This is a genomic window from Myxococcus sp. AB025B, assembly GCF_006518215.1.
Lineage (GTDB): Bacteria > Myxococcota > Myxococcia > Myxococcales > Myxococcaceae > Myxococcus > Myxococcus fulvus.
The window spans coordinates 1-47,052 of the sequence record NZ_SRLW01000035.1 but is presented as its reverse complement, the minus strand read 5'-3'; the positions used below and the strand labels follow the sequence as shown (position 1 = coordinate 47,052).

Annotated in this window: 27 protein-coding genes and 1 tRNA gene; 14 read left to right on the top strand and 14 right to left on the bottom strand. The window is 69.0% G+C overall.

The window, feature by feature from the left end; all coding sequences use genetic code 11:
* Positions 1–512 precede the first annotated feature (512 nt).
* Positions 513–905, top strand: a complete 393-nt coding sequence (locus FL311_RS08345) for a LysM peptidoglycan-binding domain-containing protein (RefSeq protein ID WP_141324405.1) — start codon at positions 513–515, stop codon at positions 903–905.
* 9 nt (positions 906–914) lie between these two features.
* Here FL311_RS08345 and FL311_RS08340 read toward each other — a convergent pair whose 3' ends face one another.
* Positions 915–1,355: a hypothetical protein gene (locus FL311_RS08340; protein ID WP_141324404.1), complete on the bottom strand. Its 441-nt coding sequence runs from the start codon at positions 1,353–1,355 to the stop codon at positions 915–917.
* A 229-nt stretch (positions 1,356–1,584) separates the two neighbouring features.
* On the opposite strand from FL311_RS08340, the gene FL311_RS08335 reads away from it, so the two are divergent.
* Positions 1,585–4,254, top strand: a complete 2,670-nt coding sequence (locus FL311_RS08335; RefSeq protein ID WP_141324403.1) for an ATP-dependent Clp protease ATP-binding subunit — start codon at positions 1,585–1,587, stop codon at positions 4,252–4,254.
* On the opposite strand, the gene cutA is transcribed toward FL311_RS08335, so the two are convergent.
* The 3 genes from cutA to FL311_RS08320 form a co-directional block, all read right to left on the bottom strand.
* Complete coding sequence (gene cutA, locus FL311_RS08330) at positions 4,249–4,575, bottom strand: divalent-cation tolerance protein CutA (RefSeq protein WP_141324402.1); 327 nt, start codon at positions 4,573–4,575, stop codon at positions 4,249–4,251. The genes FL311_RS08335 and cutA overlap by 6 nt on opposite strands.
* A gap of 76 nt (positions 4,576–4,651) precedes the next feature.
* Positions 4,652–5,614, bottom strand: coding sequence for an ATP-binding protein (locus FL311_RS08325; RefSeq protein WP_141324401.1), 963 nt, complete (start codon positions 5,612–5,614; stop codon positions 4,652–4,654).
* Between the two features lie 59 nt (positions 5,615–5,673).
* Positions 5,674–6,336 carry a hypothetical protein gene (locus FL311_RS08320; RefSeq protein WP_141324400.1) on the bottom strand — a complete coding sequence of 221 codons (663 nt, stop codon included), beginning with the start codon at positions 6,334–6,336 and terminating at the stop codon, positions 5,674–5,676.
* A 281-nt stretch (positions 6,337–6,617) separates the two neighbouring features.
* On the opposite strand from FL311_RS08320, the gene FL311_RS08315 reads away from it, so the two are divergent.
* The 11 genes from FL311_RS08315 to FL311_RS08265 all read left to right on the top strand — a co-directional run bounded on the left by FL311_RS08315 (position 6,618) and on the right by FL311_RS08265 (position 34,417).
* The gene (locus FL311_RS08315; RefSeq protein ID WP_194869117.1) at positions 6,618–10,205 is read left to right on the top strand and encodes a tetratricopeptide repeat protein; all 3,588 of its coding nucleotides are present in this window, start codon (positions 6,618–6,620) and stop codon (positions 10,203–10,205) included.
* Positions 10,205–11,665 (top strand): adventurous gliding motility TPR repeat lipoprotein GltE, encoded by a 1,461-nt coding sequence (gene gltE / locus FL311_RS08310; protein ID WP_141324398.1) that lies wholly within the window; start codon positions 10,205–10,207, stop codon positions 11,663–11,665. The genes FL311_RS08315 and gltE overlap by 1 nt, the downstream gene beginning before the upstream one ends.
* A gap of 128 nt (positions 11,666–11,793) precedes the next feature.
* Complete coding sequence (gene cglF / locus FL311_RS08305; protein ID WP_141324397.1) at positions 11,794–12,072, top strand: adventurous gliding motility protein CglF; 279 nt, start codon at positions 11,794–11,796, stop codon at positions 12,070–12,072.
* Between the two features lie 79 nt (positions 12,073–12,151).
* The gene (gene gltG, locus FL311_RS08300) at positions 12,152–14,107 is read left to right on the top strand and encodes an adventurous gliding motility protein GltG (RefSeq protein WP_141324396.1); all 1,956 of its coding nucleotides are present in this window, start codon (positions 12,152–12,154) and stop codon (positions 14,105–14,107) included.
* A 105-nt stretch (positions 14,108–14,212) separates the two neighbouring features.
* Positions 14,213–14,845 carry an adventurous gliding motility protein CglE gene (gene cglE / locus FL311_RS08295; protein ID WP_141324395.1) on the top strand — a complete coding sequence of 211 codons (633 nt, stop codon included), beginning with the start codon at positions 14,213–14,215 and terminating at the stop codon, positions 14,843–14,845.
* Between the two features lie 210 nt (positions 14,846–15,055).
* Positions 15,056–16,702 (top strand): DEAD/DEAH box helicase, encoded by a 1,647-nt coding sequence (locus FL311_RS08290; RefSeq protein ID WP_194869116.1) that lies wholly within the window; start codon positions 15,056–15,058, stop codon positions 16,700–16,702.
* A 129-nt stretch (positions 16,703–16,831) separates the two neighbouring features.
* Positions 16,832–29,107 carry a tetratricopeptide repeat protein gene (locus FL311_RS08285; RefSeq protein WP_141324393.1) on the top strand — a complete coding sequence of 4,092 codons (12,276 nt, stop codon included), beginning with the start codon at positions 16,832–16,834 and terminating at the stop codon, positions 29,105–29,107.
* A 137-nt stretch (positions 29,108–29,244) separates the two neighbouring features.
* A complete protein-coding gene (gene gltJ, locus FL311_RS08280) occupies positions 29,245–31,341 on the top strand; it encodes an adventurous gliding motility protein GltJ (RefSeq protein ID WP_141324392.1) in 2,097 nt (698 codons plus the stop codon).
* A 246-nt stretch (positions 31,342–31,587) separates the two neighbouring features.
* Positions 31,588–32,511, top strand: a complete 924-nt coding sequence (locus FL311_RS08275) for a hypothetical protein (protein ID WP_228556751.1) — start codon at positions 31,588–31,590, stop codon at positions 32,509–32,511.
* A 194-nt stretch (positions 32,512–32,705) separates the two neighbouring features.
* Positions 32,706–33,203 (top strand): toxin-antitoxin system YwqK family antitoxin, encoded by a 498-nt coding sequence (locus FL311_RS08270; RefSeq protein ID WP_141324391.1) that lies wholly within the window; start codon positions 32,706–32,708, stop codon positions 33,201–33,203.
* 110 nt (positions 33,204–33,313) lie between these two features.
* A complete protein-coding gene (locus FL311_RS08265) occupies positions 33,314–34,417 on the top strand; it encodes a TIGR04552 family protein (protein ID WP_141324390.1) in 1,104 nt (367 codons plus the stop codon).
* Positions 34,418–34,462: 45 nt separating this feature from the next.
* Here FL311_RS08265 and FL311_RS08260 read toward each other — a convergent pair whose 3' ends face one another.
* The 4 genes from FL311_RS08260 to FL311_RS08245 form a co-directional block, all read right to left on the bottom strand.
* Positions 34,463–36,454: an Ig-like domain-containing protein gene (locus tag FL311_RS08260; RefSeq protein ID WP_194869115.1), complete on the bottom strand. Its 1,992-nt coding sequence runs from the start codon at positions 36,452–36,454 to the stop codon at positions 34,463–34,465.
* A gap of 378 nt (positions 36,455–36,832) precedes the next feature.
* Complete coding sequence (gene ffh, locus FL311_RS08255; protein WP_141324388.1) at positions 36,833–38,482, bottom strand: signal recognition particle protein; 1,650 nt, start codon at positions 38,480–38,482, stop codon at positions 36,833–36,835.
* Positions 38,483–38,712: 230 nt separating this feature from the next.
* Positions 38,713–39,384, bottom strand: a complete 672-nt coding sequence (locus tag FL311_RS08250) for a hypothetical protein (RefSeq protein WP_194869114.1) — start codon at positions 39,382–39,384, stop codon at positions 38,713–38,715.
* A gap of 130 nt (positions 39,385–39,514) precedes the next feature.
* A complete protein-coding gene (locus FL311_RS08245) occupies positions 39,515–41,089 on the bottom strand; it encodes an amino acid adenylation domain-containing protein (RefSeq protein ID WP_141324386.1) in 1,575 nt (524 codons plus the stop codon).
* Between the two features lie 388 nt (positions 41,090–41,477).
* Between FL311_RS08245 and FL311_RS08240 the strand changes: the two genes are divergently transcribed.
* A tRNA-Leu gene (locus FL311_RS08240) sits at positions 41,478–41,563 on the top strand.
* Between the two features lie 16 nt (positions 41,564–41,579).
* Here the strand turns inward: FL311_RS08240 and FL311_RS08235 are convergent.
* The 6 genes from FL311_RS08235 to FL311_RS08210 all read right to left on the bottom strand — a co-directional run bounded on the left by FL311_RS08235 (position 41,580) and on the right by FL311_RS08210 (position 46,927).
* On the bottom strand, positions 41,580–42,800 hold the full coding sequence (locus FL311_RS08235; protein WP_141324385.1) for a site-specific integrase: 1,221 nt from the start codon (positions 42,798–42,800) through the stop codon (positions 41,580–41,582).
* A complete protein-coding gene (locus FL311_RS08230; protein ID WP_141324384.1) occupies positions 42,797–43,024 on the bottom strand; it encodes a helix-turn-helix domain-containing protein in 228 nt (75 codons plus the stop codon). The genes FL311_RS08235 and FL311_RS08230 overlap by 4 nt, the downstream gene beginning before the upstream one ends.
* Positions 43,021–43,968: a DNA cytosine methyltransferase gene (locus FL311_RS08225; RefSeq protein WP_228556750.1), complete on the bottom strand. Its 948-nt coding sequence runs from the start codon at positions 43,966–43,968 to the stop codon at positions 43,021–43,023. Before FL311_RS08225 ends, FL311_RS08230 begins: the two co-directional genes overlap by 4 nt.
* On the bottom strand, positions 43,965–44,534 hold the full coding sequence (locus FL311_RS08220) for a hypothetical protein (RefSeq protein ID WP_141324383.1): 570 nt from the start codon (positions 44,532–44,534) through the stop codon (positions 43,965–43,967). Before FL311_RS08220 ends, FL311_RS08225 begins: the two co-directional genes overlap by 4 nt.
* Positions 44,535–44,594: 60 nt before the next feature.
* Entirely contained in the window at positions 44,595–46,604 is a 2,010-nt protein-coding gene (locus FL311_RS08215) for a DNA polymerase (protein ID WP_141324382.1), read from the bottom strand.
* A gap of 83 nt (positions 46,605–46,687) precedes the next feature.
* Positions 46,688–46,927: a hypothetical protein gene (locus tag FL311_RS08210; RefSeq protein ID WP_228556749.1), complete on the bottom strand. Its 240-nt coding sequence runs from the start codon at positions 46,925–46,927 to the stop codon at positions 46,688–46,690.
* Between the last annotated feature and the right edge of the window lie 125 nt (positions 46,928–47,052).

Sequence of the window (47,052 nt, the reverse complement as noted above, 5' to 3'; positions counted from 1 at the left end):
GGGTTGGGGATGGCGCCCGATGGGGAGGTGGACTCCGTGTTTCCGGTACAGGCGAGGCCTCCCACGGAGAAAGCTCCGATGAGGCACAGGCTGCGCAGCGTGGACATGGGGGGGTGACTCCTCTGGGGGGTGAGCGAGCCAATGAACGTCCGGGAGGGCGAGCGCTATTCTGGCTCGCCGCGCCGACCGTTCCCTCGTGAAGCAGGCGACCTGTCTTCCTTCCCGCGCGAGAAGCGCTGGTGAAGGAGGGCCGTGGCTCGGTCCATTCCGGTACCACGAAGCGCCGCGCCGATGGAACGCCACTCGTGCTCGTCCACTTGACGGGCGGCGATGGCTCGCAAGGCCCGTCGTAGAGCGACGAGGCAGTCACTCGCGACTGGGTCCGTTACGCGGCGAACACGAGGGCCTGGAGGGCGAGACAGGAGTCGAGGCGGGCGTGCCTACAGTGCGCCGCCTCGCACGCTGGCCGCTGCGTGGACATCGTGCGACCGGACCCGACAGGAGGAGCGCCCATGGCCCTGCAGAACGACTATCAGGATGTGCTCGAGGTGGCGAAGACGGTTGGCGCGAAGGTCGAGTCCCGAGAGGAGAACGGGAAGCTCATCCTCAAGGGCTCGGTGGACCACGCGTGGGACCGCGACCGCATCTGGGATCAGATCAAGGCGAAGCACGCGAACTGGCAGCAGGAGATCATGGTCAACCTCACCGTGACGAACGCGGAGCCGTACGGCCTCTACACCGTGAAGTCCGGCGACACGCTGGGGAAGCTGGCCAAGGACATCTACGGGGACGTGAAGCTGTACCCCAAGATTTTCGAGGCCAACAAGGACCAGCTCAAGGACCCGGACAAGATCAAGGTGGGCCAGGTGCTCAAGCTGCCGCCCAAGTCGATTGCGCAGGCCTGACGGCGCCGGTCAGGGCAGCAGGCCCGGGATGCTGCCACCGGGCCTCGGCGTGAGGTGGAAGCGGATGGAGCCTGGCGCCAGCAGACACGCCGGAGGCACGGGGGCCGGGAGGATGGCCCCGTGCGGTGGCCGCGAGCACAGGCCGAGCAGCGGTCCGGTGGAGTAGGGCGCCCAGGGCCATCCACGGTCCACCCGCTCCGGGAGACGGGGCGGCTCGGGGGCGTCGCCCAGGGCGAGTGAGTCCTCCTCGGGCAGCGGCGTCGTGTCCAGCACGAAGACGATGCCCTCGGGGATGGGCTCCTCGCGCTCCGGTGTCCCGATGATGGCCGCGATGCGCTCGGTGCCCTCGTCCCGCGTCGTGACCCGTCCCGAAGTACACGCACACAGCACCGTGGCGCCCAGGAGCGCGAGGCGTACGGGACAGGCTTGGATGGTCATGCGACGCGACATGGCTCTCCGGGCGCTCGGTCCGATGTTCCCTTGCGGTCGACCCGAAAGGAAGATGTGCGGCCGGCCTCACACGGGGGCAATGTCCCCGGGGATGAGGTGGGGCGCTCATGTGTGTCCACCCTCCGAGGAGCTGGAGGGCGGCTCGTCAGCACGCCTGCTCATGGGCGAGCCCCGCGCGCGCCTCCGTCCCTAGCTTGCCCGAGGGAGTGGAGCGCGGAGGTCGTCGACCATGCTGTGTCAGAACTGTGGAACGCGCCCAGCCGCGGTCCAGCTCAAGAAGCGGATGGAGGGACAGGAGACGACCCTCCAGCTCTGCAACCACTGCGCGAGCGCGATGGGCGTGGGGCTGAGCGGAGCGAATGGCTTCGGCAGCCTGGAGAGCCTCGTCGAGCAGTTGATGGGGCCGCGCCCGCGGAGCCGGGAGAACCTGCTCACGCAGTTGTCGGAGATGGCGCAGCAGGTGCTGGAGCGCGCGGCGCGGATGACGCTCGACTCGGGCTACGAGCGCATGCGCATCGAGCACCTGCTGTTGTCGTTGTTGCACTCGGTGCCGGAGCTGCGCGAGGCGCTCAAGCACCTGGGCGCGCCCGTGGACGAGTTCGAGACGCGACTGGACGCGGTGATGCCGCGCCGCGAGCCTCGCAAGGCGGCCGTCGTCGCCCTGTCCTCGGGCGTCAAGCGCGTGCTCCAGATTGCAAGGCTCCAGGCCCTGCAGATGGGGCACAGCTTCATCGGCCCGGAGCATCTCTTGCTGGGCATACTGATGGAGGCGGAGAGCTTCGCCGCGCAGTTCCTCTCGGGCGTCGACGTCAACGAGCTGCGCAAGCGGCTGATGGCCTCGATAGGGGGCCCGGCCACGCCCGCTCCCGGAGGCGCAGCCCGTCAGGGCGGCGGAGGCCTGCCGCCGAACCTCACGCGCTTCACCCGGGATGTATCCGCGCTCGCGCGAGCCGGCGAGCTGGACCCGGTCATCGGGCGCGAGAAGGAGATCAGCCGCGTCATCCGCATCTTGAGCCGCAAGACGAAGAACAACCCGGTGCTCATCGGTGAGCCGGGCGTGGGCAAGACGGCCATCGCGGAGGGGCTCGCGCAGCGAATCATCTCGGGGGATGTGCCGGAGGTGCTCAAGGACAAGCGCGTGCTGTCACTGGACCTGGGCAGCGTGCTGGGCGGCACGAAGTTCAGGGGCGAGTTCGAGGAGCGCTTCAAGGGACTGATGGATGAGATTCGCGCCCTCAAGGGGCAGATCATCCTCTTCATCGACGAGGTGCACGCGGTGGTGGGCGCGGGCGGCGCGGAGGGCGCGGTGGATGCGTCCAACCTGCTCAAGCCGGCCCTGGCCCGGGGCGAGCTCCAGTGCCTGGGCGCCACGACGCTGGACGAGTATCGCAAGAACATCGAGAAGGACGCCGCGCTGGAGCGGCGCTTCCAGCCGGTCATGGTGGCTGAGCCCACGCCGGAGCAGGCCATCGAAATCCTGCGCGGGCTGCGTGACGCGTACGAGGCGCACCACCGGGTGAAGATTCTCGACACGTCGCTGACGGCGTCCGTCGAGCTGTCGGACAAGTATGTCAATGACCGCTTCCTGCCGGACAAGGCCATCGACCTGCTCGACGAGGCCTCCGCCATGGTGCGCCTGGGCGCGCGCACCGCGCCGGACCGCCTGGGCGAGGTGGAGGCGATGCTGGAGCAGAAGGAGAAGGACAAGAGCGCCGCGGTGGCGGGGGAGCGCTATGAGGAGGCCAGCCGGCTCAAGGGCGAAATCGAGACGCTGCGCACCGAGCTGGAGGGGCTGCGGACCCAGTGGCAGTTGAAACGCGGTGTCACTGAGCCCTCCGTGACGCCCGAGGACATCGCCACGGTGGTGAGTGAGTGGACGGGCATCCCCGCGCGCAAGCTGCAGCAGGAGGAGAGCCAGCGACTCCTGGAGATGGAAGACGCGCTGAAGCAGCGCGTGGTGGGGCAGGAGGACGCGCTCCGGGCCATCGCTGAAGCCGTGCGCCGTGCGCGCGCGGGGCTGAAGGACCCGAACCGGCCCATCGGCTCGTTCCTGTTCCTGGGGCCCACGGGCGTGGGGAAGACGGAGACGGCGCGCGCGTTGGCCGACTACCTGTTCAACGACGAGGCCGCGATGATCCGCCTGGACATGTCCGAGTTCCAGGAGCGCCACACCGTGAGCCGTCTCATCGGCGCGCCGCCCGGTTACGTGGGCTACGAGGAGGCCGGTCGGTTGACGGAGGCCGTGCGGCGCAGGCCCTACTCGGTGCTGCTGTTCGACGAGGTGGAGAAGGCCCACCCGGACGTGTTCAACCTGCTGTTGCAAATCCTGGATGACGGCCGGCTCACGGACTCACGCGGGCGCACGGTGGACTTCAAGAACGCGGTCATCATCATGACGTCCAACCTGGGCTCGAAGGCGATGGGGGCCGCGAGGGCGGCGCTGGGCTTCCAGCGCTCGGAGGACGAGGAGAAGACGGGCCGGGAGCGCGCCAGCGAGGCGGTGATGAACGCGCTGCGCGGCCACTTCCGTCCGGAGTTCATCAACCGCATCGACGACATCATCGTCTTCCATCCGCTCAACCCCGCGCAGTTGAGGCGCATCGTCGACACGATGCTGGAGGCCACCCGCCGCAAGCTGCACGGGCAGAACCTGCGCCTGGAGCTGACGGACTCCGCGCGCGACGCGCTGGCGGAGCGGGGCTTCGAGTCTCGCTATGGGGCAAGGCCCCTTCGCCGCGTCATCCAGCGCGAGTTGGAGACGGAGCTCAGCCGCATGCTGCTCCGAGGCTCGGTGAGCGAGGGCCAGCGCATCCTCGTCGACTTCCAGGACGGACACTTCGTCTTCACCGCGGACGCCGGTGTCTCCGTCACGCCCGAGCCGACGACAGCCCCGTCATGACGGCGCGCGGGTGCTGTCGAGAATCCAGGCCAGGTAGGGCGCATGGCCATCGGCGATGTCGAGGCGCAGCACCTCCGGCACGTCGTAGGGGTGCAGCTCGACGAGGCGCGAGCGCAGGGTGTCGAAGAGGGAGGCGCGCGTCTTGAAGAGGATGAGCGCCTCCGCGTCGTCCTGCACCTTGCCCTCCCAGCGGTAGATGGAGCGCAGCCCGGGGAGGATGTTGCCGCACGCGGCGAGCTGCTCCTCCACGAGGCTTCGCGCCAGCTCGGCGGCCTTGTCGGCGGAGGGCGCGGTGACGAGGACGAGGATGGCGTCGGTCATCCGCGCATTGACGCAAAGGACCCGCGGGCACGTCCACTGTCGTGAGCCGGAATACCCGGCTCCGACCCGGAAGCGCTCAGCGGCCCGCGCTGCGCATTCCCGCGGGCGGGTTGTGCAGCGAGTCCATCTCCTGCCGCGTGCGCCGACGGTCCGGCGTGTCCTTCGGCAGCTCCACGAAGGTGCACATCTCGCACAGGCGGCTGTAGATGCGCTCGCCCACGCGCTCGCGCAGCAGCTCGTAGTCCTTCACCGCGGCCTTCGCGTCCTCCGTGGTCCGGTAGCCCGTGGGCCCGTGGGTGCGCTGCTTCTTCTCCGGCTCCAGCGAGTAGTTCGTCGCGAACAGCGTGGTGCGCCCCGCGTTGTAGCGGCGGGCGATGAGCTCATCGAGCGTCTCCATCTCGAAGGGACTGCCGCGCCCCTTGCCCAGCTCGTCGATGGCCAGCACCTCCACCTCCGACAGCGGTCCGATGATCTCCCCGCCGCTCTTGCCCTCCTGGAAGCCGCGCCGGATGGTGGCGTAGAGCAGCGAGATCTCCACGTACCGCGCCCGCACGCCCACCTCGATGACCAGGTGGCCGAGCGTGGCCGCGAGCAGGTGCGTCTTCCCCGTGCCCACCGGGCCACTCAGGATGAAGCCCTTGGACGTCGCGCCCTTCACGTACTGGTGGCCGAAGTGCATCGCCACGCCGCGGCCCCGGTCCTGCGCCTCGTTGAAGGCCCGGTAGTTGTCGAACGACGCATGCGCCACCACGCCGGGCAGCCGCACCTCGTTGTAGAGCGACACGCGCCGCCGCCGCCGCGTGCACGTGCACGGCTCCATCACCTCGTAGCGCTTGGGGCCCACCTTCTGGCTGAAGACGGCCTCGCGCTCCACGAGCACATGGCCACGTCCCTCGCAGACGGAGCAGCTCTCCGAGCACACGCACACGCGCGCCTGGGCCTGGTCTCCCTGCCGTTCGATGACGTACGTCCGGCCGGAACACACACGGCAGCCGTCGCCGCCCACCTTCGCTCCCACACCCATCTCGCGCATCGCCATAGCAGAGCCCTTCCCCGTTCCCTCGTGAACTGAACGCATGAGCAGTGTCGGGCCGCTTCTCACACTTCCTTCACGCCCAGTCGTCGCCGCACCGCCGCCACCAGGCGAAAGCGCCGCGACAGCTTCCGCGCGCGCACGGACATCACCTGTTGTTCGCTACCCACCGAAAGCGCGTCGCGCCACACCTGGTGTCGTTGAGAGAAGGGCAGGGCGCGCAGGAGCACCAGGAAGCTCAAGGACTCCTGGGCATCCAGCGCCGAGGGCTCCTCTGGAACGCGGGCCAGCACCGTCCCACGCAGCCACGCCACCCGGGGCGCCAGCGTGGAGTCCCGCCCCGCCAGGTCCTCGAGCGCGTCCACCAGCCGGGCGTGTCGGGTCTCTTCCCACGACAGCGCCTTGCGACGTCGCGAGGGGGCCTCCGGCTCCGCCGCCACGCCCGCGCCCGCCGCCAGCGCGCGGTACTTCTTGATCTCCGCGTCCACCTGCCGCCGGCACGCGCGCAGGTTGCGCAGCACCGGCTCACCCGGACGCGCATCCCACAGGGCCTTCTCCGCGGAGCGGGAGATGCCTCGCGCCACCACCTCGAAGGGCACGCCCTCCCGGGCCCACGCCGTGAGCAGCTCCGTGTCCAACGCCGACAACATGAGGCCCGCGCCACGCACCGCGAGGAAGTAGTCCTGCACCAGCTCCTCGAAGCTGGCGCTCTCCGGCAACAGGCTCATGATCCAGCACGACTCCCAGCAGGGCGACCGGACAGCCGGCCGTCCGCTCCCCCATACCCGGTGGGTCCGACAAGGCAACCACCTTGTCGTCCTTTTCACAGTCGTTCTGGAAGTTTGCCGGCATGCTTTCCACTTCTGGAGCGGCCAGCCAGTCAGGGTTGACCCTGCCCTCGGAAACCGCGCATAGTGGTTCTCCCCGAATGGAAATTCCCGAAGATTCCCGGCCACTTGGCTGTCTGGCAAGCAACCGGGGACGCCGGTCCCCCCCGCTTAGGAAGACCATGCGCCGTTCGCTCCTCGTCTGCCTCGTGCTCCTGGCCACGGCCTCCGCCGCTCAGGAGAAGAAAGCGCCGCGTGACGCCGACCTCGGCAGGAAGTCCGCCACCGCGGTGGACAAGTCCCTTGCCGGAGACATCACGCGAGAGAAGAAGAAGGAAGAAGTCGCTCCCGCGCTCCAGTACGACCAGTTCCGCCTCGGCGTCGAGTTCCAGGTGGCTTCCAAGCGGCGCGAGCAGATCGCCTCGCTGAAGAAGATCATCTCGCTGTCGCCGGATCCGAAGGAGGTCCCCAGCCTGTTGTTCCGGTTGGGTGAGTTCTATTGGGAGGAATCGAAGTTCTACTTCTTCGAGGCCAACCGCAAGGACGACGACCTGCTCAAGGCGATGAACGCCAACGACGCCGCGGGCCAGCAGCGCGCCAAGGCGGAGAAGGCGGAACTCGTCGCCAGGCAGAAGGAGTACGGCAAGCTCGCCGTCGAGCAGTACACGAAGATCGTCCAGGAGCACCCGAAGTTCGAGCGCACGGACGAGGTGCTCTTCTTCCTCGGTCAGTACCTGATGGAGGAGGGCCAGGACAGGAAGGCGCTCGTCGCCTTCAAGCGCCTGGTGGAGAAGCACCCGACGTCCAAGTTCATCCCCGACGCGTACCTGGCGTTCGGCGAGTACTACTTCAACAACTCCAAGGGCAAGCGCCCGGAGCTGGAGAAGGCGCTGGTGGCCTACAAGAAGGCCGCCGAGTTCCCCGAGAGCCAGGTGTACGCGTTCGCCCTCTACAAGCAGGGCTGGTGCCACTACAACCTGGGCGACTACGAGGCGGCGAAGGACAAGTTCAAGACGGTGGTGCTCTACGGCGAGCTGGCCGGCGCCAACGCGGTGGAGAAGGACGGCGGCAAGAGCGGCCGTGGCTCGCTGGTGCGCGAGGCCCGCACGGACTACGTGCGCGCGTACGCGCATCAGGGTGACGTGGCCCAGGCGCGCGCGGACTTCGGCAAGGTCGCGTCCAATCCGGATGATCGCTTCACGATGATGAAGCAGCTCGCCAACATGTACTACGGCGACGGCAAGGACCGCGAAGCGGCGCTGACCTTCAACTCCCTCATCAAGGAGAAGCCGCTGTCGCCCGAGGCGCCCGGCTTCCAGGGGAAGATCGTCGACTGCATCCTGCGCATGGGCAACAAGGAGCGCACCGTGGCCCAGGTGCGCCGGCTCGTGAAGATCATGAAGGAGGTCGAGGGCTCCGGCGTCATCAAGGAGGACAAGGACAAAAAGCTGCTCGCCGAGGCGAAGGAGCTGTCCGAGCGCACCCTGTCCAACCTGGCCGTCACCTGGCACAACGAGGGCAAGAAGACGCGCAACGAGGACACGTTCCGCTACGCGGACGCCGTCTACAGCGACTACCTCACGCTCTTCCCGGACAACCCCAAGGCGTACGACCTGCGCTTCTTCTGGGCGGAGCTGCTCAACGACAACCTGCAGAACTACGAGAAGTCCGCCGCCAACTACACGCTGGTCGTCCTGCAGGACGCCAAGGTGCTGGAGGCCAAGGACGACAAGGGCAAGCCCAAGCCGGGCAAGCCGGGCAAGTGGCTGCAGAACGCCGCCTACAACGCGGTGCTCGCCTACGACGAGGTCGTCAAGACGGCCGAGTCGCGCGGCGAGGCGAAGAGCGAGGGTGTGTCTTCCGACATCACCAAGAAGGCCACCATCCCCACGCTGAAGAAGGCGCTGCTGGACGCGTGCGAGCGCTACCTCAAGTACGTGCCCAAGGGCGACAAGCGGGTGGAGATCGCCTTCAAGGCGGCCAACATCTACTACCGCCACAACCACTTCGACGAGGCGGTGCTGCGCTTCAGCGAGATCGCGCTCGGCTACCCCGAGTACAAGTTCGAGGACGGCTCGCGCGCGGCGGAGATCAGCGCCAACCTCATCCTGGACTCGTACAACCTGCTGCAGGACTTCGCGAAGGTGAACGAGTGGGCGCGCCGCTTCTATGCCAACGACAAGCTGGCGACGGGCAAGTTCCGCGACGACCTGGCGAAGCTCATCGAGCAGTCGTCCTTCAAGCTGGTCAGCCAGCTGGAGGAGAAGAAGGAGTTCGCCAAGGCGGCCGAGGCGTACCTCAACTTCGTGCACGACTTCCCGCAGACGGAGATCGCCGACCTGGCGCTCTACAACGCGTCCGTCGACTACTACAAAGCCAAGATGCTGGATAAGACCATCGAGGTCCGCGCCCGGCTCTTCGCGCAGTACCCCCGTTCCAAGTACGTGCCGGACTCCATCTACGCGAACGCGGAGGCGCTGGAGGCCATCGGCGACTTCGAGCAGGCCGCGACCACGTACGAGCTGTACGTGAAGGGCTACGAGCGCAGCCTCGGGGAGAAGGGCGGCGGCAGCGCCAGGGCGCGCGGCAAGAGCGCGAAGAACGCCAGGAGGGGCGGAGGCGACGACAACAAGCCCGCGGTGGTGCAGAAGTGGGACGAGTCCAAGGCGCAGGTGGCGCTGTTCAACGCGTCCACCTACCGCGAGGGCCTGGGCCAGACGAAGGCCGCGCTGAAGAACCGCGAGCGCTACCTGGAGCTGTGGCCGAAGGCGAAGGACGCGGACGACATCCGGCTGTCCATCATCGACCTGACCGGCAAGAGCGGCGCGGCGATGAAGGCCATCAAGATGCTGGAGGAGTACGAGCGCGACAACATGCGCTCGGCCAGCAAGTTCCTCACGGCCGAGGGTCGCATCATCGACCTCTACAAGAAGATGAACAAGACGCGCGACGTGGTGCGCATGTACAAGCGCGTGGGCGAGCACTTCGACCAGCTGCCGCGCCGCGTGCAGACCACGCTGGAGAAGCCCGCGTTGGCCACCGCCGCCCAGGCGCACTTCCTGGGCGTGGAGCCGGACTGGGCCGAGTACAAGCGCCTGAAGCTGTACTGGGGCGCGCCGCCGTCGCCGGACCGCTTCCGCGCCAGCATCCAGGACAAGAGCCGCGCGCTGCAGGTGGTGGAGAAGAAGTACGTGCAGACGGTGTCCCTGGGCGCGCCCGAGCCGTCGCTGTGCGCGCTCAACCGCATCGGCCTGGCGTACGACCACTTCGCCGACCGCGTCACCAACGCGCCCATGCCCCGCGGCCTGGACGAGGAGTCCCAGCAGGCGCTGCGCGACGAGTTCTCCAACCAGGCCCAGCCGCTCAAGGACAAGGCCACGGAGGCCTTCGCCGCTACGGTCGCCAAGAGCCGCGAGCTGGACGTGTTCAACGACTGCGCCGCCGAGGCGCTGAAGATGCTGCGCACGACCTACCAGCCGGACCGCTACCCGGAGATGCACGAGGAGAAGGTCGCCCTGAAGAGCCGCAGCCAGCTCATCGGTGGTGACGTGCTCGCGGGCATCCAGGACGTGCCGCCCCCGGCGCCCACCGCGGTGGCCGAGGCCCAGAAGAAGAAGGAGACGCTGCAGGAGGACCTCACGGACCTCACCGCGCAGCTGCGCTCGCAGACCGAGACCCAGGTGGACACCAAGTCCACCGCCTCCACCCCGGATGGCACCAAGCCCGCCAAGTCGGGCGGCGCCGACGAGGAGCCGGAGGACTTCCTCTAATGAACCGGACGACCCGTACCATGCGCCTGTTCCCCCTGCTGGCCGCCGCGGCGCTCGTCGCCGCCGGCTGCTCCTCGTCCAAGGCCACCGGCCCCGCGGCTCCGTCCAAGGGCCCCGTCGCGAAGTCCCCGTCGGACGCGCCGCCGCCGCCCATCTCGAACACGGCCAAGGCCCGCTTCGAGGACGCGGTGAAGTCCTTCGACACGCAGAAGAAGGCCAAGGCGTTCGACTACCCGGCGCTGGAGCGCAAGTTCAAGTCGGCCCTGGAGTCCGACGCGAACCTGGCCGAGGCCGAGTACAACCTGGGCGTCATCGCCGAGCGCCAGGGCAACACCACCGAGGCCAAGGCCCGCTACAAGGCCGCGCTCACCAAGAAGCCCTCGCTGCGCCAGGCGTCGGAGAACCTGGCCGTCATGGAGCAGAACGCGGGCAACGTGGCCGGCGCCGTGGCTCTCTACCAGGAGGTCCTCCAGCGCTACCCGGACGACGCGCAGTCGCGCGCCCGTCTGGCGGAGATCTACCGGCAGCAGAACGACCACGACAAGGCGATGGAGCTGTCGCGCGGCGCGCTGATGCGCGACCCCGCGTCCACCACCGCGCTGAAGGTGATGATCCGCAGCTACCTGGACCGCAAGCAGCTCTCCATGGCGAAGCTGGTGGCGCTGCGCGGCGTGAAGCTGGACGGCGCGGACCCGGAGCTGCACCACCTGGTGGGCATCATCCAGCTGCGCGAGGGCAACGCGGACGACGCGCGGCTGTCCTTCAAGAAGGCGCTGGAGGCGCGCGACGACTATGTCCCCTCGCACGTGGAGCTGGCCCAGCTGTCGCTCGACGCGGAGGACTACCCCGGCGCCGAGGAGCACCTGCGCCGCATCCTGCAGGCGGACGGGAAGAACGCCACCGCGCACCTGAACCTGGGCCTCTCCTACAAGGGCCAGGGGCAGTACGACAAGGCGATGCAGGAGTACGACGAGGCGGAGAAGCTCGACCCGGAGCTGGCGGCGGTGAGCCTCAACCGCGCCATCATCCTGCACAAGGTGAAGGACGCACCCGAGCGCGCCCTGGAGCTCTACAAGAAGTACGTCGCCATGGCGGGTGACGGCGTGGGCCTCTCCGGTGAGTCCCCGGTCTTCGGGCTGCTGCGCGAGGCGGAGACCCTCGTCAACGCCAAGCGCGAGGCTGCCATGGCCGAGCAGCAGGCGAAGAAGCTGGAGGAGCTTCAGAAGCAGCAGCAGTCCCAGATGCAGGCCGCGGAGAAGAAGAACCAGGAGAAGAACCAGGCCCCGCCCCCGGGTGGCGCCGTGGCTCCGGTGGCCGGCTCCGGCACAGGCGCGCAGGCCACGCCCGCGGGTGGGACTCCGCCCCCGTCGCCCGCACCTGCGCCCCCGCCCGCGGAGAAGAAGAATGCAGGCACGGCGGATCCTTCCGAGCCGGGTGAGCCCGAAGACGACCTGCTGTGAAAGTTGGGACGTCCCCGGGTGCCTTCGCTGTGGCGGGCCCCGGGGCGATGATGCGAACCTTCGCGGTGTCCGCGTCAGCGGACACACGGTGTGGAACGGGCCCGGCGGGGCCCGCGTGGGAGACAGTGATGCGGAAGGCTCTGATGCTGTGCGCGGTGCTCTCGGCGGCGACCGCGTTCGCCCAGGATGACGACGCCGCCAGGCCGGCGGGTGGTGGGGCGGGCGACGGCAATGTGCGCTACTCGAAGACCACCAACATCGACTTCGAGGACGACACCATCGAAGGCGACCTCACCAAGCCGGACGGCGAGTACATCGACGCCCGCGAGAGGGTGAAGCACTCGAACCTCATCCGCATCCGCGAGGACTTCGAGGACAAGGTGATGCAGTCGGTGGGCGAGCTGTAGTTTCCGCCTTCCTGCGCCGGTGGGAACCTGCCGGCGCGCGCGTTGTCATACCGGGCATTGACCCCACGCAGGAGCCTTCATGGCCGTTCCGCTGACACTCAAGGTCTTCAAGGGCGAGACGTTGGTCACGTCCAAGGACTACGAGCGCGACATCATCAAGATTGGCCGTCTGTCCTCGGCGCACCTGTGCCTGGAGGACGAGAAGGTCAGCCGCATCCACTCCGTCATCGAGGTCGCCGGCGACGGCTCCATGTCCATCATCGACATGGGCAGCGTCGAGGGGACGTACGTCAACGACAAGCGGGTCAACAAGGGCCAGCTGTCGTTCGGTGACAGGATTCGCGTGGGTGGGACGACCATCCACCTGGAGAACCCGGCCGCCGTGGCCGCGGTGAACCTGGCCGTCGCCGCCGCGAGCACCGACGCCACCACGGAGAAGAACCCCGTGCTGGCCGCGGGCGCTCCGGCCGCCGGGCTCGCGCAGGCCGCCGCCGTGGCCGCGGAGCCCGAGGCCCCCGCTCCGACCGCCGCCGCGAGCTCGGGCGCGCTGGATGCCTCCGTCGCCGCCACGCAGAAGAACGCCATCGTGGCCGCCGAAGAGGAGCCCGCTCCCGTGGCCCGCGAGGCCGCCGCCGAGGCCGCGCCGCGTGCTCGCACCGTGCGCCGCTCCAAGTCGAGCGGTCCGCAGGGCGTGGCGCTGCGCTTCTCCTGGGGCGATCAGCGGGTGGGCGAGTTCTTCGTGGGCCCGGGCGCCAAGCGCGCCGTGGCGGTGGGCAGCGCCGCGGGCGTCGACTTCGTCATGGGGGACGCCAAGCTGGGCGGCCCGCGCTTCGAGGTGCTCCGCACCGACGGCCAGTCCTTCACCGTGCGCTTCACCGGCAAGATGAAGGGCGAGCTGGTGCGCAAGGGCGAGACGCAGGAGCTCAAGGCGGTCATCGAGTCCGGCAAGGCCTCGCACGAGGGTGACGCGTACACGCTCACGCTCGACGCGGAGGACTTCTTCTGGGTGGACCTGGGCGGCGTGACGATGGAGGCCGTCTTCCAGTCCGTCCCCAAGCGCGTCGTGGCGCCGCTGGGCGAGTCGCTGGACTACACCGCGCTCAACATCTTCCTGGTGATGTTCTTCGCGGCCACCGCGTTCGTCATCACCGCGATGAACCGCACCGGCGAGGGTGACGAGTACGCGGACGAGCTGTCCGCCAACTCCGCGCGCATCGCCAAGCTCATCATCAAGCCGCCCGAGGTGCAGAAGAACAAGTTCCTCGAGCGCCTCAATCAGCAGAAGGAGGCGAAGAAGAGCGGCGAGATGGCGGCCAAGAGCCGCGGTGACGAGGGTCAGATGGGCAAGAAGGACGCGCCCAAGACCAACAACCGCACCGCGCCCAAGGGTGACCCGAACAAGAAGGACGAGGCGCGCGCGCTGACCGCGAAGATCTTCGGCGGCGGCAAGGGCGGCATCTCCACCGTCTTCGGCAGCAAGGGCCTGGGCGGCGACCTGAAGAGCGCCATGGGCAACATGTTCGGCGCCAAGGCGGGCAACTCGGGCGGCTTCGGTGGCCTGGGCCTGCGCGGCTCCGGCGGCGGCGGCGGCGGCACGGGTGACACCGTGGGCATCGGCGGCATCGGCACCAAGGGCCGCGGCGGTGGTACCGGCAGCTATGGCACCGGCGTGGGCGTGCTGGGCGGCAAGTCCAGCGTGGACGTGGGCATCACCTCGTCCGACCCGGAGGTCATGGGCTCCCTGGACAAGGAGCTCATCCGCAAGGTCATCCAGGCCAACCGCGCGCAGATCCGCTACTGCTACGAGAGCATGCTCAACCGCTTCCCGAAGCTGGGTGGCAAGGTGGCGGTGAAGTTCGTCATCACGGCCACCGGCTCCGTGGCGTCGTCCTCGGTGGCGCAGTCCACGGCGGGCAACGCGGAGCTGGAGACGTGTGTGGCGGGCCGCGTTCGCACCTGGAAGTTCCCCGAGCCCAAGGGTGGTGGCGTGGTGGTCGTCACCTATCCGTTCATCTTCAAGCAGTCCGGCGAGTAGCGCGCCGGATGTTCATTGTCGGACGGGCGGCCCTTCCCCGGGGCCGCCCGCGCAGTCACCCCGGCTCCCGTCCCCCGTGGGAGCCCCCGTCAACCTCAGGACCGCATGAAAGCCCTCGCCCCCATTGCCCTGTGTGCCGCGTTCGTCCTCCCCATGGCCGCGAGCGCACAGCAACCACCCACCACGGCGACGGGTGACCGGCCCGCCACCACGTTCGATGAAATCGAGCGGGGCTTCTACTTCGCGCTGCTCGGCGGTCCGCTCTTCGTGACGAACCCGCCCGCGGCCGAGGGGACGCCCCGGCCCTTCTCCTCCGGCCCCATGGCCCAGGTGGAGGTGGGCGTGGACCTGGGCGAGCGCATCTCCGTGGGCCTGTTCGTCATGGGCTCCAGCATCCGCACCAGCGCCGAGTACATCGGCGAGTCCGGCGGCGCGGTGTCCGGCGACTACTCCACCTTCGTCCCGGGCGCGGTGCTGCGCGCGCGTCTGGTGGGCCTGGCCGACAGCCAGGAAGTGAAGCGCACGTGGTTCTATCTCCGCGCGGGCGCGGGTTATGCGATGTTCTCGCCGAAGCGTCTCCTTCCGGATTCCGACATTCTTGTGTTTGCCGGGCCCGGAGTGGAGTACTACACACGGTTGCGCCACTTTTCCGTGGGGCTCGAGGTCACGGGGAACTACCTCGTTTCCGGAGGCTCGTTCGGATTCGCTGTGGCGCCGAACATTCGCTACGCGTTCTAGCGGGAGATAGACGTGCCTCAGGAGAATGGAAGCGGTGGGCCGCGCCAGGGTGGGCGCGGTCGTGACGGGGGTGCGCCGGGTCAGGGCCCGCGCCGTGATGGTCCTGGCGGTGGATTTGGTGGCCGTGGCGGTCCCGGAGGCCCTGGTGGTGGCAGGGGCGAGGGACGTGGCCGCGGCGAGGGTCGGGGTCGTGGCCGCGACGAGGGCCCCGTGGGCCCCGGTCAGCGGGTCATCTCCGAGCTGAGCGTCCTCGAGAAGGCGCTGTCCAAGACGGACTTCACGGCCGAGAAGGCCCCGCTGCAGGCGATCGTCCGCTCGCTGCGGCCCATGCGGCTGAAGTCGCTGGATGATCTGGACCTCAACACGCGAGGTCGCCTCATCACCACGATGCTGCGCGTGCAGCGTCAGCCCAAGCCGGCCGCGCCGGAGGCTGCCGCCGCCGACGCGGCTCCGGTCGAGGCCCCCGCGGCTCCCGCGGAGGCGGCGGCTCCGGCCGAGGGTGCCGAGGCTGTCGCCACGGAGGGCGCGCCCGCGGAGGCGGCGGCTCCGGCGGCGCCCGCGGTGGACCCGGCGAAGGAGAAGTTCGACGCGTGGACGGACGTGCTGTTCCTGGTGGGCCAGGTCTGGCGCGCTGCGGGCGACAAGGAGCGCGCCGAGGCGGCCTTCACCGCCAGCGGCCGTCAGCCGGGTCCCGAGGTCGAGGAGCCCCCGGCGCCCGCGCAGGCCCGGACGGAGTCGCGTCCGGAGCGCGGTGAGCGTCGCGAGCGCCCGGAGCGTCGGGAGCGCGGTGAGCGTCCGGAGCGCGGCGCGTCCGGTGAGCGTCGCGAGCGCCCGGAGCGGGGCGAGCGTCGGGAGCGCGGTGAGCGTCCGGAGCGCGGCGCGCCCGGTGAGCGCCGTCCGGTGCCCGAGCTGACCGGGGACTGGAAGGAGCAGGCCAAGCAGCTGGAGGCCATGGGCCGCACGCGTGACGCGGGCCGGCTCCACGAGCGCAACGGTGGCTTCGCCGACGCGGCGCGTCTGTTCGAGGCGGGCGGGGACCTCAAGAGCGCCCTGCGCAACGCCCTCGCGGGTGGGGACAACGACTCCGCGCGCAAGCTGGTGAGCACGCTGCCGGCGGATCAGCTCGCCCCCACGCTGGAGAAGGCCGGCGCCTACGAGCTCCTCATGGAGCACTACGTGGGCAAGGGTGACTTCGAGAACGTGGCGCGCCTGTACGAGCGGGCCCGCCAGTTCGACCAGGCCGCGCTCGCCTATGAGCGCGCGGGCAAGCTGACCCTGGCGCGCAAGTCGTACGAGCGCTCGCGGGACATGGCCAGCGCCAACCGCATCCGCGGGCTCGAGGTGAAGAGCCTGGTGGAGCGTGGCGACCGTCTGGGCGCGGCCACGCTGCTCGTGGCGGCCGGCCAGCGCCGCGAGGCGGTGGAGGTGCTCGGCACGCTGCCTCCGCCCAAGGCGTTCCACTTCATGCAGCGGCTGAAGCTGGACGACGAGGCGAAGGAGCTGGCGCAGCGCGAGCTGGCCCGGGCCGAGTCGGAGCAGAAGCCCGCGGGCCGTGCGCGCTGGCTGGAGCTGCTGGGCGACGTCGCCGCGTCCGCCGAGGCGTGGGAGGCCGCGGGGCGCAAGGACAAGGCCCTGCCGCTCCACGAGAAGCTCGGCAACCTGACTCGCGCCGCCCAGCTCGCGGAGGAGCTGCAGCAGCGCGACAAGGCCGTGGCCCTCTACACCCAGCTGAATGACAGCGCGGGTCTGGAGCGGGCCAAGGCGCTGCCCGAGGCGGCTCCTGCTCCGGCGCCCACCGAGGCGTCCGCCGGGGGCGAGGACGGGGACTCATCCCCCGACGCTTCCTCGGCCGAGTAGCAAGAAGGCCAATGATTCCCGCCCTTTGGCGGGTTTTGCACGATTGCTCGGGGGCGCTCGCGGCCGGTAGAGTCCGGCGGCTGGCGCCCCCGCTGCGTTCCATTTTCACCCCCGAGGCCCGCCGTCCCCATGCAACAGCCCACGTCTGCTCGACCCACGCTGCGCGTGTCCGATGACCGGAGCTTCGTCGAAGCCGAGGCCGCCCTGGAGAAGGCTGGCCGTGTGGAGGAGTTGATCCGCCTGTACGAGGGGCGCTCGCGCGACGTCGCCAGTGACGAAGCGGTGCGCCTGTTGTGCCGCGCGGCGGAGCTCGCGCACGAGCGGCAGCGCAACGCGCCGCGGGCGGAGGAGCTGCTCAAGCGCGCGCTGCTGGTGGCGAAGGAGCCGCTGCCGGCGCTTCGTGGTCTCAAGCGCCTGCACGAGTCGCGGCAGGACGCCGCGGCGCTGTCGGACGTGCTGGAGAAGCTGGGCAGCGCGACCCAGGGCGAGGAGAGCGCGGGCCACTATCTGAAGGCGGCGGACCTCTACGAGCAGAAGCTCTTCCGTCGCGACAGGGCGGTGCTGTGCCTGCAGCGCGCGGCGCGCGCGAAGTCGGACCGGGCCATCTTCCGGCGGGTGCGGCAGCTGCTCCTGTCCGAGGAGCGCTTCCAGACGGCGTTCGAGGCGCTGGAGCGCGAGCGCGAGGCGCTGGGCGACGCGGGCATGGCCGAGGAGTACGCGGCGCTCGCCGAGCGACTGGTGGACGACCCCACCGAGCATGAGCTGGCGCAGCGGGTGCTCGATGTCGCGCGGACGTTGGAGCCGCAGAACGCGCGCGTGGAGAAGGCCACCCGCGCGCTGCAGCGCTTCGAGCAGACGTGGCGCGACCGCGTGCGGATGCTGCGCGGCATGTCGCTGGAGGAGCGCGACAGGAAGAGCGCCGCGCGGCTGTCGCTGCTCGTGGCGAAGCTGTTCGCCTGGTACGACCCGGGCTCGGCCGGCAAGGTGAAGGAGGCGTTGGACCGCTGCTTCCTGCTGTGGCCGGGCATGCCGGAGGGCCTGTCCCTCATCGAGAAGATGGCCGCGCGCGCGGGCACGGACTTCGCGCCGGCCATCGAGCAGATTGAAGCGATGGCGGGCGAGGTGAAGGACCGCGGCGCGCAGGTGGACCTGTGGCTGCGCGTGGGCACGCTGCGGCTGGGCCGGCTGAACGACGCGCCCGGCGCGCTGGCGGCCTTCGAGAAGGCGGTGGCGGCGGACCCGTCGCGCGCGGACGCGGCGAGCCTCACGGCGGAGCAGCTGCTGGAGGGGGGCCGGGCGCAGGACGCGGTGGTGGTGCTGGAGCGCTACCTGGGCACCGTGAAGGACAAGTCGGGCCAGGCGGCGATGCGCCTGCGGCTGGCGGAGCTGTGCCTGACGCAGCTCAAGGACGGCGCGGCGGCGCGCGCGCACCTGGAGGCCGCCCTCAAGCTGGACCCCACGCACGCGCTGGCGGCCTTCCAGCTGGCGCGGCTCCTGGCGGAGGACGAGGAGCTGGAGGCGGTGGTGCCGCTGCTGGACCTGGCGCTGCTGGCGCCCCGTCCGAGGGCGGAGCGGGTGGCCTTCTGCGAGGCGCTCGCGCTGATGTTCGAGGAGAAGGACGACGCGCGCGGCGCCTTCGAGGTGCTGTCGCGGGCGCTGGAGCTGGATCCGGCGCGTCCGCTGCTGCTCGGCTCGGTGGTGGAGCACGCGGAAAAGGCCAACGCGCGGCCCGCGCTGGCCCTGGCGCTCCAGCGCGCGGCGCAGGCGGCGCCCGTGGTGGAGGTCGCGGCGACGCTGTGGCGGCAGCTCGCGCAGCTGCTCGAGGGGCCGCTGGCGGACCCCGTGCGCGCGGAGGCGGCGTGGCGCGAGGTGCTGGTGCGGGTGCCCGGTGACGAGGCCGCCACGGAGGCGGTGAAGTCGCTGCAGGCGGCCGCGGCGCTCGCGGACGACCCGAAGGCGCGCATCGAGGCGGAGGTGACGCGGCGCGAGGCCGCAGGCGCTCCGCCCGAGGAGCTGGAGCCGCTGGTCCGCGAGTGGACGCAGCTGGCGCCCGACGAGGTGGGCGCGGTGCAGCGGCTGCAGGCCTTGTGCGTGGCGCTGTCCCGCTTCGACGAGGCGGCGGCGCTGGCGGGGCGGCTGGCGGCGCTGGCGGAGACGCAGCTGGAGCGCAACGAGTGGACGGCGCGCCAGGCCAAGCTGTACGCGGAGCGACTGGGACGTCAGGAGGATGCGGCGGACCTGTTCCTGGGCCTGCTGACGGAGAACGTGTCCACGGGCGTGGTGGTGGGCGGCCTCGAGCGCCTGGCGGCCTCCGGCGTGAGGACGCAGGAAGTCACCGAGGCGCTGGCGGCGCACTACGGGCGCACGGGCGACCACCAGCGTCAGGTGGCGGCGCTCCAGCAGCAGCTCGAATCCACGACGGACGTGGCCGCGCGCAAGCGGCTGTTCTCGCTGCTGGCGAGCATCCACGAGAAGCAGCTCGCGGACAGCCGCGCGGCCTTCGACACGCGCGTGCGCGTGCTGCGCGAGGATCCGCGAGATGAGTCCTCGCGCGGCGAGGCCTTGCGGCTGGCGAGGGACTTGTCGGCGCACGCCGAGCTGGGGCGCGTGTTGCGCACGCTGGCGGCCGAGGCCGAGGACCCGGCGGTGGCGTTGTCGCTGCTCACCGAGGCGGCGGGGCTGGCGGAGGAGGGCGGGCTGGTGGCGGAGGCCATCGCCGCGCTCGAGGCGGCGGTGGAGCGCGCTCCGGAGTCGGGCGCGGTGCTGCAGCGACTGGTGCGCCTGTATGGGCGCGCGGGTCGCGCGGCGGACGCGGAGGAGCTGCTGCGCAAGCGCATCCAGGGCGCTCGCGGCGCGGAGAAGCTGGAGCTGCTGCTCCAGTGGGTGGACCTGAACACGGAGCTCGGGCGTCCGGCGCAGGCCGCCGAGGCGCTCCAGTCCGCGCTCTCGCACGGCGCCGAGGAGGGGCGGCACCTGCCGCGCCTGGCGGAGCTGTACGAGAAGGCCGGCCGCACGCGGGAGCTGGGCGACACGCTGGCGCGGATGATTGGCCTGGCGGAGTCGGCGGGTGAGACGGACAAGGTCTCGCGGCTGAAGCTGCGCCGCGCGCAGCTGCTGCAGGGCCTGCAGGACGGCAGCGCGGAGGCGGTGAGCAGCTACGCGGACATCCTGCTGCAGCGCCCCTCGGACCCGGACGCGCTCGCGGCGCTGGAGGCCATGCTGGCGTCGGGCACGGCGCGCGAGGCCGCGGCGCGCGTGCTGTTGCCCGCGCTCGAGCGGACCAAGGACTACCGCAAGCTGGTGGCCACGCTGGATGTGCTGGCGGAGGTGGCCAAGGACGACGCGGCGCGGGTGCAGGTGCTGCGGCAGGCCGCGCAGGTGCATCTGGCGCATCTGCGGCAGCCGGAGCTGGCGTTCGCGGCCCTGGCCCGCGCGCTCCGACTGGCGCCCGGCGACGCGGGGCTTCGCTCCACGGCGCGTCAGGCGGCCGAGGACGCCGACGCGTTGGACAGCTACGCGGAGATCATCGAGGAGCTGACGGAGGAGGGGGACGTGGGCTCCGCGCGCGCGGCGCTGCTGCGCGAGCTGGCCGAGGTGCAGGAGAAGAAGCTCGACGACAAGGCGGGCGCGGTGAAGGCCCTGCGCGCGCTGCTGGTGCTGGAGCCGGGCAACCTGGACAGCCTGCGCGCCTTGCAGCGGCTGCACCGGGGCGGCGAGGAGTGGGCCGCGCTGGCGGAGGTGCTGGAGAAGCTGGCGGCCGCGTCGCCGGAGCCGGCCGAGCAGCTCGGGTTCCTGCGCGAGGCCGCGCTGCTGCACGAGGCCCGCCTGTCGGACCTGGAGAGCGCGGCGGAGGCGTGGCGCGCCATCGCCCAGCGGGACCCGGGCAACCGCGAGGCCGCGGCCACGCTGGACCGGCTCTACACGGAGCTCGGGCGCCATCAGGACCTGGCGTGGGCGCTGGCGCTGCGCCGCAATCAGGAAGGACAGAGCCCGCAGGGCCGCGAGGTCTCCTTCCGCCTGGCCGAGCTGCAGCGCACGGTGCTCGACGATTCGAACGCGGCGCTGGCGCTCTACAAGCGCATCCTCGCGGAGGACTCGGGTCACCCCGGGGCTCGCGCCGCGCTCGAGGCGTGGGTGAAGGCGGCGGTGTCCGCCAGTGGCGCCGCGCTGGATGTGTTGGACCCGGTGCTCGTGCAGGTGGGGGACCATGCCCGCCGCGTGTCGCTGCGCGAGGCGCGGATGGAGTCCGCGCTCACCACGGAGAAGATCCTCCTCGCCGGGGAGATTCGTCGCATCTACGAGCGCGACATGAGCCAGCCGTCGCTGGCCTTCATGTCCGCGGTGAAGTCCTTCGCGCAGGGCCTGGACCGGGACGGTGTGCGCCCCGACCTGGAGCGCCTGGCGCGCGAGACGGGCTCGCACGAGGTGCTCGCGGAGATCTACGAGACGGCGGCGGTGGAGCTCACCGAGGGTGACCCGGCCGCGCTGGACCTGCTGCGCCGCGCCGCGGAGCTGCGCGAGTCGTTGGACCAGCCCGAGGAGGCCGCGCGCCTCTGGAAGAACCTGCTCGCGGACGCGCCGCAGGACCGCCAGGCGCTGGAGGCGCTGTCCCGGCTGTACGAGAAGGGCCAGAACGCCAAGAGCCTGTCGGAGGTCTACACGCGTCAGGCCCAGCTCTCCCAGGACGCCGAGGAGCGCGTGGGGTTGTTGCTCAAGGCGGGCGAGGCGTACGCCAACGCGGGTGAGGACGCCCGGGCCATCGAGACGTACCGCTCGGCGCTGGCGTTGCGGCGGCTGCCCGAGGGGCTGCTCGCGCTGGAGCGGCTGTACGCGAAGGCGCGGCGCTTCGTGGAGCAGGCGGATGTGTTGGACCAGCTCGCGGACGGCGCGGCCGACGACGCCGCGCGGCGGAGCTGGCTGCTCAAGCGCGCGCAGCTGCTCGAGAAGGAAGTGGGCCCGGCGGAGGCGCTGCCCGTCTATCGCCGGCTCCTGGAGCTTGCGCCCGGGGACGGCCAGGTGGTGGCGGGCCTGGAGCGGCTGATGGCGCACGACGGGCCCCGCGTGGAGGCGGCGCGTCTGTTGGAGCCCGTCTACCGGGGCTTGAACGACACCCGGAAGCTGGTGGAGGTGATGGAGGTGCTGCTGCCCGGCGTGGCGCCGGAGCGGCGACTGGAGCACATCCAGGAGATCGCCACCCTGCGCGAGGCGCTGGGGCAGACGTCACTGGCCTTCGTGGCGCGGCTGCGCGCGTTCAACGAGTTCCCGCAGGAGACGTCGGTGCGCGACGAGCTGGAGCGGCTCGCGGCGGACTCCGGCTCGTTCGAGGAGGTCGCGGGCGCGTACGAGGACCAGCTCGAGCGGGACACGCAGGAGCCGCTCGCCGGGGACCTGTGGCGCCGACTGGCGGCGCTCTACGACAACCGCCTCAAGCGCTACGACCTCGCGGTCCGCGCACTGGAGGAGGTCAGTCGCAGGGACCCGAAGAACAAGGCGGTGCTGGAGTCCATCGCCCGCGTCCATCGGCGCACGGGGGCTCACCGTGAGCTGGGGCTGGTCATGCGGCGGCAGGTGGCCGCAGAGCCGAACGCGGCGTCGCAGGTGAATCTGCTGTTCGAGCTGGCGCACCTGGCCGAGGAGACGCTCGCGGACAAGGCGCTGGCGGCGCAGGCGTACCGCGAGATCCTGCTGCTGCGTCCGGAGAACGCGAACGCGCTCAAGCTGTTGGGGCGCGTGCTGGCGGAGATGGAGCGCTGGCCGGAGCTGGCGCAGCACATCGAGCGTGAAATCCAGCTCGCCGACGCGCGCGGTGCCCAGGAGGAGTCGTCTGACTTGCGCGTGCGGCTGGGGCGCCTGAAGTTCTCGCGTCTGGATGACCCGCGCGGGGCGCTGGAGCTGTACCAGTCCGTGCTGGAGCGGCGGGCGGGACACGCGGGCGCGGTGGGTGCGCTCGAGGAGATGGCCCGCTCGGAGAGCCCGCTGCGCGGCGCGGCCGCGAGCGCGCTGGAGCCGGTCTTCGTCGCCGTCGGCAACCACCTCAAGCAGGTGGAGATGCTGGAGTCGCGCGTGTCGGCGGAGGCGGTGCCCCAGGAGCGCGCCGCGCTCCTGCGCCGCATCGCGGAGATTTATGCCGGTCCGCTGGAGAACGCGGAGATGGGCTTCCTCGCCGCGACGCGCGCGTTGCGAGAGCTGCCCGATGACCTGCGCTCGCTGGAGCTGTGCGTGTCGCTGGTGGACCGCGCCGAGGCCCCCGAGGAGCTGGGCGCGGTGCTGATGGAAGTGGCGCCCAAGGCGGGAGACGCGGCGCGCGCCGAGCTGTACCGCGCGCTGGCGCGGCTGCAGACGGACCTGGGCGAGCCCACCGAGGCGCTGGCGTCCTGGAAGCGGGTGCTCGAGCTGCGGCCCACGGACGCCGAGGCGCTGGATGGCACCGTGCGACTGGTGGCGTCGCAGGGCAAGCCGACGGAGCTGCTCGAGGTGCTGCGCCGTCAGCTGGCGGTGGCCGAGGAGCCCGCGCGCCGTGCGGCGGTGCTCTTCCAGATCGGACACCTGCAGGAGGAGCAGCTCCAGGACGCCCTGGGCGCGCTGGCGACCTTCCGGCGCCTCCTGGAGCTCAAGCCGGACGACGTGGCCGGCCTGGAGCGCATGGAGGCGCTGTGCCAGAAGCAGGAGCGCTGGCCGGAGCTGGCGGACGTGCTGGCCCGCCGCATCGCGCTGATGCCTCCGGAGGCGGGGCTGGAGCTGAAGTTCCGCCTGGCCTCGGTGCGCGAGACGCGGCTGTTGGACCGCACGGGCGCGCTGGCGCTGTACGGCGAGGTGCTGACGGTGCAGCCCAACCATCCGGGCGCGGTGGGCCGGATGGAGGCGCTGGTGTCGCGCGAGCCGCAGAACCTGCTCGCGGTGGAGACGTTGCTGCGCGCCTTCCGCGCGAGCGGCGACGTGCCGCGGCTGGCGCAGCTCATCGAGACGCGCGTGGGCGTGTCCACGGATGCCTTCGAGCGCAAGGCGCTGTTGGGCGAGCTGGCGACGCTGCGCGAGTCGCAGGGCGAGTCGGAGCTGACGTTCCTGGCGCTCTTCCGCGCCTTCAAGGAGGACCCGAACGACGGTGAGGTGCGCCGTCGTCTGGAGAACGCCACGGATGCCTCGGACAGCTACGACGAGCTGGTCGCGGCGTACGAGGAGGCGCTGCCGCGCGTGGCCGAGGCCGCCGACGCGGCGCAGGTGTGCCTGAAGCTGGGCCAGCTGCTCGAGTCGAAGTTGAGGGACTCGGACCGCGCCGTCTCGTACTACGAGCGGGCGCGCACGCTGCATGTCGCCGTGCAGGCCAAGGCGCTGGTGGCGCTGGACCGGCTGTACCTGGAGCTGCAGGCGTGGCCGGAGCTCGCGGGCATCCTGGAGGCGCTCGTCACCGGCGCCACCGAGCAGGCCGAGCGCGTGGGCTACCTCTTCCGCCTGGGGCAGCTCTACCAGGAGCGGCTGGACAGTCCGGACCGCGCGGCGAGCGCCTACGAGGGCATCCTCAAGCTGGAGCCCGGGCACCTGGCGTCCGCGCGGCTCCTGGAGAGCATCTACGAGGCGGCCTCCGCGTCGGAGAAGCTCTACGCCATCCTCAAGCTCCAGTCGGAGAAGGTGGCGGGGGCGGAGCGGGACCGCGTCCTCGCGAAGATGGCGCAGGTGTCCGCCGAGGGGCTGTCGGACCTGGGCGGCTCCATCGAGCTGTACCGCGAGCTGTTGGCGAAGAACGCGCGCAACGACCAGGCCTTCTCCGCGCTCGAGTCGCTGTACGAGCGGGCGAACCGTCCGGAGGACCTGCGCGCGCTGCTCGAGGGCCGTCTGGCGATGACGCTGGACCCCCGTGAGGTGGTGCGGCTCAACGAGCGGCTGGGGCGCGTGGTGTACCGGCTGCTCAAGCAGCCCGAGGCCGCCGTTCCGTACTTCAAGGCGGCGTTGGACCGTGACGCGCGCAACCGCGCGGTGCTGGACACGCTGCGCGAGCTGTACGACGAGACGGAGCAGCGCGAGGAGCTGGTGGGCGTGCTGCGCCGCCTCATCCCGCTCCAGGAGAACAGCGAGGGCGTCAAGGCGCTGCGCCTGCGCCTGGCGGAGGTGCTCGCCGGGATGGGGCGCCGCGAGGAGGCGCTGGACGCCGCCCGTCGCGCGCTGGAGGTCGAGCCCCACCAGGTGGCCGAGCTGGAGCGCGTGCACACGCTGTTCGTCTCGCTGCGCGCGTGGAACGACGCGGTGCGCGCGCTGGAGCTGAAGGTGCAGGTGCACCTGGGCGCCGAGGAGCGTGAGCGCGCCGTCGCCACGTACTACGAGGTGGCGGACCTGTGGGCGGGGCCGGGCGGCAAGCCCGAGCAGTCCACGGGAGCGCTGGAGAAGGTGCTGGAGCTGGACCCCGCCAACCGCACGGCGTACGAGCGCGTGTGCGACCTGTACCGGACGTACAACGACTGGCGCGCCTACGCGACGGCCGTCGACCGGTACATGCCCCACTTCGTCACGGACGAGGAGAAGATGGCCGCCCTGCGCGAGCTGGCTCGCGTGCAGGAGGAGCGGCTGGGGCAGAAGGACGTGGCCTTCCTGGCGCTCTGCCGTGCGCTGCAGCTGGATGCCTCGGACGACACGCTCCGCGAGGAGGTGGAGCGGCTGGCGGACGAGACGGGCAGCCACGAGGAGCTGGCGGCCGTCTACGAGGAGGTCGCGGACGAGCTGCCCCGTGGGCCGCTGGCCGAGCGGCTGTACGCGACGCTCGCGCGGGTCCACGACACGCGGCTGGATGACCCGCAGGCCGCGGAAGGGGCGTTCCGGAAGATCCTCGAGTTCGACCCGACCAACGCCACCGCGCTGGATGGACTGGCCGCGGTGTTCCAGCGCCGGGGCCACGAGCGCGAGTACGTGGTGGCGCTGGAGCAGAAGCTCGAGGCCGCCGGCTCCATCGAGCAGCGCAAGGGCATCCTGCGGGAGATTGCCCGCGTCTGGGACGAGAAGCTGGAGGACCCGTCCGAGGCCGCGAGCGCGCTGTTGCGCGCGCTGGAGCTGGAGCCGGACACCGAGACGCTCGGGGTGCTCACCGCGCTGTACCGGCGGCAGCGCGCGTGGCGCGACGTGGCCATGACGCTCCTGCGCGCCAGGGACCTCGCGGACACCGCCGAGGAGCGCGCGCGCATCCAGGTGGAGGTCGCCGGGGTGTTCGAGCGCGACCTCTCGGACGACGAGTCCGCGGTCGCCGCCTACCGGCAGGCGCTGGAGCTGGACCCGGTCAACCGCGAGGCGCTGGAGTCGCTGGAGCGGCTGCACACCAAGCTGGACCAGCCCGCGGACCTGCTCGCCATCTACGAGCGGATGCTGGAGCTGAGCGACGACTGGCGCGAGAAGGTCCGCGTCCTGTTCCGCAGCGCCACCATCTGGGAGGACAAGTACCAGAACCCGGCCAACGCGGACGTGTGCGTGGAGAGCGTGCTCTCCATCGACCCGCAGAACGTCCAGGCCATCAAGGTCCTCATCCGCCTGCGTCGGGTGCAGGGCCGCTGGGAAGACCTCATCAACGCCTACGAGCGGCAGCTCTCGCTCGCGGTCAGCCCCGAGGAGCAGGCGGAGCTGTACGTGGACATCGGCAACGTCCAGTACCAGAACCTCAAGGCGGTGGACCGGGCCGTCAACAGCTACCACGCGGCGCTCGCGGCGGACCCCGGCAGCCGGCCCGCGCTGCACGCGCTGGGCAAGCTGTACGAGCGCAGCGGCAACTGGCCCTTCGCGCTGGAGATGCTGCAGAAGGAAGCGGAGCTCGCCGGCCAGTCGAAGGACGCGGTGGAGCTGTACTACCGCCTCGGGAAGATCAACGAGGACATGCTGATGGACACGGGCAGCGCCCGGAACGCCTATCAGCTGGCCATCGCCATCGACGCGGGCCACCTGCCCAGCCTCCGCGCCCTCAAGGGCATCCTCGAGCAGGACAAGGACTGGAGCGGCTACGAGCAGACGCTGCGTCAGGAGGCCGAGCAGACCGAGGACCCGGTCGCCAAGGGCAAGGCGCTGCTGGACGTGGCGCGCTACCACGCGGAGACGCGCGAGGACCGCGACACCGCCACGGGCTACTGGGAGGAGGCGCTCAAGCACATCCCGGACAGCATCGAGGCCGCGCGTCCGCTGGCGGACGTGTACATCGCCCACGAGCAGTGGTCCGACGCGGAGCGGATGCTCGACATCGTCACGCGCAAGCTGTCGGAGAAGGCGATGGTGGAGAAGGACGCGGCCACGGCCGCGGACCTGTGCCGCCAGCTCTACCGGCTGGGCTACGTGGCGGAGAAGCTGGGCCGGCGCGACAAGGCGCTCAGCTGCTACGAGACGGCGTACGAGCGCGACGCGACGTACCTGCCCGCGCTCGAGGGCTACGGCAACCTGCTCGTGCAGACGCGCCGCTACGAGGGCGCGCTCAAGGTCTTCCAGACCATCCTCATCCACCACCGCGAGGAGCTCACGGACCTGGAGGTCGTGGAGGTCTACTGGCAGCTGGGTGACATCCACGCCGCGCTCAACCAGGCGGACCGCGCGCAGAACCACTTCGAGAAGGCGCTGGCCATCGACCCGGGCCACGAGCCCACGCTGCGCGCGCTCGTGGTCCTGATGGACAAGGCGGGCCAGTTCGAGAAGTCCGCGGACCTGCGCCAGCAGCTCGTCGGCGTGCTGGAGGGCGAGGCCAAGGTGAAGGTGTACCTGGACCTGGGCCGCATCTCCCGCGACGAGCTGCACGACCCGTACATGGCCATCGACGCCTTCACTGGCGCGCTGCGCGTCCAGCCCGACGCGCTGGAGGTGATGGACCAGCTCTACGTGCTGCTGCGCGAGACGCGTCAGGGCCAGAAGGCCGCGGACGTGCTGGCGCGCATGCTGGCCCTCCCCGCGCTGGCGTCGGAGCCGCACAAGGCCAAGCGCGTCTGGTTCGCCCTGGGCGAGCTGCGCCGTGACGACCTGAAGGACGTCGAGGGCGCGAGCCAGGCGTTCAACGCGGCGTTGGACCTGGACCCCCGCTTCGTCGAGGCGTTCAGCTCGCTCGAGGCGATGCTCGGTGGCGCCCGCCAGTGGAAGTCGCTGGAGGAGAACTACACGAAGATGCTCGGCCGTCTGCCCAAGACGCCGGAGACGCACGTGGCGCGCATGGCGCTGTGGCGCGCGCTGGGGGATTTGTACCACCAGGTGCTCAAGCACCCGGAGGGCGCGGTGGCCGCCTACGGCGTGGCCGCCAAGGGCCTGCCGGACGATGCCGCGGTGCAGGAGACGTATGCCGAGCTCGCCGGCAACCTGCCCGGCAAGGAGGAGGAGGCCATCGCCGCGCTGCGACGCGCGCTGCCTCACACGACCGACGCGCGGAAGCTCTGCGGTCAGCTCGTGCGGCTCGCGGCGCTGCGCAAGGACTACGACCTGGCGTGGCTCGCGGCCCAGGCCGCCTCGGGGCTGCTCGGTGAAGCGGGGGAGGACGAGAAGGAGATCCTCTCCAAGCTGGGGCCCTACGCGAAGAAGAAGGAGGTCGCCCAGCGCCCGGTCGACGACCGGCTGTGGCACACGCACCTGTTCCACCCGAAGGCGCGAGGGCCGCTGGCGGAGCTGCTCGGTCTGCTCTTCGCCAAGGCGGGACACCTGTACGCGGTGCCCTTCACCCAGTACCAGCTCGTGCCGAAGAAGCACCGCATCGACGTGGCCAGCGCGCAGGAGTACCACGTGCACCACTACCGGTACGTGGCGCGCCTGTTGGGCATGGAGGCGGTGGAGCTGTACTCGCCCTTCCTCGTGGCCACGCGCGAGCGCATGGCGAAGCGCTCCAACGAGCCCGCGCCCGAGCCTCTCGTCAATGTGGAGCTGCTGCAGACGCATCCGCCGTGTGTCCGCGTGGGCGGCAAGTACTTCGCGGAGCAGGGCCAGAAGGAGGTGTACTACCTGCTGGGCCGCGCGCTGGCGCTGGCGCGTCCGGAGCTGGCCTTCGCGCAGTACGTGCCCGCCGAGCGGCTGGAGGCCATCCTCCAGGCGGCGCTGAACCTCGTGGTGGGAAATGTGCGTGTCGCCGAGTCCCTCCACGGCGTGGAGATGGAGCGGCGGGCCTTGGAGAAGGTCCTCACGGACGTGGACCGCGCGGCGCTCGCCAAGGCGGCCCGGGCCTGGCTCCCCACGGCGACGCCGCAGTCGGTGCGTCAGTTCCTGGAGGGCGCGGAACTGACGGCTGCGCGCGCGGGCCTCTTCGTCGCCGGGGAGATGGAGCCGGTGCGCCGGCTGGTCCAGGGGGAGACGGGCTCCACCTTCCGCGTCGCCCCTCGCAACAAGCTCAAGGAGTTGCTCGTGTTCGCGACGTCCGAGGAGCTGCACCACCTGCGTGTGGCTGTTGGCACACACGTGGAGGTACAGGTGCGCAGATAGCGCGGTAGAACCCGGGCAAGGGTTCACGCGTTGATGAGCAACCGGGCGGTCGAGGGACGGATCCTTGACCGCCTCGGGTGGCCACTTCTACGATTCCGACGGGATTTCTCCCGTCATTTCCGAGGCTTGCGGAAAAGATGCGTTTCGTCTGTGACAGCTGCCGCGCGCAGTACATGATCAGCGACGACAAGGTTGGCCCGAAGGGGGTCAAGGTTCGTTGCAAGAAGTGCGGCCACACCATCACCGTGCGCCCGGCGGGCGCCGCGGCGGGGAAGGATTCCCCGTCCGAGCCCGCGTCCACCCCTTCTCCCGCTCCCGAGAGCGCGAGCACCCAGGGCAAGGAGGCCGATTCGTCCACCTCCGCCTCGCTGCCCGCGACGCTCGGGACCCCGCCCGAGGGAGGCCTCTTCACGGACGTGGAAGAGGACGAAATCGGCGCGGTCTTCGACCAGGTCCTCAGCTCCGGCACGCACAAGATTCCGGCGGGTGAAGCCGCCGGAGAGGCCGCCGCGCGCGATGCCACCACGGAGTCGGTGCGCAAGCTGGCCGAGGCCGAGGACGAGCCCGACAAGGAGGAGCCGAAGCCCGCGGCCACCTCTCACGAGTGGTACGTGGCCATCGACGAGAAGCAGGTCGGGCCGCTCACCGTGGAGAAGGTGAAGGACGCGTGGGACCGTGGCGAGGTGGGGCCGGACAGCCTGTGCTGGCGTTCGGGCTTCAGCGATTGGATTCCGTTGTCGGAGACGGCGGAGCTGGCGTCGGTGCTGGCGCCGCGTCCGTCGAAGCCGAGCATCGTCGCGCCCGAGCCCGTGTCGGGCTCGACGCCCACGGTGCAGCCGGGGCCCGTGCAGTCCGCGTTCAGCGCGGGCAAGTCGAAGGGCGAGTCGGTGGTGTTGGCGTCGTCCTCCGAGGAGCCGGTGGGGTGGAAGCCGTCGGCCGCCAGCGTGCTCGCCTCGCTCGTGAAGGAGGAGAACGACGCGCTGTCCAAGCCGCCTCCGACGCCCGCGCCCGCGCTGGGGCGTGAGCCGGTGTCGCAGTCCCGCCTGCTCGACGTGCCGATGCCGCCTCCGGAGCCGGTGTCGTCCCCGTCGCTGATGGGCGCGGGGCCGGCGATGGCCGCTCAGATGGCGCCTCCGCAGGCGCCGCACGCCTATCCGCAGCAGCCCTATGGCCAGCCGGCGCAGATGCCGTATGGGCAGCCGCAGGGGCACTATGCGCAGCCTGTCCCGGCGCCGTATGCGCCTCCCGCGGGCTACCCTCCGGCCTATGCACAGGGCGGGGGAGCGCCTCCTGGCGGTGGCAAGGGCCGGGTGGGGTTGATCGTCGGCATCGTCGTGGGCGTGCTGGGGCTCGGTGGTGGAGCCTGGGCGTTGGCGTCGAAGGGCGGCACTCCCGAGGCTCCGCCCACCCAGCAGCCTGTCGCCGCGGCCACGCCGCCGGCGGCGGCTCCGCCCGTGGTGACGCCTCCTCCCGTCGCGGCGGCACCTGTCGCCGCGGCGCCGCAGACGCCGCCTGTCGTGGCCACGGCGCCCGGAGCGCCGACGCAGCCTCCTGCTCCTGAGACAGCGGCCGCGGCGAACCCCGCCGTGGCCGCCGCGGGAGCTCCCACGACCGCGCCCGTGGCGACGCCGCCTCCCGTGGCCGCGCAGCCCGTGGCGGGGCAGGTGCCCGCGACGCCGCCGGCGGATGCGGTGAAGCAGCCGCTGGACAACGCGGTGGCGAAGGTCGAGCGGACGACGACGCCTCGGCGTGCCTCCGGCTCCTCCTCTTCTTCGTCTTCTCGACGGGAGGACACCGAGGAGCGTCCCGTGGCGCGCGCGGAGAAGCCGTCCTCGAGCGATGACGACTTCGACGAGCTGTTCGGCACGAAGAAGTCGAAGCCCGAGCCGAAGGCGTCGGAGAATCGTCCCACGGCCTACATCCCTCCCGAGCCGGGCGGGGGCGGGGTGCGAGACACCCTTCAGCGTTCCGACATCATGGAGGTGGTGCTGAACAACAAGCCCGCCATCGTGAAGTGCGTCAACGAGCAGAAGAAGAAGGACCCGATGCTCAGCGGCAAGCTGGTGATGCGGTGGACCATCCAGACGAGCGGCAAGACGTCGAACGTCACCTGCAAGTCGGATGAGTACCGCAGCACGTACATGGCGACCTGCATCACCGGGCTCATCAAGAGCTGGGCGTTCCCGAAGCACAAGAAGCAGGGTGAGCCCATCGACTTCCCGTTCACCTTCTGAGCGGGAGAGGAAGGTTCCGGGTCCTTGGCGACATGTGTGTCACGCCAGGGGCCCATGTGAGTGTTCGCTTTCGTGAGGGCTGAATTTCCGCGGGAGCGATGCGTCCGTGGGCGTGTCGACACTCGTTGACACGTCACGACGGGCGGGACTAAAGCCGAACCGCTTGTATGGACGTCGGGGCCTGACTTCAGTGGCCGGAGGCCCCCAGCAGACGATTCCAAGCAGACCCACGGAGGGATTCCCAACATGCAGCTTCGTAAGATGATGCTGGTGCTCTCGGCACTCGGCGCGATGAGCGGTTTGATGGCGGGTTGTGGCGACGACGACCCGAGTGGCACGACGTGCTCCGGCAACGACGACTGCGCTGAGAATGAAATCTGTCACCCTGACGCGAGCGTCTGTGTTCTGACGTGTACGACGAGCAACGACTGTCCCGCGTCCGCGAAGACCTGCGCGGAACTGGGTGGGACGAGCTCCCAGTCCGACACGCTGATCTGCCAGTGCTCCACCGACGCGCTGTGCAACGGCGGCTCGGACGGCACGTCGAGCGACCTGGTCTGCTCGAACCTGGACAACGTCTGTGTCCCGGCGTGCGACTCGAACGATGACTGCGGCTCCGGCCGCGTGTGTGACACGGCCTCCGGTCAGTGCGAGGAGGACGACACGGGTCCGACCACCTGCTCGGGTGAGGGACAGTCCACGTGTCTCTACGGTGATTACTGCTCCAGCAGCACCTGCACCGCGGTTCCGGCGCCTACGTGCGCGAACTTCGACCCTGCGCAGGGTGGCAAGCAGCCCGTGTGGACGATTTCGAGCTCGGGGCCGATCATCTTCAGCATCACCAAGCAGTCCTGGGCGCCGGACACCAACTCCATGCCCTGGTGTGGCGCTGCGGACACCGTCAAGGTCCAGGTGAAGGCCTACCAGCCTGCCAACAGCAACAACAGGTTCCCTGATCAGCGGTCCGGTCTTCAGAACCTGCTCTACGTCAAGGTCAACGGCACCGAGGAAAATGGCGTCAACCTGATCCGCCCCTCGGAGTACGCCACCAGCCAGAACGGGAAGGTCGCGACCTTCACGATGAACTTCTGCCCGGGCGCCATCAACACGCTGTCCATCGGTCTCTACTTCCGGGACGGCAACGAGATCTGCGGCGTCATCCAGAAGTAGCCCGCAGCCTCGTTGCAGTCAGCTGAAAGCTGTTTGTAGCGCAAGAGCCCTATCCCATGACTCGGGATGGGGCTCGTTGTTTTGGGCCGGAACGCAGTTGGTGGCGAATGCCGCCATGAATAAGAGAAGATTTCCTGCGTTGAGATAGGTGGTGGCGCTGCTCGTCCGGCGTCCTTCCGCGAAGGAGAGATGAGATGGCTTATCGTCACGTGGTCCTGGCTGTTGCAGTGGTTTCCGCGCCTGCCCTTGCGGGAGACGCCTCGGCGGGTCAGGGGGTTCGTCTCGAATGCCCGGCCGGGACCACTCAGAAAGGAAGCAAGCCCACGAAGGACCTGGGGGTTTTCTGCATCAAGACCGGAGGAAGTTCGGACCTCGACAAGGTCGTCCGTCATGGTCCATACGTCGACTTCTGGGCCAATGGGCAGAAGCAGTCCGAAGGGCAGTTCAAGGACAACCTGCGGACCGGGCGCTGGACGTTCTACGACGCGAATGGTGTCAAGACCGGCGAGACCGAGTTCGAGCGCAATGACTACCATGGCAAGCGCGTCGAATACTTCGCCAACGGCACGAAGAAGCTGGAGCAGGCGTGGGTGAAGGGCCTTCAGGACGGTCTTGAGGTCGTCTACGCGGAGGATGGCCGGACGGTTTCGCAGGCCCGATTCGCGGCCGGCAAGCCGGTTTCCGAGCGGTAGTCCCGGAACATCAATCTCCGTCTTGCCCCCTCCCTGTTGGTTGGGGAGGGGGAGGGCCAGCTCCCCTCAGGGCTTTCCCGCGTCGAACGACTCGGATAGGAAGCTCAGTCGTGAAGGCCCCCTTGCTCTCCCTCGTCCTTCCTGAGATCCCCGTCCGCACCGTGGCGGAGATGGGCTTGCGCGAGCTTGAGCGCATTCGTCTCATCCTGCGGGGTGGCTCGGTCATCGATTGGCGTCGGATGCACTTCCAGACGCGAGAAGAGGTCGACCGCTTCTTGCGACTTTGCCAACTGGATTTGTCCCAACCTCACGACGAGGCCTGGGCGCGAAGCGTGCTGGCCGAGTCGGTGGTCTATTTGCGGAAGACGTTCAACTATCGTGTTGCCGACGCGGTAGCCCAACCGACAGAAATCCATGACCTGTTCCTTCTGGCCTCAGGGGCCAAAGGTGAGGTTCGGCATCGGCGGATCGCCTGTGTCGTACTCAAGGTGATGCATGTCATTCAGCACATCGAGGGGAGAGATCTGCTGTTCCGGCTCGCCATCTCCGAGGCTGAACTGGCGGAGTTGGTGACTGAGAGAGTCCAAGGGGTCGCACGTGAGATGCAGGCGAAAGGGTTGCCTGTTGTCGAATTCGCGCACTCCATCAAGACCCAAGACTCCTTGGTGACGAAGCTGCTGGCCAAGAAGGAGACGGTTGCGGCGCAGGTCTATGATCGGACCCGTTTCCGGATTGTGACCCGTGCACGAGAAGACTTGTTACCGGTCCTCTACTATCTGACGCAGTGGCTATTCCCGTTTCATCTCGTTGTTCCCGGACAGACTGAAAACACACTGCTCCCCTTTCGCAGTGTCCTGGAGGAGAATCCTCACTTCGAGCAAGTCACCCATCGACTCCACCTCGATAAAGACTACGAGGCTCGTGAGGACAAGAGTGGCAACTCCTTCTCCGGAAACACCTATCGGGCGCTGAACTTCGTGGTGGACTTGCCAGTGCGTATGGACGCCCATCTCCCTGCTCCACACGAAGATACGCGTTCACGGAAGGGCCGGGTCATCATCTCCTTGGTCGAGTTCCAGATCGTCGACCAAGAGACCGCCCGATTGAATGAGCAGGGAGAGAACGCGCATGATGCCTACAAGCGCCGTCAGAAGAAGCGTGTGCTGAAGCGACTCAGCCAGGGGCTGGTTGTCCCGAAGCGCGACAACAGCTGATGCGACGGAGGGCTGGGCGCGTTGAACGCCCAGCCCCACTGGCTTTCATTGGTTCTGCTGCGCGACGTAGACGTGCGTCCCAGTAGCTGTCGTTTCCAGCCAGGCAACCAGCGGACGGTTCTCTTTTCCGAGAGCCAGCACGGGTCGGCTACCCGGAGTGCTTGCGCCTGACTCCGCACTCAGTGCCGGGCCGAGCTGTGTCCAAGAGGACGTGCTTCGCTTGGCGACGAAAATCACTTGCTCCGGCTCGGCGAATCCACTCCAAGCCAGCAGCGGAGAGCCATCATCACCCATCGTGAGCGATGGAGCTTTGTTGTTGGTCGAGTGTGGGGTCACGAGCTCTGGAGATTGCCACGCACTGCCCTGCCACCGCGCGAAGAAGATGTTGGAGGATGCCCCAGCGCCCTTGAATTCGTCCCAGGCTACCAGCGGTTCGCCAGCGCCATTGGTGGCAAGTGCTGCTTGGTCAGTGTAGGCGTCGGTAGGGCTGGAGATGAGTGCGGTTCCAAATGGTTGTGAGTGGTTTTGGGTGACGGTGATAGCGCGAGTCCCGAGCGAGTCGACATAGCTGCTGTGGGCTGCGAAAATGGTGTTTCCCGCGCTGGTTATTGCCTTGAGATAGTTGTTGAGCCAGTCAGGGCCGAGAAACAGCTGTGCCTGCGTCCAGGTCTGCTGATTGGCTGTGAGGATGTAGGCTTTGGACTCGTAATATGCGGTGACGTAATAGACCTGGGCATAGACAGTGATCGCTCCCGATGCGTCCACCGCGAGCTTGGGGATGGTCGTTTCGGTGCCGGAATCATTCGGGAAGGGAGGAGGCGTGAGGGATTGCCACAACGTTCCCGACCAGGCCATGACTTGAATGGGCGGGACACCTGCTTTCCCAAGAGCTTCATCCCAAGCGATGATGATCCTCCCCGAGTTGTCGATCGCAAGGTCCGGACGCTCTGCGTGGGCACCTGGTGCGGAGTGCACTCGAAGAGGTCCTCCGAGTCGTTGCCATTCTTGTCCGGTCCATCGCATCACATGGATGTTCTTGCTCGTCCCATCCGACTCCGACCATGCAATGACGGGCAGCCCATCCGTCCCCACCTTCATCACCACGTTCTCCGCCGGCGTGTTCCCAGGAGACGCGCTGATGGCGCCTCCCATGGGCAGCCAGAAGGGGACCGCGAAGGACCACACACCACCCGTGGTGAGGACGTTGCCCGCCTCGTCGGTCAGGGGCTGCTCCGCCGTCCCAAGTCGCACGCTCACCGCCGTGGACGCGGCGAGTGACGCAGCCGGGGTCAACGTCAGGGTCCGTCCATCCACCGACAGCTCCAGGGCGACAGGAATGGGCACGCCGCCATCCCCGATGAGTCCCACGTTCGAAGTGCTCACGGTCGCCGCCTTCACGGCCTCGCTGAACCCCACCTCGACGCGGGTCCGGGCGCTCACCTGGGTCGCCCCGTGTGCCGGCTGCCTGCCCACGATGCTCGGCGCTGTCCGGTCCACCACCACGGTCCTCGCGACACTCGGGAACGTCGAGCCCGTTCTCGTCGCCTTGGCCACCAACGTGAACTCCCCCTCGGCCTCGCTCGTCGTATCCCAGGAGTACGTGTAGGGCGGCGCGGTCCACGTGGTCAGCACCGTGTCTCCCTTCATCAGCTCGACCTTCTCGGCTTGTCCCCCCTGCACCGCGACCTCGACCGACAGTCCTCCATTCGTGGCGCTGTACGACGCTGAAGGCGCAACCCAGGAGACCGCCAGGTCCCCCTGCGGAACGATGGTGAGCGAAACGCTCCGGTCTCGATGAAGCGCTCCAGAGATGCCACGCACCGTGAGCGTCACGGGACCCGGCGCAACCTGCTCGGAAACACTGAGGCTCAAGCTCGAGAGCGTGCTCGCGCCGGGAATCGTCACCGAGGGCGCGGTGATGCCTCCCGGGGGACTCACCAACATCACCGAGACACTTCCATTGAAGCCATTCTTGCGGACGAGCGAGACCTGGAAGCTCCTCGTGGCCCCCTGGAGAATCGAGTCCTCCGTGGGCATGACGCTGAGCTCGAAGTCCCCAGCGGGCTGCTCGCCTCCGTCAGGGAGACTTCCTGCGTCAGAAGGCGGCTGCCCCGCGTCAGGGAGGTCCTCCGGCCCCGCGACGTCCGGGACATCGATACAGGCGGACAGCAGGAAGACTGCGAAGAGGGGGACGGACAGGCGAAGTCGGTTCGTCATGAAGGTCTGCTGTGCAGGGAGTGTTCCAGTCCAGACACCTACCATGACACGCCCTCGGACCGGCCGAGGCTCCCCAGGCCCCGTCTCACGCCCGGGCTTCCGTCCCAGACCCTGGACCCCAGACAAGCGAAAGCCCGTGCCCCCGGATCTCCGGGCGACACGGGCTTCGTGCTCACGGGCCAGCGGGGGCCTGACCGCCTACCGCTTCTTGCGGTTCTTCTTCTTGTTCTCCTTCTCCCGCTTGCGGCGCTCCTTGATGGCGTCCCGGTCCTCGCCCTTGGCGCCGGCGGCGGACGGCGGGGCGTAGCCCATCAACCGGGCCTTCGTCATGGCGGCCTGGCCCATGGGGGGCGTGTAGCCCGGAGCCACCTGCGGCAGCTGCATGGGCAACCCCATGCCCGGCATGCCGCCGCTCATCATCTTCTCCATCATCTTCGGGTCCCCACCGAACATGCTGGAGAGGTCCATGTTCCGCATCTGCGAGAGCTGACCCAGCTGCTTGAAGCCGGGGATGCGACCCAGGAGCCCCGGGTTCTGGCCAATCGTCCCCATCACCTGCTGCATCATCCCGAACTTCTGCAGCAGCTCCCGCACGTCCTCGGGCTTGCGACCACTGCCCTTGGCGATGCGGTTCACCCGGCTGGCGTTGATGAGGTCCGGACGCAGGCGCTCCTTCACCGTCATCGAGTCGTACATCGACTCGATCTTGGTGAGCTCCTTCTCGTCCGGGTTCAGGTGCTCCGTCATCTCGCCGAAGAGCGGGAACTTCTCCAGCAGGTCCTTGAGCGGACCCATCTTCCGCACCATGCGGATCTGCTCGACGAAGTCCTTCATCGAGAACTGGCCGGACAACAGCTTGCGCGCGTCCTCCTCGGCCTTCTTCTCGTCGACGACCTTCTCGAAGTCCTTCATCAGGCCGACGATGTCGCCGAACCCGAGGATGCGGCCGGCGAGGCCCTCCGGACGGAACTCCTCCAGCTTGTCCATCGACTCGCCCATGCCGAGGAACTTGATGGGCTTGCCTGTGACCTCCTTGATGGACAGCGCCGCGCCACCACGCGCGTCACCGTCCAGCTTCGTCAGGATGAAGCCATCCAAGGTCAGGCGACGGTCGAACTCGGCCGCCGTGCGCACGGCGTCCTGACCAATCATCGCGTCACACACCAGCAGGATGTTGTCCGGGTGCACGTTCGACTTGATGGACTCCAGCTCCGACATCAGCGCCTCGTCGATGGCGAGACGACCGGCGGTGTCGATGAGCACCACGTCGCACTTCTGCTCGCGGGCGGCGGCATAGCCCCGCTTCGCCAGCTCGGGCGGCTGCACCCCGGGCTCGTGGTAGACGGGCACCTTGAGCCGCTCGCCCAGGACCTTGAGCTGGTCCACTGCGGCCGGACGGTAGATGTCCGCGGCCACGAGCAGCGGCTTGCGGCCCTGCTGGAGCAGCCGGTTGGCGAGCTTGCCCGTGGTCGTCGTCTTACCCGAGCCCTGCAGACCCACCATCATGATGCCGGACAGCTGACCCTTGGGCTTGAGGTTCAGCCCCGTGTCCACCGGCCCCATCAGCGCCTCGAGCTCGTCGTGGCAGATCTTGATGAAGTGGTCCATCGGGCTGACCTTGCGCTTCTGGCCCGAGGCATCGGTGATGGTGGTCTGGACGAGCTCTCCCACGGCCTTCTCGCGGACGCGGGCGACGAACTTCTTCACCACGTCGAAGGCCACGTCGGCCTCGAGGAGCGAGACGCGGATGTCGCGGAGCGACTCGTCGACCAGCTCCGGGGTGAGCTCGCTCTTGCCGGCGAGGCGGTTCTTGGCGGCGCGGAAGCCCTTGGTGACGGTCTCAAGCATGGGGGGCGCTTTATAACAGGGGGGAGGTGGGATGCGACCTTGGAGCGCATCCCAGGCGTCGAAGAGTGAAGAGCCGACCCCCAGGCCCGTCTGGCCCGGGCCGAGGCCCTGGATTCATCAACGCTCCCAAGGGGTTGGCGCATCCCCAGGGGGCCGCGGGTGGCTTTCGGGCCAACGACCCAGCCTGCCCGGGCTCCGGTCGAGCCGGAGGCCCCGGGGCTGTCCTCCGCTCAACGGAGCTGTTCCGGGTCCTCGCTTCCCCTGTGCGCGGCGTCGGCCATTCCCAGGGCCGCGAGCACGTCCTTGGCGGCGATGGGGGCGCCGCGAGGGCCTCGCCGCGAGGGCGCCGGAAGGTCATCCCCTCGTGGGCCGCGCCCGAAGTCGTTCGCGAAAGGCCGGGGACTCGACTCGACGGGAGGCAGGGTGGGCGCGGGTCCCCCTCGGTGGTACGCGGCATACAGCTCCGAGAGCTCCCACAGCAGCACGTCCAGGGGCCGGACGTCGATGAGGCTCGGGTGGAATTCGAGCCGGAGCACGTGCTCGCTCACGTCCAGGACGAACAGTGTCGCCCGGACGAGGGGCGCGCCTTGGCGGTCGACCGGATGCCGGGCCTCGTGGCGCAAGGCCTCGGCCAATCGGGTCTCTCGCACCGCCGAGTAGGGCGTCCCATCGAGCAGGCTGACGGTGGGGAGGACGAAGATGCCGGGCGTGTGGACGCGTCCGCGCTCCACGGGGGGCGTGGACCACGGGGCGCCGTGGCGATGCTGCAGGGCCTCGAGCGCCAGACGCAGCGCGCGCCAGTCGAGCAGGCCGGACAGACGGAAGACGCGGGGCAGGTGGCGTGTGCTCGCCGCGTCCACGTGTCCCGGCCGCTCGAAGTCCCGCCAGAGGTCCACGTGCATCGGGCGGACTCCCGTCCGTCCCCGAGGCTCGGATGTTGAGTGTCCCACGCTCCCGTTCATGGCGACTCACTCCGATGTCCAGCTGGGCGAGGCCACGGGGGCCAGGCCCGACGCGGTGGGACGAGACAGCTCAGGCGCGTTGGCGGGCGTCCTCCTGGATTCGGACGCGGTCCTTCTTCCCGGCGGTCGTCCTCGGCAGGGACTCGCAGGTGTCGATGCGGGTGGGGACCATGTAGGGCGGCAGGTAGTCCGCGCAGTGCTGTCGCAGGTCCTGGAGGCTGGCGCTCGCGTTGTCCTTGAGCACCACGAAGGCGCGCAGCTCTCCGCCCGCGAGCTCGTCCGGGAGCGTCAGCACGGCGCTCTCCTCGACATCCGGGTGGCGCAGCAGCACCTCCTCCACGGCGGTCAGCTCGATGTGGCGGCCCCGGACCTTGACCCGGTCATCGCGGCGGCCCAGGAAGCGCAGCACGCCTGCTGCATCCCGGGTGACCCGGTCCCCCGTCCGATAGGCCTTGGGATGGCCTGGAATGGGGCCGAGCACCTTCCGGGTGTGCTCCTCCTGTCCCCAGTAACCGCTCATCAGCGTGGGGCCCGCCACGCACAGCTCGCCCTCCTCGCCGTCCGCCGCCCGCGCGCCGTCATCCCGGATGACGAAGACCTCATCTGCGCAGCAGACCTTGCCGATGGGCAGGGGCTCGGGGCTCGCGAGGTCCGCGGGCGTGACGACGTGGTACGTGCAGACGTTCGTCTCGGTGGTGCCGTAGAGGTTGAGGTATCGCGGCCTGGGCAGGGTCAGCACGAGCTTGCGCAGGTACTTGTGCGGGAAGACCTCGCGGGTGAAGAGCACGGTGCGCAGGTGTGGGAAGGCATGGCGCGACAGCTCGCCCCGGGCCTCGAGCTGGGTGAGTACCGAGGGCACGGAGTGCCAGATGGCGATCTCCTTCTTCGCGATGAAGTCCGCCAGCTCCCGCGGAATCGCGGACAGCTCGATGGGCACCAGCACCAGCGTGGCGGCACCCTTGGCCGTGGCGAAGAGGTCGAAGACGGACGGGTCGAAGTGGAAGGGCGAGAGGCTGGAGACGCGGTCCGAGGAGCGCACGTTCGCCGTCTGGAAGGCCCACTCGACGAAGGTCTGCGCGGAGCGATGGCTGTGCATGACCCCCTTGGGGTGTCCGGTGGCGCCAGAGGTGTAGAGGACATACGCCAGGTCCTCGGGCGTGGCGCGCGAGTCCTTCTCCAGGCGCGAGGTGGAGCGGGTGCGCACCTGCTCCCAGGTCAGGGTCGTCGTGCGGTGCTCCCCGGGCGGGGCCGATGCGGTGTTCGGCTGTCGCGTTCCCACCAGGATGATTCCGCGCAGGGGCTGCACCTGCTGGAGCGAGGCCTGCCAGGTGGGGGTGGTGAAGATGGCCGCGAGCGCGCAGTCCCTCGCGATGAACTTCAGGCGCCACTCCGGCGCGGAAGGGTCGATGGGGACGTAGGCCGCGCCGGCCTTGAGGATGCCGAACAGGCTCACCACGGCCTCGAGCGACTTGGTCAGGTGGAGCCCCACGCGCGCGCCCCGGCCGATGCCGAGCTCCTGGAGCGTGCGGGCCACCTGGTTCGCGCCCGCGTCGAGCTCCTCATAGGAGATGGCACGCTCGCCGTCGATGACCGCAGTCCGTCGAGGGGCCGCTCGCGCGCTGTCTTCAAGGTACTGAAACAACATGGATGTGATTCTCCTCAGGGGCCCAAGGCGTGGGTCACGAGTTCTCGGTGGAGCACGGAGCGCGAGTCGGGGGGCTCACGAAAGGCATACACGCCGGGCGCGGGGGCCTGGACGGCGTCCGCTCGGAGGCGCGAACGGGGCGACGTGCTCATGGGCGGCGTTCTCCCCTGTCGTTCCAATGGGACCCGCGGAGAATGCGCGGTGCCACCGGAGATGTCGTTCGTCCCAGGGTCCTGCCCGTGAGGCGCCTTCAGGACAGTGAAAGCCGGGCGCCCTCGGAGTCCGAGAGGCGGGCGCGCTGGGGCAGACGAGGCAGGGGGAGGCCCGGGCGTGGGGCCTCGGAATGGTGTTGAGCAGTGGGCAGGGTGATTGGTAGGACAGGGGGCCTGCACGAATGGCGGAACTGGCAGACGCAGCGGACTTAAAATCCGCTGACTCGCAAGGGTCGTCCGGGTTCGATTCCCGGTTCGTGCAATGTTTTTGCTAGTTGTTACAGGTGGTTAGCGGCGACTTCCCCCTGTGTTGCACGTATGTCGCACGCCGGCGCAAGGGGGCTGTCCAGGACCGTGACAGCCTTCCTCCGAGAGTCGGGGCTCAGGTGGGCGTAGCGCATCGTCATCTCGACGGTCGCGTGGCCCATCAGCTCCTGAATGACCTTGAGCGGCACGCCGTGCATCGCGAGGTGGCTGCCGTATGTGTGTCGCAGGTCATGCCAACCGACAGCCCCTGTCTCTCTGGAGATGCTCGCCGCTCGGAGGGCACGACTCAGCGGTGCCGCCATCTTGCCTCGGGTGAGTGGGCGCCCATCCTCCTGGCAGAAGACGAAGCGACCCCGAAGGTGCCGGTGGGCCTTGAGCGCATCCACCACGGACTCCGGCAGTTCGACCGTCCTCTCTCGCCCACCTTTGGGCAAGTCTTCGATCCCTCGCCAGATGCTTCGTCGGACGTGAAGCGTTCTACGTGGCAAGTCCAGGTCGTTCCACTGGAGCCCAATCAGCTCTCCCTGTCGAAGCCCTGCCTTGATAGCCACGAGCAGTACAGCCCGCCATTTCGGCTCGGCCACGGCGAGGAGCTGTTCGGCTTCCTCGAACGATAGGAAGTCGAAGGGAGGCTTCGGGAGCTTCTTGAAGACCCTGACGCGTGTCGCCTGCGCAATGACCCGTTGCTCTTCTGCGAGTGCGAGCAACTTCTGGAGCACTGTCAGTACGTTGTTGATGGTCTTCAAGCTCAGTGGCTTGAGTTCCCTTCTCAGTCTCTTGCGGACCGCTCGCTTTGATGCGGACTCTTTCAGTTTGTGAGCCGCTGACTTCTTCTTGCGCATGAGCGCCTTGAAGTCTTCGACCTTGGCCGTGTCGATACTCGCAAGAGTCATCATCCCGAAGAACGGGAGGATGTGGTCTCTGAGAATCTGCCGTTTGCTATCCACGCTTGAGTGCTTGTTGTTGTTCTCGCTGTAGGTGAGGAATCGTCCGGTGAAATCCGCCAGCGTCAGCGGCTCTTCCTCGCGTACATTCTCCCTTCCGAAAGTCCCATTGAGTATGGCGTTGCGCAGGTCTCGTTCGTATTGCTCAGCACCCCGGCGGGTCTGAACGGGCGAGAACTTCACGACTCGCTGTTTCCGTCCATCCGAGTGCTGAAACACGAAGTCCACTTGCCACGCCTCCTCTGACTTCCCTTCCTTCGTCGTCCACTGCCGCAACCTGACGCTCATCGTCGACTCCTAAGCGCAGAATCGCAGCCCTTACCCGTGGTGGACTCTACCAGCGCGGCATGCCGTATGCGCAGTGCTTTTCCGACGCGGACCACGCCCGGCACCTGCCCCAATCGAATCGCCTCGTAGAGCGTCTTCCGGTTCACGCGCAGGAGTGCGGCTGCCTCGTCGACCGTGAGGAACTCGGGAGGGTTCCCCGCGTCGACCTGCTCGGGCTGCTTCATTTCGAGTCCCTCAAGGCGGCACCGAACAGCCGCGCGTGCAAGAGTCCGTAGGCGAGCGCCGCTTGCTGGGGCACGACGCCGTTTCCGAGGAGCCGCAGTCGGTCGATCCGATGGGCCAGCCCATCAGCCATTCGACAAACTGCGGGTTCAACGTCCGGGCGCCCGGCGAGGACAGAGCGCCATCCTTCGAGGTCGTCGCGTCCTGGGGGCCATGAGGGAAGCTCAGGATGGCTTCCGAGAGCTGCCGTCGACGCTGGCCGATGCAGCTCGCGGCCTTCCAGTCGCACGCCCCCGGCGTCGGCCAGTCCTTCACGAGCGCGCTCAGGTCCGCCCCCGATTGCCGGCCGTTGCGTGGTCTCCCGCCACGTCTCCCATGGCCGTTCGAACTCTCCCCAGTGTTCGGCGTGGGCCAGGAGGAAGAGCCGCTCTCGTTTGTGGGGAGCCCCGGCGTCGGACGCTCGGAGACAAATCCACTCCGCATCGAACCCGAGCGCGGCAAGGTCGGCGAGCACGCGGTCGAGGCCCCGCGAACGGAGCGCCGCGACGTTCTCGACGAAGACAAAGCGGGGTCGAACCTCAGCGACGATTCGCGCGTACTCGCGCCACAAGCCAGAGCGCTCGCCTTCGAGGCCAGCACCCTTGCCAGCAAAGCTGATGTCCTGACAGGGGAAGCCCCCACTGACGCAATCCACGACGCCACGCCATGGGATGCCATTAAAGGTTCCAACGTCGTCCCAGACAGGAGCCGAATCCAGTTCTTTCTTTTCCATCCGGGCCACGAGGCAGGCCGCTGCGTATGCCTCCCGCTCGACGTAACAAACAGTCCGGAGGGAAGGGACGGCCAGCTTGAGGCCGTGAGCGAGTCCGCCACCGCCAGCGAAGAGTTCGAGTGCACGGCGGGGATGAATTCCGCAGGGATGAACAGCCAGGCCATGCGCGCTCACCTCGGAAAGACTTTCCTGGGTGCGAGTCGGCCGACGACGTGCAGGCCGATGCCGATGGCGTCCCAAACGTTGTGGTGCTTGTCCTGGGCGCGAGGGAGCTGGACTCGCAGGTACTCGTGCGGTCGCTCGGCGAGGCGCGCTTTGATGCGCTCGACCATCACGTCGGCATCGAGCGTGCCCTTCCACTCGCGCGGCAGGTAGCTCCGCTCCGACGTGGCCTTCAGGGCGCCCGCGACGCGACCCACGACTCCCGCCAGTTCGATGAGGTCGTTCGGGTCGCCCTTGCTCTTCCCGGCCGTGTAGACCTGGGGACACTCGCTCGCGATGGTGATGGCGACGACCTCACCTGCGGCCCTGTACGGCTCCAGGAACGGCGAAACGAACGCGGACACGCCATCGGCCATCCGCGCCCATGCTGGAAGCCCTCGGGCCTTCCGCTCGGCATTGGTGGGCATGCCCGCCGCGAGCAGCTCGCCCGAGTCCAGGTCGAAGAGCGCGACGCCACATTCGCGAAGCCCGGGGTCGAGCGACACGAGGAGCTGTCGTACGGTGGAAGCTGAGGTCATCCGTTGCACCATCCAGAGAGCGCGTGTGCTCCCTAAATGGGTGCGGATTCCGAGCGTGGTTCAGGCTGCGCGCTTCGCGGGGGGCTCCCAGACGAGCAGCCGCCCGGAGCTGTCGCGCACGGTGGCGACGTCCTTCGACATGATGCGAGACAGCGCGGGCTCGGCTTCGATGGACGGTGCCAGGTCGGGCGTCACCTCGCGCATCGCCTGCCGCATCAGCTCCGCCTTGCGCTCGGCCGCGTCGTGCAACCGCTGCGGGTCATCGGCGCGCAGCTCGCTAATCAGCTCGTCGTGGACCATGAGCACGAGCCGCGAGCCGTAGAGAGGCGAGCTGCGGTCGACGTACATCTCGCGACTGACGCGCCACATCGCGCGCTTGCACCCGACGGCCCCCAGGCCCTGGAACGGCGTGTTCAGAATCTGGGTGTAGCCGCATGCGCCGCGCAGGATGTTGGCGCCCGGAATCATCACGTCGGCGAACCCGCCCCCGTAGGTGCGCGACTTCGCCCGGTGCTGTAGCTCGCGCTGCTCGGGCCACGCGTTGAGCCACTTCGTGTCCAGTTCCTTCGCGACCTCGACGCACGCCCGGCAGACCATCTTCGGCTTGCGCTGGACATGCACGACGACGCGCTCGACACCGCAGACGTCTGCGCGCTTCGCCAGTCGGCAGAACGAGACGCGGTCCTTCGCGCGCACGTTGTAGACGAGCGAGCCGCCCGTCATCCCGCCGCCCTTGCCGAAGTTGAGAATCTTCGCGAGCTGGCGGAAGGCGACCGCGACGGGCTCCTTCGCCTTCACCTTCGCGAGCATCTCGTCGTAGCTCGCCCCGAGGAACTCGGCCGCGGCAAGGGTGTGGACGTCGAGCCCGCTGTTCAGGGCGTCCGCCATCTTCGAGTAGCCCAGTTCCCAGATGGCCCGCTGAGCCATGGTGCGAAGCTCAAGCCCGCCGTAGTCGACCGAGCAGTAGACAAAGCCGGGGCGGGCCTCGTGGACCTCGCGAATGCCGCCCTTCTGCGGGAGCTGCTGGTAGTCGCTGGAGACGCGCGTCGTGGACACCAGCACGTTGAAGCGCGGATTGATGGGGTGCGCGGTGCCGGCCTCGACGACGTCCAGGTAAGTGGACTTGTACTTGTCCACGCGCCCGCTCTTCCCCAGGTTTTCGAGGAGCGCGTCACCGGAGCCCAGAAGCGTGTCGCGGTCGGTCGCGACCTGGCCGTCGGGGAACCTGTCGCTGGGGGCGGTGATGGGCGGTTGCCCGTCGTAGGCGGCAGTGACGAGCGCCGCGAGGCGTTTGGAGTCCTTCGTGCCGTCCTCGCGGTAGATGCCCGCCGCCTGGAACTTCGCCCGGTTCTCGCTCCACTCCCGCTCGACGCGCTCACGGAGCTGGGCCACCGACGCGCCGTTCGTCCGCATGCCCCAGATGGAGGCAAGGTGGAGCGCGAAGGCGGCGCGCATCTGGTCGGCTTCGGCATGCAGGTTGCCGCCGCTGGGTGTCGCGCGCGCGATGGCCTCCTGCCGGAAGTAGACGTCGAGCGTGTAGCGAGCGTCGCGCTTCGGGTAGTCCGCCGCTTCCTGGGGCCAGCGCTCGACAGGGACGCCGTCGAGTTCCGCGTAGCGAAGCCGCCATGCCTTCGGGTTCTTCTTCTCCTCGCTGATGTCGAGCCCCAGGTAGCGCTGGACGAGGAGCGCGAGCGGGTAGCGCGCCCCCTCGTCATCGTCGAGCTTCCGGCCGGTGGACGGGTCGACGCCGTACATGCCCCGGGCAATGTCGATAAGGGCTTCACGGACCTGGACGCAATGCAGCCGTCCGGCATCGAGGGCCGCGAAGATGGGGGCGACAAGGCGCGGGTCATCCGCCGCCATCACCCCCAGGTCATAGACGAGGTTTGCGCCGACGAGGTGCGTGTCGGGGGCGTCGATAACCTTGCGAAAAAACTCCCGGGACTGGGCCTTGTCGAGTAGCCGTTCGGTTCCCGGGGCCTGCGCCGCGACGCTTCCGCAGACGAGAGGGGGCGCAAGCAAGCCGGGCTGAATGAGCCACGTCTCCGTGTCGAACGACCAGACGTTCACGGGATGCCTTGTGTGGAAGGGAGAGCGGCCCGTGACGTGGGCCAGCCGCCGACGGAACGCGCGCCGTCAGTCGCAGCCCGGAATCAGGCCAGGGCGTCGGCGAGCGCGGGGAGCTTGCTGGCCTTGCGGGCCTGCTCGACCTGGGAGAGCTGCTCGTCGTTCAGCTCGACGTGGGACCAGCGGAAGCCGGTGATGACCTTGCCGGCGTGGCCGTCCTTCGCGGGGAGCTGCTTGGGGAAGACCTCGCAGCGAATCAGGACGTGGGTGCCGGCCTGCCGCTCGTCGAAGAACTTGCGCTTATGCGGTGCGCCGCATAAGCGCAATTATGCCGAGTCCGGCGTTATGCGGAGTTGAGGGGCATGCCGCGCGCCAGTCCGAGGAGGAGACCGGCGCGGCGGCTCCGCATAATCATGCCCCTTTCCGCGAGGGCCGCAGCGAGGCGAGCAGC

Coding starts and splice junctions, on each gene's coding strand:
- FL311_RS08220 (WP_141324383.1), bottom strand. CDS start 44,534: ATGACCTCAGCTTCCACCGTACGACAGCTCCTCGTGTCGCTCGACCCC.
- cutA (WP_141324402.1), bottom strand. CDS start 4,575: ATGACCGACGCCATCCTCGTCCTCGTCACCGCGCCCTCCGCCGACAAG.
- FL311_RS08235 (WP_141324385.1), bottom strand. CDS start 42,800: ATGAGCGTCAGGTTGCGGCAGTGGACGACGAAGGAAGGGAAGTCAGAG.
- FL311_RS08230 (WP_141324384.1), bottom strand. CDS start 43,024: ATGAAGCAGCCCGAGCAGGTCGACGCGGGGAACCCTCCCGAGTTCCTC.
- FL311_RS08345 (WP_141324405.1), top strand. CDS start 513: ATGGCCCTGCAGAACGACTATCAGGATGTGCTCGAGGTGGCGAAGACG.
- gltG (WP_141324396.1), top strand. CDS start 12,152: ATGGCCGTTCCGCTGACACTCAAGGTCTTCAAGGGCGAGACGTTGGTC.
- cglE (WP_141324395.1), top strand. CDS start 14,213: ATGAAAGCCCTCGCCCCCATTGCCCTGTGTGCCGCGTTCGTCCTCCCC.
- FL311_RS08260 (WP_194869115.1), bottom strand. CDS start 36,454: ATGCCCACGGAGGACTCGATTCTCCAGGGGGCCACGAGGAGCTTCCAG.
- FL311_RS08335 (WP_141324403.1), top strand. CDS start 1,585: ATGCTGTGTCAGAACTGTGGAACGCGCCCAGCCGCGGTCCAGCTCAAG.
- ffh (WP_141324388.1), bottom strand. CDS start 38,482: ATGCTTGAGACCGTCACCAAGGGCTTCCGCGCCGCCAAGAACCGCCTC.
- FL311_RS08285 (WP_141324393.1), top strand. CDS start 16,832: ATGCAACAGCCCACGTCTGCTCGACCCACGCTGCGCGTGTCCGATGAC.
- FL311_RS08275 (WP_228556751.1), top strand. CDS start 31,588: ATGCAGCTTCGTAAGATGATGCTGGTGCTCTCGGCACTCGGCGCGATG.
- FL311_RS08245 (WP_141324386.1), bottom strand. CDS start 41,089: ATGTTGTTTCAGTACCTTGAAGACAGCGCGCGAGCGGCCCCTCGACGG.
- gltJ (WP_141324392.1), top strand. CDS start 29,245: ATGCGTTTCGTCTGTGACAGCTGCCGCGCGCAGTACATGATCAGCGAC.
- FL311_RS08340 (WP_141324404.1), bottom strand. CDS start 1,355: ATGTCGCGTCGCATGACCATCCAAGCCTGTCCCGTACGCCTCGCGCTC.
- FL311_RS08320 (WP_141324400.1), bottom strand. CDS start 6,336: ATGAGCCTGTTGCCGGAGAGCGCCAGCTTCGAGGAGCTGGTGCAGGAC.
- gltE (WP_141324398.1), top strand. CDS start 10,205: ATGAACCGGACGACCCGTACCATGCGCCTGTTCCCCCTGCTGGCCGCC.
- cglF (WP_141324397.1), top strand. CDS start 11,794: ATGCGGAAGGCTCTGATGCTGTGCGCGGTGCTCTCGGCGGCGACCGCG.
- FL311_RS08250 (WP_194869114.1), bottom strand. CDS start 39,384: ATGCACGTGGACCTCTGGCGGGACTTCGAGCGGCCGGGACACGTGGAC.
- FL311_RS08270 (WP_141324391.1), top strand. CDS start 32,706: ATGGCTTATCGTCACGTGGTCCTGGCTGTTGCAGTGGTTTCCGCGCCT.
- FL311_RS08325 (WP_141324401.1), bottom strand. CDS start 5,614: ATGGCGATGCGCGAGATGGGTGTGGGAGCGAAGGTGGGCGGCGACGGC.
- FL311_RS08315 (WP_194869117.1), top strand. CDS start 6,618: ATGCGCCGTTCGCTCCTCGTCTGCCTCGTGCTCCTGGCCACGGCCTCC.